Genomic DNA, 56,576 nt, shown 5'->3' on the forward strand with positions numbered 1-56,576 from the left:
TCCGCACCGGCCAGAACTGGGGCAACCGAGCCTATTTCCCGAAGGCCGACCCGCAAATGTCCGGCGCGGAAGTGCTCAACGGGTTCCTTGCGCAGTTCTATGACGACAAGCCGGTGCCGCGACAGATCCTCCTGTCCGAGACCGTCGAGGAGCAGGACCTGCTCGCCATGGCCTTCTGTGAAAAGGCCGGCCACAAGGTGGCGATCTCCGTGCCGCAGCGGGGCGAGAAGAGAGACCTGGTGGATCACGTCCTGGCGAATGCTCGCGAGGCCCATGGCCGCAAGCTTGCCGAGACGGCTTCCCAGGCACGCCTGTTGCAGGGTTTTGCGGAAACCTTCGGGCTTTCCTGTACGCCGCGCAGGATCGAAGTGTACGACAACTCGCACATCATGGGCACCAACGCCGTCGGCGGGATGGTCGTGGCCGGGCCGGAAGGCTTCGTGAAGAACCAGTACCGGAAGTTCAACATCAAATCGACCGAGATCACTCCGGGCGACGACTTCGGCATGATGCGGGAAGTGATGACGCGCCGCTTCAGCCGCCTGCTCAAGGAAGAAGGGATACCGGATCGTTCGCAGACCGCCGCAGAGGACAACGGCGACGCCGCGTTTCCCGCCTGGCCTGACGTGATTCTGATCGACGGCGGCCAAGGGCAGATGACGGCGGTGCGGACCATCCTTGACGAGCTGGGTATCCGCGACGTGGTGACGGCGATTGGCATCGCCAAGGGTGTCGATCGCGATGCGGGGCGCGAACGCTTCTTCGCGGACGGGCGCAGCGACTTTTCACTGCCGCCCCGCGACCCCGTTCTTTATTTCATCCAGCGCATGCGCGACGAGGCACACCGTTTCGCCATCGGTTCGCACAGGGCGCGCCGCAAGAAGGAAATGGTGAGAAATCCGCTCGACGAGATCGCCGGCATCGGTCCCGGCCGCAAGCGCAAGCTCCTGCAGCATTTCGGTACAGCGAAGGCCGTCTCGCGGGCCGGGCTGAACGATCTGATGGCCGTCGATGGCATATCGGAAGCGGTCGCCAAACAAGTCTACCATCACTTCCACGAGAACCAATCCGGCTGATGCCGCAGAATGGCGTTTAATTTACCGATCGATATGTTGACGCTTGCCATCGGAAGCGCCAACTAGGGCAAGACAGGAATGACAGGGCACCACATGGCTTCGCGCGCATACAACATCCCCAACCTCCTCACCTATGCGCGCATTCTTGCGGTACCGCTGATCGTTCTCTGCTTTTTCGTCGAGGGCAGGCTCGAAAGTTCCGACTTTGCACGATGGGCGGGCTTCTGGATTTTCGTGGTCGCTTCGATCACCGACTATCTGGACGGCTATCTGGCGCGCATCTGGAACCAGACGTCGAATATCGGCCGGATGCTCGACCCGATCGCAGACAAGCTGCTGGTTGCTTCGGTGCTGCTGCTGGTGGCGGCGGACGGCACGATCGCCGGCTGGTCGATCTGGGCGGCGATCACCATCCTCTGCCGCGAAATCCTCGTCTCCGGCCTGCGGGAATATCTCGCGGCGCTCAAGGTGGCTGTGCCGGTGACGCGCATCGCCAAATGGAAGACGACCATCCAGATGGTAGCAATCGCCTTCCTGCTCGCGGGCCCTGCCGGCGACAAGATCCTTCCCTACACGACTGAGATGGGGATTACGTTGCTCTGGCTTGCAGCCATCCTGACGTTCTACTCCGGCTACGATTACTTCAAGGCCGGCCTGAAGCACATGGTGGACTGACGATGACCAAGCTCGTCTACTTCGCCTGGGTGCGTGAGCGGATCGGCAAGCCGGAGGAGGAGATGGAGCTTCCCGGCGACGTAAAGACGGTTCGCGATTTGCTGAGTCATCTGAAGACCTTGGGCGAGGGATATGAGGCAGCGCTTCAATATGCCGAAGTGATCCGCGTCGCCATCAACCAGGAACATGTCGAGCACAGCGAGACGATCGGCGACGCCCGCGAGATCGGCATCTTTCCGCCTATGACAGGCGGGTGATCCGATGACGACCGCACCGCTGATCCGCGTCCAGGCGCAAGATTTCGACCTGCAGGCCGAGATCGACACCCTGACACAGGGGCGGCAGGACATCGGTGCCGTCGTCACCTTTACGGGTCTGTGCCGCAACGAACAGGGCACCCTCTCCGCGCTAGAACTGGAGCATTACCCCGGAATGGCGGAGACGGAGATGCGGCGGATCGCCGAACTCGCCATCGCACGGTTCTCGCTTCTCGGTCTCAGCGCCATCCACCGCTACGGAAAGATCGCCCCGGGCGAGAATATTGTGGCTGTCATTGCTGCGGCACCGCATCGACAGGCGGCGTTCGATGGCGCCAGCTTCATGATGGACTTTCTCAAGACCTCCGCCCCCTTCTGGAAGAAGGAACACGGGGCCGACGGCTCGACGGGTGACTGGGTGGCGGCGAAGGACGCCGACGACGCAGCGCGCGACAAGTGGCGCTGATCACGGAATAGCCCTCTCCCGACGACTCATGACAAGGAGCGCGACAAGGGAGGAAACGACGACCAGATCTCGCCACATGATGGGGCCATAGGCGCCCCAGAGCGTTTCCGCAAGGCCGACGACTGCAGCCCCGGCTGCCGCATGCAAAGGTCGGGAATGGCCGCCAGCGGCGGCAATCAGCACGACCTTCAGACCAAAAAACAGCCCTGCCCCAAAATCCATCGTGCCGTAGTGCGAGGTGGCAAGCACCCCGCATATGGAGGCGAGCAAAGCGGCAACGGCGTAGGATTGCACAAATACGCCGCGGGAATCGACACCCGACAGCCGCGCAGCCAGTGGATCGTCCGAGACCGCCCGCCATTGCCTTCCCCACCGACCATAGGACAGGACAAGCGAGACGGACATCATCAACGACAGCATGATCAAAACGCTGACGCACTGAAGCCTTGTCAGCGTGACGGGAAAATCATCGGCGTTCCAAAGGATGACCGGCGCATTCATCAGCGGCGGCAGCCAGAGCTCCCGCGTCTGCGATGCAAGTCGCGCTCCTTCCATCAGCACTAGGACGATGCCGAGCGAGGCGACGATCATCGCATTGGGAGCAATCCTCGAAAGCGGCTGCATGATGAAGCGCCCCGCCACGGCACCGGTCGCAATCCCTCCCGACAAGGCTCCAGTCGCACCCAGAGCCAGGGCCGCCGGAAGGATCAGCCGCAACTCATCCCAGCCGAAATGCGTCACAAGCAGGTAGAGGTGGCCGGAGAAGGCGAAGATTGCCCCGTAGGTGATATCGGCCCGCTTCGTCACCGCAAAGGCTATGGCATAGCCGAAGGCCAGCGTCGCGTAGAGCGCCGACAGCGGGACCGCGTTCGCCAGTTGCTGTAGCAGATAGGCCATGCGTTATTCATTCCACGCATATACTAACTGGTCAATCGGCTTTTACTGGTTATAATCACCCCATGACTTTCTCATGGACCCCCCATCGGTTTGCCGGCGGCGCGCTTGCGCTGGATGTCGCAAATAGCGTCATCTTCCGCACGGAGCCGGAGCGCCGTATCGATCGCTTTGCCGTCCCCCAACACTTCGAAGCCTTTCCCGGCGCAGCGGCCCGCTTATCGGCCGAGCGGGCTCTGTTCGGGGATCTGGAGCCCGTACGGCACAACAACCATACGGTATTCTTCTCCTTGCGTGAGGCGATCGACACCTATTTCCGAATGCGTATCGAAGGCAATGACGATCGGCACTTGCTCGCGGACTTGCTGCAGGCCGTGGCGGAGATGTTGAGAAGCGCCCCGGGCGAGGCATCGCTCGAGGCGGCAACGGCGCGGTCAGCGATCCGGCTACTGTCGGATGCGGAAGGCGAACGGCTGAAGATCTGCGGCAATTGTGGCTGGCTGTTCATCGACCGCAGCCGCAACCGAAGCCGCATGTGGTGCGACATGGCCGTTTGCGGCAATCGCGCCAAGGCCAGCCGGCACTATCATCGAAAGAAACAGGAGGCCGTATCGTGATGCGCCGGCTGATCCTTGCTGGGATGATGGTTGCCGCCCTCGCCTCCTGTCAGCGGGATGCCGCCGACGACAAACTGGTAGAGATTTCCGGCAAGATATTCGTGTTCAATTACCGCGTGGCGCGGGCGACATACCTGGTGACGCTACGCAAGCTGGCGCCGCTTCCGGAAGGCGGTTTTGCCGAGGCCACGTTCGAGGATCCGCGCGGCGGGCCGCCGCTGGTGGCACGCGAGAAGCTTTTTCCCGTCATGGACAAGATCGTTCTGGAAAGCCCGGCGGTGCACTGCGTGAAGAAGGGTAAGCCCTATGCGGTGACGATCCGGCTGCTGGGCGCCGACAACGAAGAAATCCAGACATTGGAGACGACCATCACTTCGAACGTCGACCAGAGCATCCTGCCTGCCAAGCCGCTTACCCTCGGGCCGTTCTACGACCGCAACCCCGAAGTCTTCAAACCCGACGGCACGACCGATTTCTCGCCGGAGAAATGCCCCGAATAAAAAAAGCCGGAGCGTGGCCCCGGCTTTTTCAATGTCTATCGAGGGCCTATCAGCCGACGATTTCGGTTTCGGCGAACCAGTAGGCGATTTCCTGGGCAGCAGTTTCCGGAGCGTCGGAACCGTGGACCGAGTTTTCGCCGATCGACAGGGCGAACTGCTTGCGGATCGTGCCTTCGTCAGCGTTTGCCGGGTTGGTTGCACCCATGATCTCGCGGTTCTTCAGGATGGCGTTTTCGCCTTCCAGAACCTGAACGATGGTCGGGCCGGAGGTCATGCCTTCGACGAGTTCACCGAAGAAAGGGCGTTCCTTGTGAACGGCGTAGAAGCCTTCGGCTTCGCGCGTGCTCATCCAGACGCGCTTGGAAGCGACGACGCGAAGGCCGTTGTCTTCAAATACCTTGGTGATCGCGCCAGTCAGGTTGCGCTTGGTGGCATCCGGCTTGATCATCGAAAACGTGCGTTCAATCGCCATCGTCAATTCCTTTGGTTCCAGAGAAAGTGGGCGGTGTTTACCCGCCCCTGCCACTGGAAACAAGGGGGTTTGCGCGATTTCACGCGGCTGTCACACGCCGTCCGAGACCATCGTGGAGGTCGAGGCAGCGCTCAAACCATCGAAGGACCGAATCATCCTGCGGCAATGGCGGCGACCCTGCGGTGACGCGCATCCACTGTAGCGCCCCGAACAGGATGTAGTCGGCGAACAACGGCGCATCCCCGCCGAGGAAGGGCTGAAAGTGCAGCGTCCGGCGCACCGGCTCCAGCTTGGCGGCGAAAGCCACTCTCTCGGCCTCGCCTTCCGCTGCAACCTCTTCGATCGGCTTGCCCAACCGCTCCAGCCTACTCTGACGGAAATAGACCTGATCTGCCTCATCGAGCATGTCATGGATGTGCATGACGGCCATCCTTGTGACCGGCATGTGGATAATCATCTGCGAGAAGCTTTCGACGAAGCGGGAGAGCGCCTTGCCGCCCTCGCCGCCGAAGAGCGTCGGCCGATCCGGGTAGGTTTCGTCCAGGTAGAGGGCGATCTCGAAACTGTCACGGACGAGATGATTGCCGTCGCGAAGGATGGGGACGGTCTTCGAGAAGCCGTCTTCCAGGTCTGGGACCGCAGTGAAGGGATACGGTCGTTCGATGAAGTCCAGTCCCTTGTGGGCAAGCGCCATCGAGACCTTCCAGCAATGGGGCGAGAAAGGCCGGTTTTCATCCTTTCCGCACAAAGAATAGAGGACGCGCGTCATCATTGGGCTCCCGGCATTTGATCGGAGCATTCTGGGGAGGCATCGGGCAAAGTCCAATCACCAAATTTCATGGATGGCATCATGCCGCTGTAAGATCTTCGCGGCTAAGGTGCCGCAACCGACCGAGGAGATATTCATGCGCCGCCACTTCCAGATGTTCGCCCATTACAACCGCTGGGCCAACGGACGCGTTTACGATGCCTGTGGCGAACTCTCGGACGAGGAGTATCGCGCCGATAGGCGCGCATTCTTCGGTTCGGCGCACCGCACGCTCAACCATCTTCTCGCGACCGATCGCATCTGGATGAAGCGCATCACCGGCGATGGCGATGCGCCAAGCACACTGGATGCGGTGCTTTTCGAGGATTTCGGCGCCCTGCGGGAGGCAAGGACGGAGGAAGACCAGCGCCTCATCGATTTCATCAATGGGCTGGGCGACGAACAGATCTCAAGGTCCTTCACCTACACGCCGATCAGCAATCCCGTACAGATCACCCAACCGCTCGGCCCCGTCCTCGCCCATGTTTTCAACCATCAGACGCACCATCGAGGTCAGGTCCATTCCATCCTCACCTCGCTTGGAAAGCCGTCGCTGGTGCTTGACCTGATCTATTTCCTGCGCGCCGAAGGCCAGAAATGGATGTAGCGCCACCGGCGGGTCAACGTGTCTTCGTCTTCTTCATATTGCTTTGGTGACAAGTTTCGGCCAAAACCGCCGCCATGATAACAATTACCGATCTTTCCGCCCGCATCGCCGGGCGCCTGCTTCTCGATCATGCCAGCGTCACGCTTCCAGCCGGCACCAAGGCCGGGCTCGTTGGCCGCAACGGAGCGGGCAAATCCACACTGTTCCGCGTCATCACCGGCGACATGGGTTCAGAAACCGGTTCCGTCTCTCTTCCGAAAAGCGCCCGCATCGGCCAGGTGGCACAGGAAGCACCCGGCACCGAGGATTCCCTTCTGGAAATCGTTCTCGCCGCCGACAAGGAACGTGCCGCCCTGATGAATGAGGCCGAGACCGCAACCGATCCGCACCGGATCGCCGACATCCAGATGCGTCTCGTCGATATCGACGCCCATTCGGCCGAAGCGCGCGCCGCCAGCATTCTCGCCGGCCTCGGCTTCTCGCAGGAAGCCCAGCTCCGGCCCGCCTCGTCCTTCTCCGGCGGCTGGCGCATGCGCGTGGCGCTCGCCTCGGTGCTCTTCGCCGAACCCGACCTGCTGCTGCTCGACGAACCGACCAACTATCTCGACCTCGAAGGCACGCTCTGGCTGGAGGATTATGTGCGGCGTTATCCGCACACGGTCATCGTCATCAGCCACGACCGCGACATGCTCAACAACGCCGTCAATTCAATCGTCCATCTCGACCAGAAGAAGCTTACCTTCTATCGCGGCGGCTACGACCAGTTCGAACGCCAGAAGGCCGAGAACGACGAGTTGCAGATGAAGGCGAAGGCCAAGAACGACGCGGCCCGCAAGCACCTGCAGAGCTTTATCGACCGGTTCAAGGCGAAGGCCTCCAAGGCCAAGCAGGCGCAATCAAGGGTCAAGGCGTTGGAGCGGATGGGAACGGTCGCCTCGGTGATCGAGGACCACGTCCAGCCGATCACCTTCCCGGAACCGGAAAAGCAACCCGCCTCGCCGATCATCTCCGTTCAGAACGCCGCAGTGGGCTACGAGCCGGGCAAGCCGATCCTGAAGAACATTACGCTGCGCATCGACAATGACGACCGCATCGCATTGCTTGGCTCGAACGGCAACGGCAAGTCTACCTTCGCAAAATTCGTCGCCGGCCGGCTTGCTGCCGAGAGCGGCGAACTGCGTCTGGCGCCGAGCCTGAAGGTCGGCTTCTTCGCCCAGCATCAGCTCGACGATCTCGTTCCCGGCGATTCCCCGGTGGAACATGTGCGCCGCCTGATGCCGGCGGCACCGGAGGCCAAGGTGCGCGCCCGTGTCGCCCAGATGGGGCTTGCCACGGAAAAGATGTCGACCGCCGCCAAGGACCTGTCGGGTGGCGAAAAGGCACGTCTGTTGATGGGCCTTGCCGCATTCCACGCGCCGAACCTGCTTATCCTCGACGAGCCGACCAACCATCTCGACATCGACAGCCGCCGCGCGCTGATCGAGGCGCTCAATGATTACGAAGGCGCCGTGATCCTGATCTCTCACGATCGGCATCTGATCGAAGCGACTGTCGATCGTCTCTGGCTGGTCAACAACGGCACCGTACAGACCTTCGAAGGCGATCTGGAAGAGTATCGCGACCTGATTGTCAGTTCCGGTAAAAAAAAAGAAGAAAAGCCGCAGCTGATTGATGATGCGGCCTCAAAGGCGGAGCAGCGGAAAGCGAGCGCGGAACGTCGCGCCTCGCTTTCGCCGTTGCGGAAAAAGATCAACGAAATCGAATCCTTGACCGGCAAGCTTGAGAAGCTGATTCAGGCGCTTGATAAAGAGCTTGCAGACCCGGCGCTCTACGAGAAGGCGCCTGCCAAGGCTGCACAGAAGGCCAAGGAACGCGGTGAGGCAGCCGCTAAGCTGTCGGCCGCCGAGGAAGAATGGCTGATGCTGTCCTCCGAGTATGAAGAGGCGATGGCCGGGTAAGCTCGCGCGCAGATCGATCCGCCATGATCGCCCCTTAACGTCACCGGGCGGTTGCTGCGGCTTTCTTCCATCCCTAGGTAAGGGCTTCCCGAGTGCATGAGGAGGCCTGCGATGAACCTGTTTCTCGAAACCGACAACGACCCGAAGACGATCGCTTTCGTTGCCGAGCGCAACGAACATTCCGACCGGCAGTTCAGGACGCCCGAGTTCGAGAAGGACCGCGATGCGCTGAAGGCCATGATCGAGCGCGAGGACCGGCTGATCGTACCGGTGAGACGCGGCAAATGGCTGTTCGACTTCCACCGCTCGAAGAACAACCCGTTCGGTATCTGGCGCCGCCTGCCCGTCGGCCAGGAGCCGCGCCCGGACGCTCCCTGGGAAACCGTTTTTGACTTCGACGCTTTCTGCGAAAAGGAAGGCAAGCGCTGGATCTATTCCGGTGCCGTCACCAGCCCTTACGAGCCGACCCGCGTGCTGTTGATCCTCTCGGATGGCGGTTCCGACCAGGTGCGATTGCTGGAATTCGACACGGAAACCAGGACGATCGTCGAGGGCGGCTTCGACACGCCACCGGCAAGGGCGCATGCCAGCTGGATCAGCCCCGACGAGATCGCCTATTTCGGCGCGGCCGATGAAAATTCCGCCACCCGTTCGGGCTGGCCGAGAGTAGGCCGCCGTCTCAAGCGCGGGGTCCCCCCTCAGGATGCGCCGATCCTCTTCGAGGCAGACAAGGACGACGTCACCGGCATGGCGGGCATTATCGACCCGCTGTTCTGGGGCGGCAAAGCGGGTGAGCGCGGAATCGAATTTTTCACGAACGTTCACGATATCGGCAAGGCAAGCATTCACATCAGGAATGCGAGCGGCAGCCTGCAACGCCTGGACCTGCCAAAGGAATCGGATACCGACTACAACCACACCCACGTGCTCTGGCGGGCGAAAACCGCCGAGCGGCACCCGAGCGGTAGCCTGATCCTTCAGGATTTTTTACCGTTCACCGCCGAACCGCTTGGCAAGGCGCGCGTCCTGTTCACGCCTCGGGAAGGCCAGTCTGTCGCGCAATTTGCCCTGTTGAAGACCTGGGCCGCGTTCGTCGTCAGCGACCGCATGGTGCCTAAATTCTTCCTGCTCGACCTGACGAAGCCGGACGGGAAACCGCAGGAACTGGCGCTGCCGGAAGAGTTGCAGAGTGTCGGTTTTCGCCTGCTCGATGCCGACCTAACGCTTGGAGAAGAAATCCTCACGGTCATCGGCCAGGGCTTTCTTCTTCCCTCCAGCGCCTACAGCCTCGACCTGACCGACCATGACGCCACGCCGGTGCTCGTGCCACTCGGCTCGACGCCCGTCTATTTCGATGCCGACGGCATGCAGTCCGAACTTCTGGAGGCAACGTCGGAGGATGGCACCAAGGTGCCTTATCATATCGTCCTGCCGAAAACGTGGACGAAGGGCGAGCTTCCGGTGCTGATGTACGGTTATGGCGGCTTCGAAGTGTCGCTGTCGCCCGTCTATTCCGGTGCCTACGGCCTGTGGCTCGGCCAGGGCGGCGCCTTTGTTCAGGCCTATATCCGCGGCGGCGGCGAGCTTGGTCCCGACTGGCACAAGACCGCCAAGGGCAAGGGGCGCCACAAGGCATTCGAAGACTTCGTCGCGGTCGCCCGCGATCTGGTGAAACGCGGGTACACCAAGCCATCGCGCATCGCCTGCAACGGCGGCAGCAATGGTGGCCTGCTAACCTCAGTGATGCTGACCCGTTACCCGCAGGATTTCGGCGCGGTGTGGACCTCGGTGCCGGTGATCGACATGTCGCGCTTCCATCTCTTCCCGTCCGGCAAGGCCTGGATGGACGAATACGGCAATCCGGACGTGGCGGAAGACCTCGAGACCATGCTGGCCTATTCACCGCTGCATCAGGTGAAACCGGTCGGCGAGATCACCTATCCGCCGGTCTATATCGATAGTTCCACCAATGACGACCGGGTACATCCCTCGCACGCCCGTCGCTTCGCCAAGCGACTGATCGATTCCGGGCACGAACCGTTCTTCCACGAATACGGTTCCGGCGGCCATGGCGGTGCCGGCGACAGCGGTGAACTGGCGGCGCGGCAGGCCATGGGCTACAGCTTTTTGCGCAAGACGATCATGAAGGGCTGAACCCCGGTCAGGCCGCGCCAGATGATCGAAGGGTAAAGGCGGCCATTACGCCTTCTTTACCCACCGGCCTTCAGGCGACTGCTGCCAATAGGTCAGCGCGTGCCCCTCGCCCTTCAGCTTCTTCCACTGCGCACGCGCTTGCTCCAGCTGACCGGCGTCATAACCGTCGAACATGAATACGACCCGCTCGTACGGATCGAGCGGCGGAGGCTCGGCGCCATCAACGACAAAGCGGACCGACGCCTCGTTGGCGTTATCGGCAGTCGCGGTCAACAGCACCGGCTGTGCTTCCGGTCGATCCGCGTCATCTGTTGAGTGGGGAAGAAAGCTGTCCTCCCTGAATGTCCAGAGATGGCTATCGAGCGCATCGCGGCGCCCTTCCTCCTTCGTCTGGACGATAACGCGCCATCCACGTTCCACACTCTTCTCGAGGAGCGCCGGCAGCGCATCCTCGAGTTTCGATTCCGTCAGATGGTAGAAAAGGACTTCCGTCATACCTAGCCTTCGTAGTGATCGCTTACGAGACGATCAAGAAGGCGGACACCGTAACCAGAGGCCCAGGACTGGCTGATCTCGGTGGAGGGCGAGTTCATGGCTGTTCCGGCGACGTCGAGATGGGCCCAATGGGTGTCCCCAACGAAACGCTTCAGGAATTGTGCCGCGGTAATGGCTCCCGCATGGCGCCCGCCGGTGTTCTTCATGTCGGCAAACTTGGAATCGATCATCTTGTCGTATTCCTTGCCAAGCGGCATGCGCCAAAGCTTTTCGCCCGTCGCCTCGCCAGCTGCCGAAAGCCGGGTCGCAAGTTCGTCGTCATTGGAGAAGAGGCCCGCCGCCTGGTTGCCCAGAGCAACGAGGATCGCGCCCGTCAGGGTCGCCAGATTGATCATGAAGCGCGGCTTGAAACGGTCGTTGCAATACCAGAGGGCATCCCCAAGCACGAGCCGGCCTTCCGCGTCGGTGTTGATGATCTCGATGGTCTGACCCGACATCGACGTCACGATATCGCCGGGGCGTTGGGCGTTGCCGTCCGGCATGTTCTCGACGAGACCGATGATGCCGACAACATTGACCTTCGCCTTGCGGGCCGCAAGCGTGTGCATCAGGCCGGTTACGGCCGCCGCCCCGCCCATGTCACCCTTCATATCCTCCATGCCGGCTCCCGGCTTGATGGAAATGCCGCCCGAATCGAACACGACGCCCTTGCCGATGAACGCGACCGGCGGCTCTTTTGGCTTTCCGCCCTTCCACTGCATGACAGCAAGCCGCGGCGGGCGCACCGAGCCCTGAGCAACGCCGAGCAGCGCTCCCATCTTCAGCTCGCCCATTTCCTTCTCGGTCAGGATCTCGACCTGGACGCCGAGTTTTTCCAGTGCCTTTGCCCTGTCGGCGAATTCGACCGGACCGAGGACGTTGGGAGGCAGGTTGACCAGATCGCGCGCGAGCACAACACCGCCGGCGACCGCCTCGGCCTCGGCAAGCGCCTTTTTCGCTCCGGCATGAGCACGGGTGACGATGGTGACGGCCACCTTCTTCGGCGGCTTGTCCTCGTCATCCTTCTTCTTCGTCTTGTACGCGTCGAAACTGTAGGCTCTGAGCATAAGACCCAAAGCGAAGTCTGCAGCCAGGGCAGGCTCCACCTGAAGTCCCGGCGCATCGAGATAAACGACGACCCGGGTGGCGGCCTTGAACCCTGCAGCGGCGGCACCGCCCGCCCTCAGCCAGTCATGCGCGGTCAGCGCATCCAATTTACCCAGTCCAAGGACGACCAGGCGGTCCGCCTTCGACCCGTGCGGCGCGATGAGATCCAGCGTGCTCATGGATTTCGCCGTGAATTTCGCGATCTTGGCCGCCCGCGCGGACACGTTTTCAGGATCGGCATCCGCCAGTCCGGCGGGTGCATCCTGCCCGGCCAGCTGCAGCATCACGGCAAGGGATCCGTCCAACGTTGCGGATGCGGCAAAGTCGATTTCATATTGGGTTGACATCGTCCCCTCCAGATTCGTGGTGATACTCCGGCGGATCATCACTGTTTCATACGAGATGACAAGCGTTCCGTTGGCTTTTGCCGGAGCTTGCCCGATACCGCCGACGATCCGGGGCGAAGGAAAGCCCCGCGTAACGTAAAATTTCTAAATGACACAGTCCGTCAAAAAATCGCATTTGCAAACAAATTGTAAGTGGAACACTGTCGCCAACCCTATGGCGATCGCTTAGATAGGCGCAGCCACGCGTGCGTCGCCCATTGACCCGAACCACGACACCAGGACGCAATGAAGCTGCTCGAGATCTACATACTGCGCAGGATCATACAGATGTTTCTGGTGACCCTGCTGCCAGTACTGACCATCATCTGGTCGATCCAGGTGCTGGGTCGGATCAACCTGGTTACGGATACGGGCCAGTCGATGGGTTCGTTCATGACGCTCGCGACCTTCATCCTGCCGACAATCATTCCGGTCGTGCTGCCTTTTGCCCTGGCGATCGGAATCACGCAGACGCTCACGGCGATGAATAACGATTCGGAATTGCCGGTCATCGATGCGGCCGGCGCGTCACGCAGCATCATCTATCGCCCGGTCCTGCTGCTGGCGGCTTTCCTCAGCATGTTTTCCTTCGTCGTTGCCAACTTCGTCGAGCCCCCCGCTCGCGTCGCCGCCCGGCACATGGTTGCCGAGGCCTATGCCGACCTTCTGTCCTCGGTCATCGAAGAGAAGACTTTTCGCAGCATCGAAGACGGCCTGTACGTCCAGATCTCGGAGCGTCATTCCGGACGCATCCTGACCGGTCTTTTCGTGGTCGACAGCCGGGATCCGAGCTTCGACCTTATTTACTACGCTCGCGAAGGTTCGATCGACGAGAGCGGGACGTCGTTGACCATGCGTGACGGCGAGGTTCACCGAAAGACCCCCGACGGCCGCATCTCGATCATCAAGTTTGTCTCTTATGCCTTTGACTTGTCGGCGATGTCCGGGGAAGAGGCACCTTCTCTGAACGCCGGCGACCGCACGCTCGGGTTCCTGCTCAATCCCGACCCGACGGATCCGCATGTAAAAGGGTCGCCGGGAAGTTATCGGTCGGAATTGCACGGGCGCCTGACCGAATGGCTGTTCCCGTTCATGTTCGCGCTCATCTCGCTGATCATCGCGGGCGATTCCCGCTCGCACCGACAGACGCGCCTTCATCCGATGGTTGCTGCACTGATACTCGCTTTCGCGCTGCGCTGGGTCGGGTTCTCGGTCAAGAACCTCGTCAAACAGGATGAGGCATACATTTTCCTGATGTACCTGCTGCCGGTGGCGACGATCGGCGGCAGCATCTATCTTCTCGCCACCCGGCGACAAATCCGCATGCCGCAGGCCGTCTCACGCCTGTTTACAGTTCTCTGGCAACGCGCGCAGCAGCGCTGGGCCGACCGGGCCGGAGGTCGGGCATGATCTATTCGACACTCGGCCGCTACTTCCTGCGTCGCTACATCGTCACGGCCATCTGGTTTTTCCTGGGCGTCTGCGCGATCATATTCCTTGCCGATTTCAGCGAAACCAGCCGACGCATGGCAAGCATGCAAGGGTACTCGGTGTCGGGAGCGTTGGCGTTCACAGCCATGCGTACGCCGCTGATCTTCCTGCAGACCGTTCCCACCCTCACGCTGTTTATCGGCATGACGGTGATGATCGCCCTCAACCGCCGTTACGAACTCGTCGTGACAAGGGCGGCGGGCGTCTCGGTCTGGCAGTTCATGACGCCTTTTGTCACCGGCGCCTTCCTCATCGGCCTCTTCTCGATCCTTGTGGTCAACCCACTGGCAGCCTGGGGACAGCGCGAATCGATTTCGCTTGAGGCGTCCTGGCGCGAAGCCAGCAACCGCGCACCCCGCTCCACCTTCCTTCCCTGGATCAGGCAGGTATCGAACGGAAACGACGTCATTATCGGCGCCAAAAGCTACGAGGCGGAGGGAACCGAGCTGTTCGACGTGGTGGTCATCCATTTCGACGGTGACGGGCGCGTGATCCTGCGACAGGATGCATCCAAAGCTAAGTTGGAAGATGGTTACTGGTCTCTTACCAACGTCATGGAGAATCGCCCGGGCGAAATTCCCGTGCGTATCGAGACGGCACAGGTCAGTACGAACCTGAAACAGGAGTTCCTCCAGGAAAGCCTGTCGCAGCCTGAAACCATTGCGTTTTTTGACCTTTCGCGAAAAATCGAGGTGGGCAAATCCTTCGGACTACCCACGAAAGCGCTGGAAACACAGTTTCACTCGCTCATTTCACTGCCGCTGCTGCTTGTTGCGATGACTCTCATCGCGGCCACAGTAACGTTAAAATTCAGTCGCTTCGCACAATCTCGGTCAGTGATTCTGGGTGGAATCGTTTCCGGCTTCGTGCTTTATGTCGTAACCGTGCTTGTGAAAGCATTCGGGAGCAGCGGGGCCGTGCCGCCATTGGTGGCGGTGTGGGTGCCGGTGATTGTCGCGACGGCCCTCGGCGCGACTATTCTGCTTCACCAGGAGGATGGCTAGTGGCGGTAAACGACCGCGGAAATATCAGACGGCGCCTTGCGGTCCTGCTGGCGAGTGTAGCTGTGTGCCTGAATGGCATGGGGCCGCTGTCTGCCCGCGCGCAAGAAAACAGTTTGGGGCTGGCGAACGTGGCGGACGACGAAGCAAAGATGCTTCTGCGCGCCAACGAGCTCGTCTACAATCAGGATGCCCAGAAGGTCTCCGCGACTGGCGGTGTCCAGATTTACTATAACCGCTACCGCATGGTGGCGCAGCGGGTCGATTACGACCAGCAATCCGGGCGGGTTGTTGCCCGCGGGAACATCGAGCTCATCGAGCCCGATGGAAACCGAATCTATGCGGATGAACTGGACGTCACGGACGACTTCAGCGAAGGTTTTCTGAACTCGCTGCGTGTCGAGACGACGGACAATACCCGTATTGCCGGCGAGAGCGCGGAACGCCTTCCCGGCGACCTGATGGTGCTGAACAACGGCGTCTACACCGCTTGCCTGCCCTGTGCCGATAAGCCGGGACGCGCACCGCTTTGGCAGGTGAAGGCACAGCGCGTCGTGCAGAACGGCCAGACCCATACCGTTCGCCTGGAAAACGCACGATTCGAATTGTTCGGCGTGCCGATCGGGTTCCTGCCCTTCCTTGAGGTGCCGGATCATACGGTGAAGCGGAAGTCAGGCTTCCTGTTCCCGACGATGAGCATTGACGACAACCTCGGCTTCGGGCTGACGGTTCCCTATTACCGTGTGTTCTCTCCTCACATGGACGCGACATTGAGCCCGACCTACTACACAGGTCAGGGACTGCTGCTGCAGGGCGAGGTCCGCAACCGTTTTGAGACCGGCCAACACACATTCAGGTTCGCGGGAATCAACCAGCGGGATCCCGGCTCGTTCGATGCCGGGTCCAGTGACGCGCGAGCCGATTCACGTTTCATGGCCGGCTCCAAAGCGGACTTCGAAATCAATCCGCGCTGGACGTTCGGCTGGGACGTCATGGTCCAGAGCGACAACAACTTCTCGAAGACCTACTCGCTGGATGGCGTCGATGAGGACGTCTTCCGGAACGAGTTCTACCTGACGGGAATGGGGAAGCGAAACCACTTCGACCTGCGCGCCTTCTACTTCAACGTCCAGGACGTCGCATACGAGAACACGCTCGAGCAGCAACAGGCGATCGTCTATCCGTCGCTTGACTACCAATACTTCGCGCCCGAACCGGTTGCCGGCGGCGAGCTTTCAATCACGACAAACCTGACGAACCTTTCCCGTCGGGAAGACGACTTTTCATCCAACGGCCTCACGCCGCAGTTCCCCGGGCTGGAAGGAGCGTACAGCCGTTTCACCACCGAAGCCGAGTGGAAGCGGATGTTCACGACTGAGGGCGGCTTGCTTCTGACGCCGCTCCTTGCTGCACGCGGAGACGCGATACGGCATACGTCTTCGGCTCCCGGCGGCTATCTTGGTGATTTCGAAGATGACGGCGCCAACGCTCGATACATGGTGACCGCGGGTCTCGAGGCACGATATCCGTTCCTCCTCACGACGGAAAACAGCAGCCACATCATCGAGCCGATTGCACAGGTCTTCGTCCGGCCCGACGAACAGATGGCCGGCGGCCTTCCAAACGAGGACGCGCAGAGCTTCGTATTTGACGCGACGACGCTGTTCGAGCGCGACAAGTTCTCCGGCTTCGATCGTATCGAAGGCGGCACGCGTGCGAATGTCGGCCTTCGATACACCGGTTCGTTCGACAACGGCATCGGCCTGCGCGGGATCGTCGGCCAGAGCTTCCACCTGGCAGGCCAGAACTCGTTTGCAACGGAAGACCTCGTCCATGCCGGCGCAAATTCCGGTCTCGAAACGGATACCTCCGACTATGTCGGGATGGCGGGGATCGATCTTCCGATCGGCATCACACTCCAGGCAGGCGCCCGCTTCGACGAAGAGACCTTCGACCTGCAGCGAACCGATGCAACCATCTCTTACAGTTCCGCGCGGTTCAGCACGACGCTGAGCTACACTCAGATCGAGGCGCAGCCGGAGTATGGGTCCATTGTCGATACCGAACTGGTCGAATCGGCCAGCGGGATCCGTATCAACGAGAACTGGTCTCTCGGCGGTTCCGCAGTCTGGGATCTGAACGAGCAGGAGGTCATCCGCCGCGGTCTGGCAATCACCTATGCCGACGAGTGCACGATCTTCACGCTCGCCTATAACGATGAGCCGGCCAGCAGCACCAATGCAAACGACTGGTCTATCGGCGCGCGCATCACGTTCCGGACTCTTGGCGACATCGATATCGGCTCGACTTCACTCGAATAGTGGTCTGGCCATTGTTTTGCCGTAAGAATTGTGCAACCGGATCGACCTACTTTAGATAGACGAGCGCTGGCGGCCGCAGCACAGCGGGGCTGCCGCGTAGAAGGACGAGTATCATGTCTGCAATGACAGCAACACGCAGGGTTATCGTAGCCGTGGCGGCGCTTGCCGCCTCTGTGGCCATCGAACCATCCTACCAGCAGGCGCAGGCTGCCAGCCAAATTGCCGCGGTGGTCAACAAGACGCCGATTACCAGCAGCGACGTCGCACGCCGTGTTGCCTTCCTGCGTCTCCAACGGCAGAAGGGCGACAACAAGACTGCTCTCAACCAGCTCGTCGAGGAGGCCCTGAAACGGGACGAGATCGCACGGGTGAAGATGTCGGTCAGTACTGATGACGTCGAGAAGGCATTCGCTCGCTTTGCGGCAAGCAACAAGCTTTCGCCGGAGCAGATGACGAGCATTCTCAGCCAGGCAGGCGTCGGCGCCGATCACTTCAAGGGATACATCGCCGTCCAGATGAGCTGGCCACGACTGGTGAATTCACGCTTTGGCGGCAACAGAGGCCGGATGTCATCCGAAGATCTCGTCAAGCGGATGATGGAAAACAACGGGCAGAAGCCGGTAACCACCGAATACTTCCTGCAACAGATCATCTTTGTGGTTCCCGATTCCAAGCGGAAGGCAATTCTCGGCAAGCGGAAATCGGAAGCCGAGAACAGCCGTGGGAAGTTCCCGGGTTGCGAGCAGGCCAAGCAGTTTGCGGCAACCATGCTCGACGTTTCCGTTCGTGATCTTGGCCGTGTCCTTGCGCCCGAACTGCCTGAGGAATGGAAACCGCTGATTGAAAAGGCGTCCAGCGGTACGACAAGCACGCTCGTCACTCCACGCGGCGTGGAATTCCTTGCCATATGCAATCAGCGCCAGGTTTCGGACGACCATGCGGCGGAAGTCGTTTTCCGTGCCGAGGATCTTGGCAAGCAACAGGAAACCGGCAAGAATCCGAACGAGGAGAAATACCTCGAGGAACTGCGCAACAAGGCCCAGATCGCCTACCGTTGATACGAGGAAAATGAATGCTGCTTGATCGTCCGCTTGCTCTCACACAGGGCGATCCTGCCGGCATCGGCCCCGACATCACCCTCGCGGCCTGGACAGGGCGGCGAGAGCATAAGCTCCAACCGTTCCTTTATGTCGGCGACCCGACCGTTCTGGCTGCGCGGGCGCAGCTTCTGGGCCTCGACGTTCCGATTGTGGAAACCGATCCTGCAGGCGCACAATCCATCTTTTCGGCGAGCCTTCCGGTCTATCCGGTCGCCGCCGGTGCGGTCGTGGCTCCCGGCGAAGCGCATGTCGCTACGGCCCGCGGGACCATCAGCGCCATAGAGACAGCAGTCTCCCTGACACTCCAGGGCAGCACGGCGGCCGTCGTGACCAACCCTATTGCCAAGTCCGTCCTCTATGCGTCCGGATTCGGCTTTCCCGGTCATACGGAGTTTCTGGCAGATCTTGCCGAACGTGCCTCCGGTACAAAGGCGATGCCGGTGATGATGCTGGCCGGCCCCAAGCTGCGCGCGATACCGGTGACGATCCATATTCCGGTAAAGGACATCCCTTCCGTGTTGACCGAAGAGCTGATCGTCGAGACATGCCGGATTGCACACCGCGATCTCAAGGAACGATTCGGCATTGCCCAGCCACGGCTTGCTGTTGCGGGTCTCAACCCGCATGCTGGCGAGGAAGGCGCAATCGGCCAGGAGGACCGGGACATCATCCATCCGGCGATTACCGCTCTGCGTCGCGAAGGCATCCACGCATTCGGCCCCCTGCCCGCGGATACGATGTTCCATGACGAGGCTCGTGGCCGGTACGATGTCGCCATCTGCATGTACCACGATCAGGCCCTCATTCCGGCCAAGGCATTGGGCTTCGACACTTCCGTCAACGTCACGCTCGGCCTGCCGTTCATCCGCACGTCACCCGATCATGGGACGGCATTCGGCATTGCCGGACAAGGCGTTGCCCGTGAGACCAGCCTTGTCGCGGCACTGACCTTGGCCGCCGAACTGGCAGAGAAATCGGCAAAGGTTCCTGCCTGATGGCAACACTGGACGGCCTGCCGCCGCTGCGCGACGTGATTCAGCGCCATGGCCTCGACGCGCGCAAGGCGCTCGGACAGAATTTCCTGCTCGATCTCAACCTCACCCAGAAAATCGCTCGCAGCGCCGGGTCGCTGGAGGGGGTGACTGTCATCGAAGTAGGACCCGGCCCGGGTGGACTGACGCGCGCAATCCTGTCGCTTGGAGCCAAGAAGGTTATCGCGATCGAACGGGATTCCCGTTGCCTGCCCGCCCTGGCTGAAATCTCGGATCACTACCCCGGCAAGCTCGAAGTCATCGCAGGCGACGCTCTGAAGGTGGATTTGCCGTCCATAGCACCCGAAGGACCGGTCAAGATCATCGCAAACCTGCCCTACAATGTGGGCACACAGCTCCTGGTGAACTGGCTGCTGCCACCGACATGGCCGCCGTTTTGGGAATCGCTGACGCTGATGTTCCAGAAGGAGGTTGGGCAACGGATCGTCGCCAACGAAGACGATGATCACTACGGACGGCTCGGTGTTCTGGCCGGCTGGCGCACCGACGCCAGGATGGTCTTCGACGTGCCGCCACAGGCGTTCACGCCACCGCCGAAGGTGACGTCGACAGTCGTCAACCTGACGCCCCGTCCTCAGCCCCTTCCCTGCGACGCCAAGAAGCTCGAACGGATTACGCATGCGGCATTCGGCCAGAGGCGGAAGATGCTTCGCCAGAGCCTGAAGCCGCTCGGCGGAGAAGCATTGCTCAACAAGGCCGACATCGACCCGGCCCGGCGTGCCGAAACGCTGTCGGTCGAGGAATTCGTGACGCTCGCCAACACGCTCTGATCGACAATAATTTGCCTTATTAATGGCTTTCATGTGGGACTTGCCGGATCAGCAGGTCACTCATGTCCGCCACCACCCAGCTTCCCCAGCCTTTCAACCAGAAGCTGCGGCTCGCTGCACTCTGGCTCATGTCGATCTGCGTCGCCACGGTCATACTCTTTACCCGGCCTCGAATTTCTGAAGAAGGCCTGCTGCATGAGGTGATGGAAACCGCAGGACTTGCCCTGCTGATCGCCGCCGTCATGGGGCGGCTCTGGAGCATCCTCTACATCGGATCCAAGAAGAACCGGGAGCTCGTGACACTCGGCCCCTATTCCGTAACGAGGAACCCTCTCTACTTCTTCTCCCTTACGGGCCTTCTGGGCATCGGATTGGTCTACGGCTCGGTGATACTGGCAACCGCCTTTTTTGCCATCGGCATCGTGGTCTTTCACCACACCGCTACACGAGAAGCCGAATTCCTGAGAGCCAAGTTCGGGGATATCTATGCCGATTATGCCGTCCGGACACCACTGATCATACCGCGGCCCTGGCTCTACAGGACATCCGAGAGCGTCACGTTCTCGGCCAGGGCGCTATCCCGCACTCTACGGGACTGCCTGCCCTTCCTCGTTCTTTATCCGCTGATAGAGCTTGTGGAGTACCTCCACGCCATCGGCCTGTTAAAGCCGATATTCGTGATTCCCTGAAGAAATCAGAGGTTCGGTTCTTCGGTCAGCAATTCCTGCACGAAATCGAAAAGGCCGTGCCGGCGATCACGTCGGATACGCTCCGCCTTGACTATGCAGCTCACATAGCCGAACGCCTCGTCCAGATCATCATTGACGATGACGTAATCATACTCGCGCCAATGCTCGATCTCGGAGCGAGAGTTCAATAGCCGCGTCCTGATCACCTCTTCGGAATCCTCTGCACGGCGATGCAGACGGGACTGCAATTCCGTCATGGTCGGCGGCAGCACGAAGATCGAAACGACGTCCGCCGTCATCTTTTCCTGAAGCTGCAACGCACCCTGCCAATCGATGTCGAACAGCATATCGCGGCCTTCCGCCATCGCCTGCTCAACCGGCTCGCGGGGCGTGCCATAGAAATTGCCGTGGACTTCTGCCCATTCAAGAAGATCGCCGGCGTCACGCATTCTCTCGAATTGCGCCACGCTGATGAAGTGATAGTGCTTTCCAGCGATCTCGCTCGGCCGCTTCTGCCGGGTCGTGACGCTGACGGAAATCTCGAGGCTGTGGTCGTCGTCGAGCAGATTGCGAGCGATCGTAGACTTGCCTGCGCCAGACGGCGAGGAAAGGACGAGCATCAGCCCACGGCGGGCAATCTTGACGGGCGAGGATGCCGCGGGGTTCATGCTTTACTCCAGATTCTGGACCTGTTCACGGAACTGGTCGATAACGACTTTAAGCTCGAGGCCTACGCTCGTAACCGCGGCCGAGTTTGACTTCGAACAGATTGTATTCGATTCGCGGTTAAATTCCTGTGCCAGAAAATCCAGCCGCCGGCCAATCGGCCCGCCTTTTTCGAGAAGCTCGGTGGCAGCGGCCACATGGGCCTTGAGGCGGTCGATCTCTTCACGCAGATCGGCCTTGGTGGCAAGCAGTGCCGCCTCCGCATGAAGACGGGTGGAATCGAGCGACGCGCCATCCTGAAGCAGGGCAGCCACCTGCTGCGACAACCGGCGTGCGATCTCTTCGGGCGAACGAGAAGGATCTTGCTCGACCACCGCCGCGAGCTCAGAAATCCGCGTTACCTGTGCTGACATCACCTCTGCGAGTGCGGCACCTTCGCTCTCCCGCATCTGCTTCAAAGCCACCAGCGCGCCTTCCAGGCCTTCCTGTATGGCCGTATCACGGGCTGCGGCCGCTGCATCGCTATCCTCTGCCTCGCGGATATCCACGATCCCGCGGATACCAAGGAGCGTATCGAGACGTAAAGGCGCAGGGTCGATGACGTCTCCAAGCTGAGAACGAAGCGCCAGGATAGCGTCGAGCGCATCGCGGTTCAGCACGGCTTCGAGCTTCGTTTCCGATGCCGCCACGCTCAACGCCGCCTGGATGTTCCCCCTCGAGAAACGCTCGGCCACGAGCCGGCGCACGTCGGGCTCCAGGCGCTCAAGCCCTGGGGGCAGCCGCAGCCGCAGATCCAGCCCCTTGCCGTTGACGGAGCGGAGTTCCCAGACGATCCGGTAACGCCCGTGGGTGCCTTCGCTGCGGGCGAAACCGGTCATCGACTGGGGGCTCATTCTCTTCTCCGCTCAGGACTTGACGTCAGTTGGAAGGCTTTTCGGCTTCGTCGCCGCCGGGCTGGCCGTCGCTCAACTCCGACTCGGCGCTGTCAGCGCGTTCGGCTTCCAGTTGCCGCCAGCGGCGGACGTTGGCGTTATGGGCATCCAGGGTTTCCGCAAAGGCATGCCCACCGCTGCCGTCGGCCACGAAGTAAAGGTCCTTCGTGCGCCACGGATTGGCTACTGCCTCAAGTGCAGCGCGGCCAGGATTGGCGATTGGCCCAGGCGGCAGCCCCTTGATGACATAGGTATTGTAGGGCGTTTCCTTCTGGATGTCGGAGTGGTAGATCGGGCGGTCCGCAGGCTTTCCTTCACCACCGAAAAGGCCATAGATGATGGTCGGGTCCGACTGAAGACGCATGCCCTTTTCAAGCCGGTTCAGGAAGACCGAGGCCACGCGAGCGCGCTCGTCGTCCTTGCCCGTCTCCCTCTCGACGATAGACGCGAGCGTAACGAACTCTTCCTTGGTCTTGACGAGCAGGTCCGGATCACGCTTTTCCCAGACCAGATCGATCAGCCTTTCCTGGGCGACGCGCATCTGCTGGACGATATCGGCACGCTTGGTGCCGCGGGAAAACTTGTAGGTGTCAGGACGCAGGCTGCCTTCCGGGGGGATTTCTGCCGGCAACTCACCTTCCAACACCGTATCCTCCGCGAGCCGAAGCATCATCTGACGAACGGTTAGGCCCTCAGGCAGCACGACGGAATAGAGGATGGACTTGCCGGATTCGAGCAGTTCCATGATTTCCTTCATGGAAGCCCCGGCCTTGATGTCATATTCGCCGGCCTTCAGCGTGCCGCCGTCGCGCAGATAGGTCGCGCTGACATAGCGGAAGACGCGCGCATCGGAGATAATGCCGTTGCGCTCGAGGTTGTTGGCGATCTCCGCCAGACCATTGCCCGCCCGCACCATGAAGTGCGTGTTGGCCTCCAGCGGACCTGCCTTCTGGAAGGTCGAGACCATGTAGTAAAAGCCAGCGACTGCAACCACGCAGACAATGACCACCGCCGTCATCACGAAATTCAGGAATATTACCAGCTGGCTGCGTGCCTTTTTCGACCGTCGCGGCGGATCCGGCACGCGTTCAGGCTTCAGGGCCTCATTGGGCGATTTCGGAATGATCGGGCCGCTGCCGCCGCCATGGCCTGGCGACATTTCGCTCGTCTGGTTGCTGTTGTTCACTGCGCCCCCCATGAATGCACGGTAGTGACCGCTATTTGACCAAGCAATGCGGCAAAAACAGGTTCAGTAGATGGGCCGGTGAACCCCACCAGCCCCGCTATGTTCAGGCTTCGTAACGGCGCAGGACGAGGGAGGCGTTCGTTCCCCCGAAACCGAACGAATTGGAGAGCGCAACGTTGATTTCACGCTGCCTCGCCTTGTGCGGCACCAGGTCAATCGCCGTCTCGACATCGGGATTGTCGAGATTGAGTGTCGGCGGTGCGACGTTGTCGCGGATTGCGAGCGTCGCAAAGATCGCTTCGACTGCACCGGCGGCGCCAAGAAGATGTCCGATGGCCGACTTGGTCGATGACATGGAGATGTTCGGCGCTGCATCGCCAACCAAGCGTTCGACAGCCCCGAGTTCGATGGTGTCGGCCATGGTGGAGGTGCCGTGAGAGTTGATGTAGTCGATGTCGGCAGGGTTCAGCCCCGCGCGCTTCAACGCCATCGTCATGCAACGGAAGGCGCCTTCGCCATCCTCGGACGGAGCCGTGATGTGGAATGCATCGCCGGAGAGCCCGTAGCCCACCACTTCGGCGTAAATCTTCGCACCGCGGGCCTTTGCATGTTCCAGTTCTTCAAGAACCACGATGCCAGCGCCCTCACCCATGACGAAGCCGTCACGGTCGCGATCATAGGGTCGGGAAGCCTTCTGCGGCTCCTCGTTGTGCGTCGAAAGCGCCTTGCAGGCCGCAAATCCGGCCAGCGCAATGCGTGAAATAGGGGATTCCGCACCGCCGGCCACCATCACGTCGGCATCGCCCAGCGCGATCAGGCGCGCGGCATCACCGATGGCATGTGCGCCCGTCGAACAGGCGGTTACGACCGAATGGTTCGGGCCGCGCAACTGGTGGCGGATTGAGACCTGGCCGGATATCAGGTTGATAAGACGGCCCGGGATGAAGAAGGGGGAAATGCGGCGGGGGCCCTTTTCCTTCAGCGTATAACCGGCTTCGACGATCCCTTCGAGACCACCGATACCGGAGCCGATCAGCACACCGGTCGCGATCTGATCCTCATTGGACTTCGGATGCCAGTCGGCATCTTTGAGAGCCATCTCAGCGGCGGCCATGCCATAGATGATGAAAGGATCAACCTTGCGCTGTTCCTTCGGCTCCATCCAATCGTCGGCATTGAAAGTGCCGCCCGAGCCGTCACCGAAAGGAATGCGACAAGCGATCTTGGCGGGCAGGTCCTCGACCTCGAAATCGGTAATTTTATTCGCGGCATTCTGCCCCGAAATCAGCCGTTGCCAGCTCACTTCCGTTCCGCATCCGAGCGGAGATACCATGCCGGTACCGGTGATAACGACCCGTCTCATCGCCAGCGTCCCACCTAAGTCTGTCGTGTTTTAGTTACTGAAACGGCCCGAACGAGCGGGCCGCCATAGGGGCTGCCAAACGGCATCGCCCCGCAATTGAAATGGTATCAGGCCTGGGCCTTCTCGATGAACTTCACAGCGTCGCCGACGGTGAGAATGGAATCAGCGGCGTCGTCCGGGATTTCAACGCCGAACTCTTCTTCGAAAGCCATGACCAGTTCGACCGTGTCGAGCGAGTCCGCGCCGAGATCATCGATGAAGCTTGCGCCTTCGACGACTTTGTCGGCATCGACGCCGAGGTGATCAATAACAATTTTCTTCACGCGTTCTGCGATATCGCTCATGTCGGTTTCCTCGACCTTTGTCTTCTCGAATGCCTCAATGGCATTCGTACCCTGTTGAAAACCTGCGTTGGCCATTTAAAGCTGGCTACGCGGGCAAACCCGTTCAACCCTTCGCAGGTTCCGATAAAGTGCGCAAAAGCACAATGATCGCCTGCATTTCGGGGCGACTGTCCACAGTCATGGCCCGCTTAACATGCTTTCGATGTTCCGCAAAGCCAGAATTTGTTCCCCGGCGAGGCACCCACAGCCGAGTGCATTCGCCGCAGGAACGGCATTCGTCAGATCATCGCCATGCCGCCGTTGACGTGCAGAGTCTGTCCGGTGACGTAGCCAGCCTCCGTGGAGGCCAGATAGAGCACCGCGGAAGCGATATCCGCACCGGCGCCCATGCGCTTCATCGGGATGGCGCCGAGGATCGCGTCCTTCTGCTTGTCGTTCAGCTTGCCGGTCATGGCGCTTTCGATGAAGCCCGGCGCCACGCAGTTGACCGTGACGTTGCGGGTGGCGATTTCCTGCGCCAGCGACTTGCTGAAGCCGATCATGCCGGCCTTCGATGCGCAGTAGTTGGCCTGGCCCGGATTACCGGTTACGGCAACGACCGAGGTGATGTTGATGATGCGGCCGAAGCGGCGACGCATCATCGGGTGCGTCAGTTCGCGGGTCAGGCGGAAGGTGGATGTAAGGTTGACTTCCAGGACCGCGTCCCAGTCCTCATCGCTCATCCGCACGAACAGCCCGTCCTTGGTGATGCCGGCATTGTTGACGAGGATGTCGACGCCGCCGAGCACTTCCTCTGCCTTCTCGCCAAGCGCCTTGACCTCTGCCCGGTCGGACAGGTTGGCCGGGAAGATGTGCACGCGTTCGCCGAGCTCGGCAGCGAGCGCTTCGAGCTTTTCGACGCGCGTGCCGTGCAGACCGACAATCGCGCCCTGCTTGTGGAGCGTACGAGCGATCTCTTCGCCGAGGCCGCCGGTCGCACCTGTCACCAATGCCTTGCGGCCGGTCAGATCAAACATGGTCATATTCCCTTCGATGGATCAGCCGAGAATGGCCGTCAGTGCGGTTTCGATGTCGGCGGGCGTATTGACCGCCGCGCCGGAAACGTTCTTGTCGATGCGACGGGCAAGCCCCGTCAGGACCTTGCCGGTGCCGACCTCGTAGAGATCGGCAACGCCATTGGCGGCAAGCCATTCGACGGTTTCGCGCCAGCGCACCTGGCCGGTCACCTGGGCCACCAGAAGATCGGCGATCTCACCCGCGTCCGTCACAGGCGCGGCGCGGACGTTGGCGACGACCGGCACGACCGGATTACGCTTTTCGACGGTTGCGAGGGCATGGCGCATGGCGTCCGCTGCCGGCGCCATCAAGGCGCTATGGAATGGTGCCGATACGGGCAGCATGATGGCGCGCTTGGCACCTTTCTCGGTCGCCAGGCCAGCAGCCTTCTCGACGGCAGCCTTGGAGCCGGAGATCACGAGCTGTCCGCCGCCATTGTCGTTGGCGATCTGGCAAACTCCTGCGCTCACCGCTTCGTCGCAGATGCCCGCCACGTCGCCGTGCTCAAGCCCGATGATGGCAGCCATGGCGCCCTCACCGACCGGAACAGCGGATTGCATGGCATCACCACGGATACGAAGAAGACGGGCGGTGTCTGCAAGGGTGAACATGCCGGCGGCACACAGAGCAGAATATTCGCCGAGAGAATGTCCGGCGACATAGGCGACCTTGTCGGCAAGCTTGAGGCCACGCGCTTCGAGCACGCGCATTGCCGCGATCGAAACCGCCATCAGCGCCGGCTGGGCATTTGCCGTCAGCGTCAGCGTCTCTTCCGGGCCGTTCCACATGATGTCGGACAGATTCTGACCGAGCGCGTCATCGACTTCCTCGAAGACGGCGCGGGCCTCGGGAAAGGCATCGGCAAGATCCTTGCCCATGCCGACGGACTGGCTGCCCTGCCCAGGAAACGTGAATGCGATGCTCATAGGATGTGATCCTTTCCTGGCGCATCGCCCCGGAAAACCCCGATTCGGTTTTCGCAAAGCACGATGTGCAGACCCTAAACTAGCGCAGCGTCCTTGTGCGCCGGTAATGGCGCACGGCGCTGCAGGTTTTTTTCTTCCAATTCACGTTCCAGACGCGGGAGTCAAGGCAGGGAACTTCCCCGCCTTGACCGATCCAGCACTATCAGCGTGAAATGAAACCAACCACCTCGTTGGCGCACAGCACGATGAACAATGCCGCGGCAACGCCCAGCAGGCCGTTTGAAACCCAGCCGCTGCGCCATTCCTTGGGCACCCGCGCCGAGTTCAGCAGCCAGATCAGCGTGATTGCCAGGAACGGCATGAAGAACGCACCGAGCGCGCCATAGATGATGACGAGCGTGAACGGTCGGCCGAACCACAGCAGCGCCATCGGGGGAATGGTGAGCCAGAACAGGTAGAACTTGAAGGCAGGCGTCTTTTCTAGGCCTTCGCGCGAACCGGTCTCGCCCTTGATATGGGTGCGAACGAAATCGGCAAACAGCATCGACACACCATGCCAGACACCGAGAATGGAGGAGATGGCGGTGGCGAAGAAACCAATCAGGAAGATGACGGAAACAACAGGTCCAAAACGTTCGCGCAATACCTCGTCGAGATCGAGAAGGCCGCGATCACCGGTCGAAAGGGTGATCTGCGCGGTGTAGAGCATCTCCGCGCCGATGATCAGCATGGCGATGACGAAGATGCCGGTGATGGCGTAGGAGACGCGGTTGTCGAGCCGCATGACGCCCATCCAGGCGGGAGAGCGCCAGCCCTTGGCATTCACCCAGTAGCCATAGGAAGCCATGGTGATCGTGCCGCCGACGCCGCCGATCAGGCCGAGGGTGTAGACGACCGAGCCTTCCGGGATGCTCGGTATCAGGCCGGTCAGGGCATTGCCGACATTGGGCACAACCATCAGCGCGACGCCGACGACGATGACGAACATCACGCCGATGAAGAACTTCATGACGTTTTCGAACATCTCGTATTTGTTCAGCGAGACGAAAATGGCGCAGATCGAGCCGGAGAGAATAGCCCACAACCAGAGGGGCACCGCGGGGAAGAGCGCTGCGAGCGGCAGAGCCGTGGCACTCATTGCGGTTGCACCGTACACAAAGCCCCAGATGAGGATGTAGATGCCGAAATACCAGCTTGTCCACCTGCCGAGGGACTTCCAGCCTTCGAGCATGGTCGACCCGGTGGCGAGGTGATAGCGCGCCGAACCTTCAGCCAGGGCAATCTTCACGATACAGCCGATCACCGCCGCCCACAGAAGGGCATAGCCAAAGCGGGAACCTGCAATCAGCGTTGCGACCAGATCACCCGCACCGACGCCGGTTGCCGCAGCTACGATCCCCGGTCCGATCAGTTTCCACCGTCCTTTTGTCGGGGGAGATCCCACATCGGGGAAGCCGCCGACATCCTGTCGGCTAGAGATGTCATTCATTACAAAAGCTCCAGAAATACCAGTTCAGTCGCCTTACGATCACCCGCTGGTCACGATGCAGTCACTCATTACAAGTTGCCGCCGCGCCGCGCTCTCGTAGGCCGTGGATGGGCGGCACTTACCCCAGGTTCTTGCCAAATGGCAAATCCTGCATAAGTTCGCGGCCATCTTCCAAGACAGGATTCACCTTCATGAAGTTCAATAAACTGGGCCGCACGGACATTTCCGTGTCGGAGATTTGCCTCGGCACAATGACCTGGGGCTCGCAGAACAGCGAGGCGGAATCACACGATCAGATGGACCATGCAGCGGAGGCGGGCATTAACTTCTTCGATACCGCCGAGCTCTACCCCACGACACCGGTCAGCGCGGATACCTATGGCCGGACCGAGGAGTTTATCGGCTCCTGGCTGAGGAAGACCGGCAAGCGAAAGGACATCGTGGTTGCGACCAAGGTCGCCGGTAGCGGACGACCGCATATCCGCGACGGTCGCGACCTCGACGGGACGAGCGTGCGCCACGCGCTCGAAACCAGCCTGAAGCGTCTTCAGACCGATTATGTCGATCTCTACCAGATCCACTGGCCAAACCGCGGAACCTATCACTTCCGCCAGGCGTGGAGCTTCGACGCCGCCGATCAGGACCGCAGCAAGGCTGCAGACGATATCGCCGAGATCGTCTCGACGCTCGGCGATCTCGTCAAGGAAGGCAAGATTCGCGAGATCGGCCTGTCGAACGAGAGCGCCTGGGGCACATTGAAATATCTACGCCTTTCCGAGGAACAAGGCCTCCCCCGCGTCGCCTCAATCCAGAACGAATACAGCCTCCTCTACCGGCAGTTCGATCTCGACCTAGCTGAAGTCGCCCATCACGAGAATGTCGGCCTTCTCGCCTATTCGCCGCTCGCAGCTGGCATCCTCACTGGCAAGTATCAGGATGGCGCTCGTCCCGAGGGTTCACGGGCGACCATCAACGGAGACCTCGGCGGTCGGCTGCAACCACTGCAGGAGCCGGCGGTGAAGGCCTATGCCGCGGTCGCCAAACGTCACGGACTGGATCTTGGGCAGATGTCATTGGCTTTCTGCCTCGCACGCCCCTTCATGACCTCCGTCATCATCGGCGCCACGTCGATGGAACAGTTGAAGGCAGCCATTGCAGCGAAGGACGTGACCCTGAGCGACGAGGCGATGAAGGAAATCGCCGGCGTCTACCGGCGGTATCCGATGCCTATTTAAGGCAAACCACGGCTGGATAGTGCTGTCGGCCCAAGCTCAAGCGGGTCGACAGCAGATGGCCGCCGACCGCCGCACCATTGACGAGCACTCACTTATATTGTACAACTTATGGTATTCCGGGCCTGCTGAAGGGACTCAGGCAACTTCAGGGAGAGCCAGATGGCAAAAACAGTTGCCGATCTCATGAATGCGGTCGATGCCGAGTGGAACCATTGGGGCCGATCCACCTGGAACCTCAGGACGGGCAGACGGAACATTTCCCACACTGATGACGAAACACCCTACGCCAACTACGTGATAAGAAACTACAACAGTGCAGGCGGCGGCTCCCCTACTCCGACCGAGATCATGAATGACCACTATTTCTGGTCTGCGGTTGGCATCTCGTTCGCCTTCAAGACGGCCGGCTTCACCAGAAAGGAGTTTCCATTCGCGCAAGCCCACTCCGTCTGGATCCGCAAGTTCGTCGCGGCGCGCAAAAACAACGATAGTTCGGCGCTTTATCATGGCTACCGTCTGCACGAGGCTGCAGCCACGCCGGAAGTCGGTGATGTCGTCGGCTATACCTATGCCCGGGTCAGTTTCAGCGGTGCCCAGGCATATTTTGACAGGACAGGAAGCTATCCGTCTCATACGGATATCGTTGTCACCAAGCGGCCCGGCGAAATCGACGTAATCGGCTTCAACGTGCTTGATTCGGTAACGAAAAAAACTGTCCCTCTCGACAACGCCGGCCTGATTGCCGACCGAAGCCACAAATGGTTCGTCGTACTAAAGCGCAAGGCATTTCACTGAGTCCCTTGCCTTCTCGCCAAAAATCCGTATAAGCCGCCCTGTTCGAAACACCCGGTCTTCTGGCTGGTGGCTGAACGGAGGGTAGGTCGCGAGAGCGGCCGCAGGAACGAAAACGTTCCGGCCTCCCGTGTCTCCGCTCTCGACCGTCTCGATACAACAGCTTTTCTTGCCGGGGTTTTACCCCTTCCAAGAGCAGTCGTTGAGGCTTAGCCGCCGAAACCGGGTGACAAAACAACCGCAAGAAAAGGCAAAGCTTACATGGCTCTTTACGAACACGTATTCCTTGCCCGGCAGGATATGTCCGCTCAGCAGGTTGATGCCCTCGTCGAACAGTACAAGGGTGTCCTCGAAGCTAACGGCGGCAAAGTCGGGCGCGTAGAAAACTGGGGCCTCAAGTCCCTTACCTACCGCATCAGCAAGAACCGTAAGGCTCACTACGCTCTGATGGACATCGATGCACCGGCTGCTGCCGTGCATGAGATGGAGCGCCAGATGCGCATCAATGAAGATGTTCTTCGCTACATGACGGTTTCCGTCGAGAAGCATGAAGAAGGTCCGTCGGCGATGATGCAGAAGCGCGACCGTGACGACCGTCCGCGCCGTGACGGCGACCGCCCGAGCTTCGGCGATCGTGGTCCGCGTCCGGACCGTGGTCCGCGCGAAGATCGTGGTCCCCGCGAAGGTGGCTTCGAACGCCGCCCGCGCGAAGACCGTGCGTAATCGAGCTTAAGGAGAAAACACAATGGCTGACGCATCCTCTGCTCCGGCACGCCGTCCGTTCCACCGCCGCCGCAAGACCTGCCCCTTCTCGGGCTCCAATGCACCGCGGATCGACTACAAGGACGTTCGTCTCCTGCAGCGCTACATTTCCGAGCGCGGCAAGATCGTTCCTTCCCGCATCACGGCCGTTTCCCAGAAGAAGCAGCGCGAACTCGCCAAGGCGATCAAGCGCGCTCGTTTCCTCGGCCTGCTGCCTTACGTCGTAGCTTAATTTGAACGTTGGCCCCGCTGATTAACAGTCAGCGGGTCCAAATCCCTTCGCGTTGGGCGCGGATCGGAGCTTCCAGTATCGCAGATACCTTTCGCTCGAACGGGACCTGCGGAAAACCCATGTTGGGGACGCGCCACAGGCATAATCCCCTAACTGCTCTCATGCAGGACAGCGAGACCGTGAAAACACCGAACCAGACAGCACTGCCGATCGGCATCCTTGCCGGCGTTATTGCCACCCTGCTCGCGCTGGGTGCGATATCGCAGCTGTCGTTCGCATTCATCATCTACGCTGCATCCGCCCTGCCTATCCTGGTCGCCGGTCTGGGCTGGGGCAATCGCGCCGCGATCATCGCCGTGATAACCGCAGCCCTTCTGGGCGCGATCCTCGTATCGCCGCCTTTCGCCGCGATGATGGCCATATTTACGCTTCTTCCGGCGGGATGGCTGTCGCACCTTGCCAATCTCGCACGACCTGCTTCGGAAATCGGCGGCCCGGACGACCTGCTCGCCTGGTATCCCCTGTCCGACATCCTGCTGCATTTGTGCTGCATCGTGACGATCGCGATGATCGCGCTCGGTGTCGTCATCGGCTACGGTCCCGAACTCACCGGCCAGCTGGTCGATGCCATGACCTCCGCGCTGCAGGCTCAGGAACCGGCCTTCGCGCCCGATCCCGCAAACGTCGCGCAGACGAAGGCGACGTTCATCCTGATGCTGCCGATGATCCAGGGCGGGTTGTGGGTGCTGTTCCTGTTTGCGGCGTTCTACATCGCGATGCGCTTCGTTTCCCGCTCGACGCGTGCGCTTCGTCCGCGGGAAGACATGCCGTCCGGCTTGCGGATGAGCCGCAATTCCATCTTCGTTTTCCTTGCCGGCATTCTGCTGACTTTCTTCGGCGGCGTACCGGCCATGGTGGGCGCAACCATATCCGGCGCCTTCGGCGCAGGCTTCCTGATGGCGGGCTTCGCTTCGCTGCATTTCCGCACCAAGGACAAGGACTGGCGCCTGCCCGTTCTCGTCCTCGCATATCTTTCTTCGCTCATGCTGATGCCAGCGTTCGTCATCCTCGTGCTCGGCTTGTCCGACACCCGCCAGACGATCGCGCTGACCCCGGCAAAACCCGATGAATCCAACGTAAACAACTGAAACATCGAACTCGAAAGGACAGATCCATGAACGTCATTCTTCTTGAACGGATTGCCAAGCTCGGCCAGATGGGCGAGACCGTAAAGGTAAAGGACGGCTACGCCCGTAACTTCCTCCTCCCCCAGGGCAAGGCACTGCGTGCCAACGACGCCAACAAGAAGCGTTTCGAATCCGAGCGTTCGACGCTCGAAGCCCGTAACCTCGAGCGCAAGTCCGAAGCTCAGACGGTTGCCGACGCTCTCGCAGGCAAGACCTTCGTCATCGTCCGCTCGGCTGGCGAAACCGGCCAGCTCTACGGTTCTGTCGCTGCTCGCGACATCATCGAGGCTCTGGCTGCAGAAGGCTTCAACGTCGGCCGCAACCAGGTCGACCTGAACACGCCGATCAAGGCCATTGGCCTCCACACCGTTACGCTGCACCTGCACGCTGAAGTCGAGATCACGGTCGATCTCAACGTTGCACGTTCGGCAGAAGAAGCATCCCGCCAGGCCAAGGGCGAAAGCCTCACCTCGGCTGACGCCATCTACGGCGTGGACGAAGACGCACTGCGTCCGGAAGACTTCTTCGATCCGGACGCTGACCGCGACGGCGACGAAGAGTAATCTTCATCGGCCTCTGACATTGAGCCCCCGGCATTGCCGGGGGCTTTTTCGTTTGGTGCTTCGTCAGGCTGATCGCTTGCCGCCGGCATCGAACATGTGAATGCTTGTTCGACCGGCAGCAATGCGGATCATTTCTCCTATCCCGATCTGTGAGCGGCCGGGAACGCGAAACACGATCGTGTTGCCATCGGCAAACGAGCCGTGGACATAGCTTTCGGCGCCAACCAGCTCCACCGCGTCCACCTGCACCTGCCCCAGGAAGTCGGCCGGGGCGTCTGCCTCCGCAATCACGATATCCTCGGGACGAATTCCAACGGTCTCGATGGCGTTAGCCACGCCGGCCGTGTCCGAAAGCCTCCAGCCGCTCCCCTCGCCCAACTGCCGTTTCAGCAGGTTCATGGATGGCGAGCCGATAAACGTGGCGACGAATGTCGATGCGGGCCGCTCATAGAGTTCGATCGGTGTTCCCACCTGCTCGATCCGCCCGGCATTGAGCACCACCAAGCGGTCGGCAAGCGTCATGGCCTCCATCTGGTCGTGGGTGACGTAGACGCTGGTCGTCGCCAGCGAGCGCTGAAGCCGCCTGATCTCGACACGCATCTGCACGCGCAGCTTGGCGTCGAGATTAGATAGCGGCTCGTCGAAGAGAAAGGCCGCCGGCTTGCGAACAATCGCCCGCCCCATGGCCACGCGCTGGCGCTGCCCACCGGACAACTGGCGTGGCCTGCGGTCGAGGAATTGCTCGATTTCCAGCGCCTTGGAGGCCTCGGCGACACGGCGGTCGATTTCATCCTTCGGCGTATTCCGGTTCTTCAAGCCATAGGACAGGTTCTGGCGCACCGTCATGTGCGGGTAGAGCGCATAGTTCTGGAAGACCATGGCGATGTCGCGCTCGGCAGGTTCCAGTCCGTTGATGACGCGACCGCCAAGCACGATCTCGCCCGAAGAGATGCTTTCCAGCCCGGCGATCATACGAAGAAGCGTCGACTTTCCGCAGCCGGACGGCCCGACCAGCACGATCATTTCTCCATCGGCGATCTGCAGGGACACCCCCTTGATGGCGTCGATATTGCCGCCATAGACCTTGCGGACATCCTTGAGTTCAATTTCGGCCATTACTTTTCAGTCTCCACAAGACCCTTGACGAACCAGCGCTGCATCAGCACCACGACCAGCACGGGCGGGATGATGGCGAGGACCGCCGTAACCATGACGTAATTCCACGGGGTGGATGCGTCGGTGAAATCGACCATTCGCCGAAGCCCGATGATGATCGTGTTCATCTTCGCATCGTTGGTGACGAGCAGCGGCCAGAGATACTGAGTCCAGCCATAGATGAAGAGGATCACGAAGAGGGCCGCGATATTGGTCTTCGAGAGAGGCAGAAGGATATCCTTCATGAACCGGAAGGGCCCCGCATTGTCGATCCGCGCAGCCTCGACCATTTCGCCCGGGATCGTCAGGAAGAACTGGCGAAACAGGAATGTCGCTGTGGCCGAGGCCATCAACGGCAGCGTCAGCCCGGCATAGGTGTCGAGCAGGCCGAGATCGACGATCACCTTGTAGGTCGGCAGGATGCGAACCTCCACCGGCAGCATCAGGGTGATGAAAATCATCCAGAAGAAGGCCATCCGGAACGGGAACCGGAAGAAGACGATCGCAAATGCCGACAGGAAGGAGATGATGATCTTGCCGATGGCGATCGCGAGAGCCACCACGAACGTATTGAGCAGAAGCCGTTCAAGGCTGACGCCGACGACCTTTTCCAGTCCGCCCGACATGGCGCCGGAATAATTCTCGACGAAGTGATCCCCCGGTAGCAACGACATCGGTGCACGGATGACCTCGGCAGAGGTCATCGTCGAGGCAACGAACGTATAGTAGATCGGGAAGGCGACGATCAGGATGCCGATCACCAGCATCAGGTGAGCCATCAGCTTCGCAAGCGGACGGTTTTCAATCATGTTCGGCCCTCATCCATAATGCACCTTTTTCTCGACGAAGCGGAACTGGAAGGCCGTGAGCGCAATCACGATGACCATCAGCACAACCGACTGAGCGGCGGACGAGCCGAGGTTCAGGTTCACGAAGCCGTCGTTGTAGACCTTGTATACCAAGGTCTCCGTGGCTCTTGCGGGGCCTCCGCCGGTGACTGCGTGGATGATGCCGAAGGTATCGAAGAAGGCGTAGACGGTGTTGACCACCAGAAGGAAGAAGGTCGTCGGGGCCAACAGCGGGAAGACGATCGTCCAGAAGCGCCGGCTTCCGCGTGCCCCATCGATGGCGGCCGCTTCGAGAAGCGACTTGGGGATGGCCTGCAGTCCGGCGACGAAGAACAGGAAGTTGTAGCTGATCTGCTTCCAGGCTGCCGCGCCTACGACGAGGATCATTGCCTGGTTACCGTCCAGCAGCGGGTCCCACATCACGCCGTTGCGGCGCAGGAGATAAGCGAAGGTACCCATGGCCGGATTGAACATGAACAGCCAGAGCATGCCGGCCACCGCCGGCGCCACCGCATAGGGAATGATCATGAACGTGCGGTAGAAACTGCGCCCGCGCACAACCAGATCGGCAGCAGTCGCCAGCAGAAGCGCCGTTCCCATCGCGAGCGCCGCCGTCAGGATGCTGAAGACGACAGTCACCTGCAGCGAATGCAGGTAGTTCGGGTCACTGAAGATCGCCGAGAAATTGGCGAAGCCGACGAAGGTGCTCCTGAGGCCGAACGGGTCTTCGCGCATAGCCGACTGATAGAGCGCCTGGCTGGCGGGCCAGAAGAAGAAGACCAGCGTCAGGACGATCTGCGGCGCGACGAGCAAGTACGGAAGTATCTTGTTGGGAAATACGACATTCTGCAAAGTGAGGCCCTCCAACAGACAAAGGACCGCCCGGACGGTTTGTCCGGACGGCGTTGAGGAAGGGTTGCTTAGTTGCCGAGCGCCTGCTGGATTGCAGAGTTGCCACGCTCCACGGCCTTGTCGAGGGCTGCCTTGGCATCCTGCTGGCCAGCCAGCATCGCCTCGAACTCCTCGTTCATGATGTCGCGGACCTGCGGCAGGTTGATAAGCCGGACGCCCTTGGAATTCTCGGTCGGCTCCTTGTTCAACATCTGCTGGATAGGCGTTTCGCGGCCCGGGTTCTTTTCATAGAATCCGGATTCTTTTGTCGCCTTGTAGGCTTCCATCGTTACCGGCAGATAGCCCGAGACCTGGTGCAGGCGCGACTGGATTTCGGTCTGCGACAGGAAGTTGAAGAACTCGGCGATACCCTTGTATTCCTCGTCGCTTTTCCCGCCGAAGACCCAGAGGCTTGCACCGCCGGGAGTGGTGTTCTGCGGGCGGCCTTCACCCTCGTGGTAGGGCAACTGGCCGATTCCGTAGTTCAGGCCGCTCTTGACGATATCGCCCAGTCCGCCGGAGGATTCCGTCAGGATGCCGCATTCGCCCGAGAGGAACAGCTGTTTTGCTTCCGACGTGCGGCCGCCATAACGGAAGGCACCTTCCTTTGCGAGATCCGCAATCGACTGGAAATGCTCGACAAACAGCGGCGCGTTGAACTTCAGCTCGACGTCCGTGGCGCCAAGGCCGTTTTCGTTTGTCGCATAGGACACGTTGTTCCAGGCGGCGAAGTTCTCGGTCTGGATCCAGGTCAGCCATGTCGATGTGTAGCCGCAAGGAGCAGCACCGCTAGTCTTGATCTTGCGGGCGGCGTCCCAGACTTCCGGCCAGGTCTTCGGCGGGTTGTTCACATCGAGACCGGCCTTCTCGAAAACGTCCTTGTTGTAATAGAGGATCGGAGAAGACGAGTTGTAAGGGAAGGACAACATGGTGCCGTCCGGCTTTGAATAGTAGGCGACGATGCCCGACAGGTACTTCGACTTGTCGAAGGTATAGCCGCCCTTTTCCAGAACTTCGGCAACCGGAACGATCGCACCTTCCGCACCCATCATGACGCCGGTACCGACGTCGAAGACCTGGATGATGGCGGGTGGCTGCTTGGCACGAAACGCGGCGATGCCGGCGTTCAGCGCCTCCGGATACGTGCCCTTGAAGACCGGCACGATCTTGTATTCACTCTGCTTCTCGTTGAATTCCTTGGCGAGTGCGTCGACTACCTCGTTGTTGGCGCCCGTCATGGCGTGCCACCATTGCAGTTCGGTGGCGGCCAATGCACTGGACGCCCAAAGCATAGACAAGCTGGCAACTGCCGCAGATGCAGCGATCATCTTCGTGGACATGTTTTCCTCCCTGTACCACCAAAATCAGGACACTCCCCATGTCCCGTTCCAGCGGATGGCTACCTCCAGCGCATCCGCCGATCTTTCAAGCCTAAACCAGCTAAACCAAATTTGGGTGCAATGACAATGGGATATTTTCCCGGCGCGTCGCAACGACGCGACCACACCACTCGCCCGCCATCACGAAGCCACTGCCTTGTCGCGAATCAGCGACAAACGTATCTTTTGCCACGGTCAAATGATCTTGACGGTTTTGGTATGCCTTATCCACAGCCTCGTCTTTCGACTGTGGATTTCACGATTGTGGGGGTGGCGATCCGCTCATCTGCCGCAAACTGCTGTATGGTTGCACCGACTCTTAAAGCCACGATTGGAAGACATGCAGGACGTAGCACGCAAGCTGACGGCACTCAGCAACAAGGACGCCGAACCCCATTACCGCGAAGCCCCGAACAATATCGAGGCGGAGCAGGCGCTGCTGGGTGCGATCCTCGTCAACAACGACGCCTATTACCGCGTGTCGGACTTCCTGAAGCCGGCCCACCTGTTCGAGCCGCTGCACCGCAAGATTTTCGAGGTCGCCGGCGACATCATCCGCATGGGCAAGACCGCCAACCCGATTACGCTGAAGAATTTCGTGCCTGCCGACGATCGCGTCGGAGACATGACGGTGGCGCAATATCTCGCCCGCCTTGCCGCGGAAGCCGTATCGATCATCAACGCCGAAGACTATGGCCGGGCGATCTACGACCTGGCGCTGCGCCGCGCGCTGATCCAGATCGGCGAGGACGTGGTCAACATCGCCTACGACGCGCCGCTGGACATGCCGCCGCAGAGCCAGATCGAAGACACCGAACGCCGTCTCTTCGAGTTGGCGGAGACCGGCCGCTACGACGGCGGTTTCCAGTCGTTCAACGACGCGGTGACCCAGGCGATCGACATGGCCGGTGCCGCCTTCGAGCGCGACGGGCACCTTTCCGGCATCTCGACCGGCATCATGTCGCTTGACGGCAAGATGGGCGGCTTGCAGCGCTCCGACTTGATCGTGCTTGCAGGACGCCCCGGCATGGGCAAGACCTCGCTTGCCACCAACATCGCCTACAACATCGCCGCGTCCTACGAGCCGGAAGTGCAGCCCGACGGATCCTTCAAGGCAAAGAACGGCGGCGTCGTCGGCTTCTACTCGCTCGAAATGTCGTCCGAACAGCTCGCCACCCGTATCATTTCCGAGCAGACGGAAGTCTCCTCCTCGAAGATCCGCCGCGGTGACATCACCGAGGCCGATTTCGAGAAGCTCGTCGCCTGCAGTCAGATGATGCAGAAGGTGCCGCTCTTCATCGACCAGACCGGTGGTATCTCGATCGCCCAGCTTTCTGCCCGCGCCCGCCGCCTGAAGCGCCAGCGTGGCCTTGATTGCCTGGTGGTGGATTATATCCAGCTGATGACCGGCTCCGGCAAATCCGGGGAGAACCGCGTCCAGGAGATTACCCAGATCACGACGGGCCTGAAGGCGCTCGGCAAGGAGCTGAACGTCCCCATCGTCGCGCTGTCGCAGCTCTCTCGTGGCGTGGAAAGCCGAGAGGACAAGCGTCCGCAGCTCTCCGACCTTCGTGAATCGGGCTCGATCGAGCAGGACGCGGACGTCGTGCTCTTCGTGTTCCGCGAGGAATACTACGTCAAGAACATGGAACCCCGCGACATCAGCGACCCCAAGTATCCGGAATGGGAAACCCTTTTCGACAAGGTGAAGGGCACCGCGGACGTGATTATCGCCAAGCAGCGTCACGGACCGACCGGCACCGTCAAGCTTGCGTTCCAGGCCGAATACACGCGCTTTACGGACCTGGCCGACCCATCGTTCACGGCCTACGAAGAGCCTTGAGGCACATCCGCGGCGGGATCACATTCCCGCCGCCCGCAGGGCTGCGACGCAGCCCCGACTGCCTCTTTCACCGATACTTCCCGGCATCGATGCGGCCAAAGCGCATGCCATGGCATCATCGCGTGGCCACACGGCATGGCGTTTGGTGCGGGCTTCTGAGAAACGCTGTGCATGGCGGCATAATAACCCTCGGAGGCATTACCCTATTGAGCAAAAGTGATAGGCTGCCCGAAAAGACGCGGGCAACCGCGGCTTATTCCATGCCTTTGTTCCCAGGAATGCCATGACTGACCAAGACTTCCTTCCCGCCGATGCCGACGAGTTCGACATCGCTCCTGTTCGCTTGACCGTCGACCTCGCCGCACTGACGGATAACTGGCGGGATATGGCACGCCGGTCCGGCAAGTCGCGGACAGCCGCCGTCGTCAAGGCGGACGCCTACGGCTTGGGCTTGGAGGATTGCGGCATCGCCCTTTACGAGGCAGGAGCACGCGATTTCTTCGTGGCTGTCGTTCAGGAAGGCGTGACGCTTCGCGCCTATGCTCCAGATGCCCGTATATTCGTCCTCTCGGGGATATGGCCGGGACAGGAGCATCTGTTTTTCGAACATGACCTGGTACCGGTACTGACCTCCGAGGAACAGCTTGCCCTGTGGATGGCTGTGGTGGCAGAGCATGGCGATCACCCCTGCGCCCTGCAGGTGGATACCGGCTTCAACCGTCTCGGCTTGTCCATGCAAGAGGCGATCGAGCTGGCCGACGATGTGTCCCGGCCGGCCAGTTTCTCGCCCGTCCTCGTCCTGTCGCATCTTCACAGCGGCGACATGCCGTCTGCTCCAAGCAACAAGGCCCAGCTTGAGTCTTTCCAGAAAGTTAGCGCCGCTTTCGAAGGAATCGATTCAAGTCTTTCAGCGTCTGCCGGAATTTTTCTGGGAGAGGATTACCACTTCGATCTCACCCGGCCGGGCATAGCGTTATATGGTGGCGAGGCCATCGACGGCATGAAGCCGCTCCGGACGGTGGCAAAGGCGGAAGCCCGTATCATCCAGATCCGCACAGCCGGGACCGGCGACACGGTTAGCTATGGCGCCACCTATCAGCTGACGCGACCGAGCCGCCTGGCCATCGTTTCCGTCGGTTATGCGGATGGCTACCTCCGCTCGCTGTCGGGTTCCGGCGTTCCGCTGCGCGCCGGCGGAACTCAAGGGGGCTTCGGCTTCATTGCCGGGCACCGGATCCCCGTCGTCGGACGGATCACCATGGACCTGACAATCTTCGACGTCACCGACGTTCCGGAGAACGAGATCAAGACGGGCGATTACGTCGAGCTCTTCGGCCCCAACATCCCGCTCGACGATGTGGCGCGTGCAGCCGGGACGATCGGCTACGAAGTGCTGACCGGCCTGGGGCTGCGCCACGAACGACGGTATATCTATCCCGATTGATGTCCGGCGCCGCTTGCCATCCGCCACCAGTTTCGACTAGAAGAAGAAAAGTTCCGCTTTTGTTCACGGCGGATATGACTGGCACTCAAGGCGGCGACCGATCCTCATGGTAAAACCAAAAACCCAATTCGTGTGCCAGAACTGCGGCACGGTTCACAATCGTTGGGCCGGCAAGTGCGATGGCTGCGGTGAGTGGAACACGATCGTTGAAGAAGATCCTATGGGCGGGATCGGCGGCGGTCCCGGCAAGGTGCCCAAAAAGGGTCGGGCGGTGGCTCTCACCACGCTCTCCGGTGAAACGGAAGAGGCCCCACGCATTCACACCGGCATTTCCGAACTCGACCGGGCGACCGGCGGTGGCTTCGTGCGTGGCTCGGCGGTGCTGATCGGCGGCGATCCGGGGATCGGCAAGTCCACGCTCCTGATGCAGGCGGCGGCGGCACTTTCGCGCCGTGGACACCGCATCATCTATGTCTCGGGCGAAGAAGCCGTCGCCCAGGTGCGATTGCGCGCTCAACGGCTGGGCGCGGCAGACACCGATGTGCTTCTGGCCGCCGAGACGAATGTCGAGGACATCCTTGCGACCATCGGCGAGGGCAAGCGGCCGGACCTCGTCATCATCGATTCCATCCAGACGCTGTGGAGCGACACAGCCGATTCCGCCCCCGGAACCGTCACCCAGGTACGCACCGGCGTTCAGGCCATGATCCGCTACGCCAAGCAGACGGGAGCCGCCATGGTTCTGGTCGGCCATGTCACCAAGGAAGGACAGATCGCCGGGCCTCGGGTGGTCGAGCACATGGTCGATGCCGTTCTCTATTTCGAGGGCGACCGCGGCCACCACTACCGCATCCTGCGCACGGTCAAGAACCGGTTTGGACCAACCGACGAGATCGGCGTCTTCGAGATGTCCGATATCGGCCTGCGAGAGGTTACCAACCCGTCCGAACTTTTCCTCGGCGAACGGAATGCGAAATCGCCCGGTGCCGCGGTCTTCGCCGGCATGGAAGGGACGCGGCCAGTGCTGGTGGAGGTTCAGGCTCTGGTGGCGCCGACCTCGCTCGGAACACCGCGTCGCGCCGTGGTCGGCTGGGATTCCTCGCGTTTGGCGATGATCCTTGCCGTGCTGGAGGCCCATTGCGGCGTCCGGCTCGGCCAGCACGACGTTTACCTGAACGTCGCCGGCGGCTACCGCATTTCCGAGCCGGCCGCAGACCTTGCCATCGCTTCCGCACTGGTTTCGTCGCTGGCGGGATCCGCCCTGCCCGCAGACTGTGCCTATTTCGGGGAAATCAGTCTCTCCGGCGCCGTCCGGCCTGTTTCGAAGACGGCACAACGACTGAAAGAGGCGGAAAAACTGGGCTTTTCCAGCGCGATGCTGCCTGCCAGCTCGGCGGAGCTGCCCAAATCCTCCAACGGCCGCTGGATCGAAATCGAGGACCTTCCGGACCTCGTCAGCCGGATCGCAGGTTCTGCCGCACGGTTTGCAAACCCACAGGAAGATGATTGATCTTCCGTTACCGGCACCACTGTTGTAAGAGACTGCCGGAACGCGGGGGGCCGTGCGCACGGCCAAGTCTTGGAGTACATCTTACATGCCCATCACGATCTTTGACGGCATCGTCATCGGCGTCACGCTGTTTTCTGCCGTGCTAGCCATGGTTCGCGGGTTTTCTCGCGAGGTGCTGTCGATTGCGAGCTGGGTCGGCTCCGTCGCCGCCGCCTATTACCTCTACCCGCTGCTCGTTCCCTACGCGCAGAACTACACCACCGACGATCGGATCGCGATTGCTGCCTCTGCCGGCATCATATTCATCGTCGCGCTCATCCTCATCTCCTTCATCACGTCGCGCATCGCCGACTTCATCATCGACAGCCGCATCGGCGCGCTGGACAGGACGCTCGGTTTCCTTTTCGGGGCAGCGCGCGGCATTCTGCTGCTCGTCGTGGCCGTTGCCTTCTGGAACTGGCTGGTGGACGTGCGGTCGCAGCCTGAATGGGTGAGCCAGTCCAAGTCGAAGCCGTTCCTCGATACGATGGTCGGCCGCCTCGAAGCGGTGCTGCCGGAAGATATCGAGCCGCAGATCCGCGCGCGCATCACCGGGCAGGAAGAGGCGCCGGTCGAGGGAGCGCCTGCTCAGGAGCAGCCGCCTGCAGAAACCGCGCCCGCGGATGATGCCCCGGCGACAAATAATTGACGTTTTGTTGCGCTTGATGCGCCGCGAAACATCACCATTTGTGCTATATACGGAAATTCAAGCGAACGGGCTGGCAACGGGAACTCGACCCGCCGGCTCGTCCATTTTTTCTAAGGCAAGGACCCGCAGATGAACGAGCCGGTTTCGCAGGCGATCTCCGACGAGCTTGATGGCGATACGCTTCACGAGGAATGCGGGGTCTTCGGTATCCTCGGCCATCCCGATGCGGCGACACTGACTGCACTCGGGCTTCATGCCCTCCAGCACCGAGGCCAGGAAGCGGCCGGCATGGTTTGCTTCGACGGCACGAAGTTTCACTCGGAACGCCGGATGGGCCTCGTCGGCGATCACTACACCGACCCCGTGACACTCGCGAAACTGCCGGGCTCTATCTCCATCGGCCATGTCCGCTATTCGACCACCGGCGAAGTTGCGCTGCGCAACGTCCAGCCGCTCTTCGCGGAACTGGAAGTCGGCGGCATTGCCATCGCGCACAACGGCAACTTCACCAACGGCCTGACGCTTCGTCGCCAGTTGATTGCCGGCGGCGCCATCTGTCAGTCCACCTCTGATACCGAAGTGGTTCTCCACCTCATCGCGCGCTCCCGCTATTTCTCCACCGCCGACCGGTTCATCGATGCGATCCGGCAGATGGAAGGCGGCTATTCGATGGTCGCCATTACCCGCACGAAGCTGATTGCGGCGCGCGATCCCACCGGCATCCGTCCGCTCGTCATGGGCGAACTCGACGGCAAGCCGATCTTCTGCTCGGAAACCTGTGCCCTCGACATCATCGGCGCGAAATACATCCGCGACGTTGAGAACGGCGAAGTCATCATCTGCGAAATCCAGCCCGACGGCTCCGTCCAGATCGACGCCCGCAAGGCCGGAAACCAGCAGCCCGAGCGTCTGTGCCTGTTCGAATACGTCTATTTCGCCCGGCCCGATTCGGTCGTCGGCGGACGCAGCGTCTACGTCGCGCGCAAGAACATGGGCATCAACCTCGCAAATGAAGCTCCCGTCGACGCGGATGTCGTGGTTCCCGTTCCCGATGGTGGCACGCCCGCGGCACTGGGTTACGCCCAGGCAAGCGGCATCCCGTTCGAATACGGCATTATTCGCAACCACTATGTCGGCCGCACCTTCATCGAGCCGACGCAGCAGATCCGCGCTTTCGGCGTGAAGCTCAAACATTCGGCGAACCGTGCGATGATCGAAGGCAAGCGCGTTGTGCTGGTCGATGATTCGATCGTCCGAGGCACCACCTCGCTGAAGATCGTGCAGATGATCCGCGATGCAGGCGCCAAGGAAGTGCATATCCGCGTCGCCAGCCCGATGATCTACTATCCCGATTTCTACGGCATCGACACGCCGGACGCGGAAAAGCTGCTCGCCAACCAGTACGACAGCCTGCAGGCCATGTGCGAATACATCCGCGCCGACTCGCTGGAATTCCTGTCGATCGACGGGCTTTATCGTGCTGTCGGAGGCGAACCGCGCAACCCGGTCCGCCCGCAGTTCACCGACCATTATTTCACCGGCGATTACCCGACGCGGCTGCTGGACAAGGACGGCGAAGCGATGGGCAACAAGATTTCGATGCTGGCAAGCAACGGCTAAGCTGCGGCAACTGGCCTGTTTCCATCCGTACGGAAAAGCAATAGAAGGCTGCGGCGACGCGGCCTTCTTTCATGCCGCATGAGACAGGACGGGACATGACGATCAACCTGAAGGATCGGATCGCGCTGGTTACCGGCGCATCGCGCGGCATCGGCTATTTCACCGCACTCGAGCTAGCGAAGGCGGGCGCCCACGTGATCGCCTGCGCGCGCACGGTAGGCGGTCTCGAGGAACTTGACGACGCCATCAAGGCCGCCGGCGGCACAGCCACCCTCGTGCCCTTCGATATTACGGACATGCAGGCAATCGACCAGCTGGGAGGTTCGATCTTCGAACGCTGGGGCAAGCTCGACATTCTCGTCGCCAATGCCGGTATCCTCGGCGTCATCTCGCCGGTCGGTCATATCGAAGCAAAGGTCTTCGAAAGGGTGATGCTCACCAACGTGACCGCCACATGGCGGCTTATCCGCTCCGTCGAGCCGCTGCTTCTGAAGTCGGACGCCGGACGGGCGCTGATCGTCTCCTCCGGAGCCCCGCACAAATGTCGTCCGTTCTGGGGTGCCTATTCGGCATCCAAGGCCGCAGTCGAGGCTCTGGCCCGAACCTGGGCTGCCGAACAGCAGCGCACCGCCCTTCGCGTCAACAGCATCGATCCGGGCGCCACCCGGACCGCCATGCGGGCGCAAGCGATACCCGGAGAGGATCCGACGACCTTGCCGCATCCTTCCGACGTTGCAGCCGCAATCCTGCCGCTCGCCTCTCCCGAGATGACCGAGACGGGCCGGTTGTTCCTCGTGCGCGAAAACAAGTTCGTCGATTACCGGATGCCGGAATAAGCCGCTTCTCCGCGAGCTGGAAAAACTCTAGCTTACGAAAGCCCGCATTTTGCCGGCTTTCGATCGCGGAGGTGTGCATCCTTGTCCCTTGAAGGGCTGATTTCGCACTATGGCCTCGCGGCCGTGTTCATCGGCGCGGCGCTCGAAGGCGAAACGGCTGCCTTTCTGGGCGGCGTCTTCGCTCATCGTCACCTCATGTGGTGGTGGCAGGCAGCTGCGGCGGCCTGCTTCGGTTCCTTTGCGGCCGATCAGGTGCTGTTCTTCGCCGGCCGCTATGCCAACAGGCTGGCCTTCGTGCAGCGCTTGACGCGGACCCCTGCAGCCGCCCGGGTCAACAGGCTCCTGGAGACGCATCCCAACAAATTCATTCTAGGGTTCCGGTTCATCTACGGCATCCGCACGATCAGTCCGATAGCGATCGGTCTGTCGGGCGTCACGCCGCTGCGTTTCGTGCTGCTGAACCTCGTCGCGGCCCTTGTGTGGGGTATCGTCATCACCACAATCGGCTACCTCTTCGGCAACGCCGTGGAAGCCGTATTTGGCCGGGTAAGTCTGCATCTTCACCTGCTGGCTGCAGTCGTGCTCTTCCTCGCTGTCGCAGCCATCGTTGCATTCTTCTCGCGCCGGTGGCTGGCTGTTTCCAGAGAAAACGAGTAGCGGAGCTTGCCAGGCTCCTTCCGGCCCTTGACCAAAACTTCTGCCCGCGCCATAACCGCCGCATGAAAACGGCGATTTCCATTTGCGGGATCATTATTCGCTAGCGCATCCGCTGGCCCGGCCGTTTTCGTCTCTCGAAAAGCCTTGAAGACAAACGACCCGGTCCAGCCGGTGGCTTGCCTTGGGAGAATTCGATGAGCATGTCGCTCAAGCTCTACAACACGCTGACCCGCGAGAAGGCCGAGTTCCGGCCGATCGATCCCAAGAACGTGCGCATGTATGTCTGCGGGCCGACGGTCTATGACTATGCCCATATCGGCAATGCCCGGCCGGTGATTGTCTTCGACGTGCTCTACCGCCTGCTGCGCCATGTGTATGGCGACGCCCATGTCACCTATGCGCGAAACATCACTGATGTGGACGACAAGATAAACGCGCGGGCACTGCGCGACCATCCGGGCCTGCCGCTCAACGAGGCCATCCGCCTCGTGACCGAAAAGACGGAGACGCAGTTCCACGAGGATGTGAAGGCGCTCGGCTGCGTCGAGCCGACCGTCGAGCCCCGCGCGACCGACAACATCCCGCAGATGATCGAGATCATCGAGAGGCTGATCGAGCGCGGCCATGCCTATCAGGCCGAGGGCGACGTGCTGTTCGACACGAAATCGATGCAGGATTACGGCAAGCTCTCCAGACGCCCGCTCGACGAGCAGCAGGCCGGTGCGCGCATAGCGGTCGATCTACACAAGAAAAACCCCGGCGATTTCGTGCTGTGGAAGCTTTCCGCCGACAATGAGCCTGGCTGGGAGAGCCCGTGGGGCCGCGGTCGACCGGGCTGGCATATCGAATGCTCCGCGATGAGCGGCCGCTATCTTGGCGACGTCTTCGACATTCACGGTGGCGGGCTGGACCTGATCTTCCCGCACCATGAGAACGAAATCGCCCAGTCGCGCTGCGCCCACGGCACCGAAGTGATGGCCAACGTCTGGATGCACAACGGCTTCGTACAGGTCGAAGGCCGCAAGATGTCGAAGTCGGAAGGCAATTTCGTCACCATCCATGACCTGCTGCACACGGAAAAATTCGGCGGCCGCCAATGGCCGGGCGAAGTGCTGCGGCTCGCCATGCTGATGACGCACTATCGCGAGCCGATCGACTTTTCGGTGAAGCGCCTGGAAGAGGCTGAACGGCTGCTTTCCAAATGGCCGGCGGCTGACGGGGCCGAAGGTGAGCCCGATGCGTCGGTTCTCGATGCACTCGCCGAAGACCTCAACACGGTTGCCGCAGTTCAGGAACTGCATGCGCTGGCGCAGGCCGCAAAGTCTGACCCGGCCAAGCTTCCAGCTTTTGCCGCCACCGCCGCCCTGCTCGGCGTCCTGCCAAAGAAGACGGAGGTCGATGAGGCCTTCGCTTCGGCGGTCGATGCGGTCGTCCAGATGCGCCTGGAAATGCTGAAGGCAAAGAACTTTGCGGAAGCTGACAAAATTCGCGATGATCTCTCCGCCAAGGGCATCCAGCTCAAGGACGGCAAGGACCCGGCCACCGGCGAGCGGGTGACGACGTGGGAGGTGAAGAGGTGACCCAGATCCACACCGGAGGGTGCCAATGCGGCGCCGTCCGCTACAGCGCCACGGGCGAGATCGGCCTGCCGCATATCTGCCACTGCCGCATGTGCCAGAAGGCGGCGGGAAATTACTTCATGCCGTTCGGCGGGGTGAAGTACGAGGACTTCGCCCTTACCCGCGGTGAACCGACGTGGTTCCAGTCATCCGATTCGGCCCGGCGTGGCTTCTGCGCGATATGCGGAACGCCGCTCTTCTACGATGGTGGCCACGACCACATCAGCATCACGCTCGGTTCGCTGGACGAACCGGAAAGCGTGAAGCCGCACCTTCAGGCCAATCCCGCCCGCAAGATGGCGTGGTTCGGGGAACTCGACATGCTGCCCGGCGATCCTCGGATGGATACGTCGCCGCAGGACGATGCGGAAATCGCCAAAAGCAGCCGGCAGCATCCTGACCATGACACGGAACGCTGGCCACCGGGCGCGCGGCCATGATCGTGTCGGTACATAACGGCGGCTGCCAGTGCGGGGCGATCCGCTTTCGCGTCACAGGCGAACTGACGGACAGCTCCATCTGCCATTGCCGCATGTGCCAGAAGGCCTTCGGTGCCTATTATGCGCCGCTTGTCTCCGTGCGCGGCGCGCAGCTCGAGTGGACGCGGGGAACGGTGAAGCGGTTCCGCTCTTCCAACCACGTCGCGCGCGGCTTCTGCGAAAACTGCGGCACGCCGCTAACCTACGAGGCCGCCGATGGCATGTCCATCGCTGCCGGTGCCTTCGATGAACCGGCGAGCGTGCCGCCGACAATCCAGTATGGCGTCGAGGGCAAGGTGCCATTCGTCGATCGGCTGCACGACCTGCCGGAGCGCCATACGCTGGACGACATCGATGCAGCGCTGTTTCTTGCCGACATCAAATCCTATCAGCATCCTGACCACGACACCGCAACCTGGCCTCCGGAGGACCGATGATGGACGAGACATACAAGACAGGTGGCTGCCAGTGCGGCGCTGTACGCTTTCGCATCCGCGGCCAGCTGGGCCGCGCCTCCATCTGCCATTGCCGCATGTGCCAGAAGGCGTTCGGGGGTTTCTTCGGCCCTCTGGTGACGGCACCGAAGGATGGGCTGGAGTGGACGCGCAACGAGCCCAAATACTTCCAGTCCTCCGTCAATGTAGAACGCGGCTTCTGCGAGCGGTGCGGCACGCCCCTCACCTATCGCTATCCGGGCGGCATCGACCTTTCGATCGGTTCGTTCGACGACCGGGACGACCTCGCTCCACAGATCCAGGTCAACTTCAGCGCACACATTCCGTGGGTCACGACGATCTTCGACCAGCCAATTCGCGAAGAAGGATCGAATGCCACCAAGCAGGAGCAGATCATCTCCTTCCAGCACCCTGACCACGATACCGAAAACTGGCCTGAGAAAGGGCTCCATTTATGACTGAAGTTCTGCGTACGCTTTATCCCGAGATCGAGCCCTTTGAGACCGGCCATCTCGATGTCGGTGACGGTCATTCCATTTACTGGGAGCGCGTCGGCACACGCGGCGCAAAGCCTGCCGTATTCCTGCATGGCGGCCCTGGCGGCGGCATCAACCCGAACCAGCGACGGCTGTTCGATCCGGCTCTCTACGACGTGATCCTGTTCGACCAGCGGGGATGCGGCAAGTCCACGCCCCACGCCAGTCTCGACGCGAACACGACCTGGCATCTGGTAGCGGACATCGAGCGCCTGCGCGAGATGACGGGTGCCGAGAAATGGCAGGTGTTCGGCGGCTCATGGGGATCGACGCTGGCGCTCGCCTATGCCGAAACCCACGCGGAGAGGGTGAGCGAGCTGGTGCTGCGCGGCATCTACACGCTGACCAAAGGGGAGCTGGACTGGTACTACCAGTTCGGAGTGTCCGAGATGTTCCCCGACAAGTGGGAGCCGTTCGTCGCTGCTATCCCCGAAGATGAGCGGCATGAGCTCATGCACGCCTACAACCGCCGGCTAATCGGCGACGACAAGGCCGAGCAGTTGCGCTGCGCCAAGGCATGGAGCGTCTGGGAAGGCTCGACCATCACGCTCCTGCCCGACCACAAGATGCAGGAGGATTTCGCCGGGGATCATTTCGCGATCGCCTTTGCGCGGATCGAGAACCATTTCTTCGTCAACGCGGGCTGGCTCGAAGAGGGCCAGCTTCTGCGCGACGCCTACAAGCTCAAGGGCATTCCGGGTACGATCGTCCACGGCCGCTACGACATGCCCTGCCCGCTGAAGTACGCCTGGCAGCTGTCCAAGGCATGGCCGGATGCAGATTTCCACATCATCGAGGGAGCGGGCCACGCGGTGTCGGAGCCCGGCATCACCGACCGCCTGATCCGCACGACGGACAGGTTTGCGGGTAAGGGCTGAAGAGCCCTGCCTCACCTGAACCTCTCCCCGTTTCCGGGGAGAGGGAACCGGCGACCGGAATTGCAGAGTAAATGTTCCTGGGAGGGAACGCCAACATGACACGCGAACGCATCTATCTCTTCGACACGACATTGCGCGACGGGCAGCAGACCCCGGGCATCGATTTTTCCGTCGAGGACAAGATTGCCATTTCCGGCATGCTCGATGCGTTCGGCTTCGACTATGTCGAGGGCGGATATCCCGGTGCCAATCCGACGGACACGGCCTTCTTTTCGGAAAAGCGGACAGACAAGGCCGCGTTCGTCGCCTTCGGCATGACCAAGCGCGCCGGCATTTCCGCGTCCAACGATCCGGGGCTCAGTGTCCTGTTGCGGGCAGAAAGCGATGCGATCTGTTTCGTCGCAAAGAGCTGGGACTACCATGTCAAGGTCGCGCTCGGCTGCACCAACGAGGAGAACCTCGAATCCATCCGCGAAAGCGTCGAAGCCGCCTGTTCCGCCGGCAAGGAGGCACTGGTCGACTGCGAGCACTTCTTCGACGGCTACAAGGCCAATCCGGATTATGCTCTCGCCTGCGCCCGCACCGCCCATGATGCCGGCGCGCGCTGGATCGTGCTCTGCGACACAAATGGCGGCACGCAGCCTGCGGAGATCCGCGAGATCGTCTCCGCCGTAATCGCCGCCGGCATTCCCGGCGCTTCGCTCGGCATTCACGCCCACGACGATACCGGCCAGGCGGTCGCCAACACGCTTGCCGCCGTGGAGGCCGGCTGTCGCCAGATCCAAGGCACGCTCAACGGCATCGGCGAGCGCTGCGGCAACGCGAATCTGGTCACGTTGATTGCGACGCTCGCGCTGAAGGAAGCCTATTCCAGCCGTTTCGAAACAGGTATCGACACCGAGCGATTGACGGGTCTCACCGATCTCAGTCATGCATTCGATGAACTGCTGAACCGATCTCCAAACCAGCAGAGCCCTTACGTCGGCGCGTCCGCTTTTGCCACCAAGGCCGGCATCCATGCCTCGGCCCTGCTCAAGGATCCGAAAACCTACGAGCACGTTCCGCCAGAAAGCGTCGGTAATTTCCGCAAGGTCATGGTCTCCGACCAGGGCGGCAAGTCTAACTTCATCAACGCGCTGAAGCGGCGTGGCATCGAAGTCGCCAAGGATGATCCGAAGCTCGATCTCCTGATTTCCATCGTCAAGGAGCGCGAGGCGACCGGCTATGCCTATGAAGGAGCCGACGCCAGCTTCGAACTCCTGGCGCACCGCACGCTCGGGACGATCCCGGAATTCTTCAAGGTCGACAGCTTCCGCGTCATGGTCGAGCGGCGCTTCGATTCCCACGGCCGTATCAAGACCGTGTCCGAGGCGGTTGTGAAACTCGATGTCGATGGCGAGCAGGTGATGTCGGTTGCCGAGGGCGACGGCCCGGTCAACGCACTCGACCTCGCGCTCCGCAAGGATCTCGGCAAATACCAGACGGAGATCGGCGATCTGGTTCTGGCGGACTTCAAGGTGCGCATCCTGAACGGCGGCACCGCTGCCATCACCCGCGTGCTGATCGAATCCAGCGATGGCGATGGCGCGCGCTGGTGGACGGTCGGGGTTTCGGAAAACATCATCGACGCCTCGTTCCAGGCGCTGATCGACTCGATCGTCTACAAGCTGATGAAGAACCGCAAGATGGCTGGACGGATAGCCGCGGAGTGAGGCCGCGATCCGTCAGGATCACCGCCCCTTCGCGGCCCGCAGCATGCCGTAGGAATAAACCGCCAGCGCTGACCAGATGAAGATGAAAGCGGTCAACTTGACCGTGCTGAGCGGCTCCTTGAAGGCGAAGACTGCGATCAGGAAGATCATGGTCGGCGCGATATACTGCATGATGCCGATGGTTGACAGCCTGAGAAGCTTGGCGCCGTTCGCGTAGATCATCAGCGGTGCGGCGGTGACCAGGCCAGCCAGGATCAGGATGAAGGTGTCGTAGTCGGTGCTGTTCGTGAGATGCCCCTGCCCTGTCACCTCAAGATAGACGATATAGGGCAGGAACGGGATGCTGATCAGCAGCACTTCCAGGAAGAAGCCCTGGTTCGGGCCGATCGGCAGCGTCTTGCGGAAGAGCGCATAGCAACCCCAGGTGAAGGCCAGCCCGAGAGATACCCAGGGCAGACCACCTGCGCCCCAGGTGAGGATGGCGACGCCGACTGCGGCAAGTCCTATCGCCGCAAGCTGCAGCGGGTTCAGTTTTTCACGCAGCACCACCGCGGCAAGGAAGAAGCTGAACAACGGATTGATGAAATAGCCGAGCGCCGCATCGAGTGCATGACCGGCCGCGATCGCCCAGACATAGATACCCCAGTTCACGGTGATAAAGCTTGCGGTAACGCAGGCCATCCCCAGCATGCGGGGCGTGCGGATCGCTGCTTTCAGCTCTTCGGTGCGCCTCAACAGCAGCAGGACGACACCTGCAACGGGGACGGACCACAGTGCCCGGTGCGCCAAAACTTCCAGAGGCGGCAGATGCGCCACGGCCTTCAGGTAAAACGGCAGAAAGCCCCACAGCAGATAGGCCGTAAGCGCAAAGGCGAAACCCTGCCGCGTATCCTCGTTCTTGATCGGGGCCGAAACGCTCTCGTCTGCCATGGCTGGTCTGCTGTCTGTTGGAGAAAGCGGCTACTCCTAGACCCGTAAGCCCCCGCAAGCCAATTCATTTCGTTGAAGCTTACATTCAAACCGGTCATCGGTAGGCAGTGCCGGGCGCTTTCGCGCCCTCCTGCCTGAGCCGGAGACCGGCTCAGAGCTTTGCGATAACCGCCTCCTCGCCGCTGGACACGCCTTCTTCCTCCGCCCGCTCCAGGATCGCTGGAACGATGTGATCGATGTCGTCGATCACCATGGGCTGGACGAGATGGGCGCGGTGGATGAAGCCCTGCTCGCGCATATGCTGGACGAGATCGAGCATCGGGTTCCAGAAGCCGTTGATGTTGGCGAAGACCATCGGCTTTTCGTGACGGCCGAGCTGTCCCCATGTCATGATCTCGACAATCTCTTCCAACGTGCCTATCCCGCCCGGAAGCGTGACGAAGGCATCGGACCGCTCGAACATGGTATGCTTTCGGGTGTGCATGTCCTCAGTGACGATCAGTTCGTTGAGCTGGCCGAGGGAGTGACGCGTCGCCTCCATGTCGACCAGGAATTCGGGAATGATGCCGGTCACCTTCCCGCCATTGGCCAGCACGCCGGCGGCCACGGCCCCCATGATGCCCTTCGTGCCGCCGCCGTAGACAAGACGCAGGCCATGCGCGGCGATCGATTTTCCGAGCGCGCGGCCGGCCTCCATATAGGCAGGATCACGACCAGGCTGGGAACCGCAATAAACGCAAATGGACTGAATGGGCACTATGAACTCCGGGAAGGCATTGATGAGAGACCGCCGCGAACACGGCAGTGTATAAAAGTGGTCGTAAATCCCCCTTGCCGCAAGCCCAAACAGACTGAAAAGCTTGTGAAGCCAGTAGGAAAGGGGTAATTCGGAGATACAGGCGGCAGTATCCGCCCGGAGAACCGTGAACATGCGAAACCGCGCCGTCTGGCTGGCTTTATCCGTCCTTGTTGCTGCGACCCTGCTGATGATCTTCTTCGTGCTGCCGCAAATATCGGACGACAGCAAGCCGCTCACCGCAGCGATCAATGAAGCCGGCGAGACGATGAAGGAAGCTGTGACAGACAAGCCGGCAACGGCCGAGACACCAGCGCCCTCAAGCGACGTCGCTCCCGCAGCGCAGAGCGCAGCTCCGGCGGCATCGGCACCCCAGCCGCCGGCAGACGCAGCCGTCACGCCCGCTTTCGACGTCCTTCGCGTCGAGCCTGACGGTTCGACGGTCATCGCCGGCCGCGCAGGCCCGGGTTCAACGGTCGAGGTCAGCAACGGAGACAAGGTCGTCGCCACCGTAAAGACGGATCCGAGCGGCGATTTTGCGCTCGTGCTGGAACAGCCTCTGTCGGCTGGTGACCACCAACTGGTGCTGAAGGCGATCGGCGAGGACGGACACACGGTTACGTCCGAAGAAATCGCGACGATCTCCGTACCACCCGGCGGACAAGGTAAACTTCTCGCCATGGTCACCAAGCCCGGCAAGGCGAGCCGTCTTGTCAATGTTCCTGCAGCCAGCACCGAGGCAAGCGCACCGGCCGCCGCCGCTACGCTACCCGAGTTGCCCAAGGCGGCCGCGGACCTGGTCGCTGCAGCACCGCCGATTGATCCCGCAGCCCCTGTTCAACCCTCTGCCTCCAGTGGCGCCGAAATCAAAGTCACGGCCGTCGAGATCGAAGGCAGCCGACTGTTCATCGCCGGTCGCGCCCCTTCCGGTGCCTCGCTCCTGGGTTTTGCCAACGAGCAGCCGGTTGGCCGCGCCAAGGCTACGGAAGAAGGCAACTTCGTGATCGAGGGCGATATCAACCTCGCGATTGGAGATCATGTCATCGCCGTCGAAATGCTGGACAGCACAGGCAAGACTGCGCTGCGCGTCGACGTGCCGTTCAACCGTCCCGCGGGCGAACAGGTGGCGGCCGTCGCTGGACCGCAGGGTCCTGACGTCGTCCCGCCGATCGATGGCGGCACATTCGACAAGTTGCGGAACGAAGCGGCGAAGGCGTTTTCGCTTCTCCAAGGGCTTTACAAGGACGGCGGCCAGCCTTCGGCTGAGGAACTCGCTGCCGCTCGGTCGGCCACCGCCATCGCGCTGAAGTCGCTCTCGGAGTACCGACTGCCGGCCGGCGCCCCCGCCTCGGCGGAGAAGATCGTTGAAACAGCAATCGCCCAGGCAGCGGAAGCATCCGCCGCGCTGGACAAGCTTCCGCCTGAACCGGAAGCCGTCGGCTCCCAGCTGGCGGGCATCACGTCCGTTATCGAACAGGCGGTGGGACCGGTGATCGCGGAGAATGCCGGAGACGATATCGCCCCCCCTGCTGCTGCAGCAGCACAGACGGCAGAGACCGGCCCGAAGACGATCGCGCAGGCACCGCTGGAACACTCTCCCACCTCGGTGATCATCCGCCGCGGAGATACGCTGTGGCAGATCTCAAGGCGGGTCTACGGCCAGGGCGTCCGCTACACGACGATCTACCTCGCCAACCAGGACCAGATCGACAATCCCGACAGGATCGAGCCGGGGCAGATTTTCGGCGTCCCTGACGAGGCTCTGCCCGACGCCGAGGAATTCCACCGGAAGCGCCTTCAAAAGCAACAGCTCTAGATTTAACGCCATAGCCAACCAGTTCCAAGCCCGCAGAAAGCCACTTCTGCGGGCTTTTCTGTGAGTAAACCTGACTACAAGTCATAAGTTTCGCACAGGGTGGGCCGCCCATGCTGCCTCTGTCACGCGTTGAAACGGAATCATCCGTTACGTCGATCTACAGCGCGCAACCGGAGTAAGAGCATGATTTCCAGTCTCACCGCAGTCAGGATCTGGTCGCAGCAGGTTGCTCTCAACGCCTTCAGGGAAGCATCCGAGGGTAGCACCTCCGGGCAATCGTCCTCTGCCGGGCCAAGCCGCTCCCTCGCCGATATCCTCTACGCCGGGAGCAATGGCGATGACGATTATGAAGACACGAGCCTGTCTGCATTGATCGCCACGCTCCAGCGGCAGGCAGCGATGGGCGGCAAGCCTACCGATGCGACGGAAAACGATGGCTCCGTCGACGACATATCCAGCAAGGCCTTCATGGATGCTCTGCAGGACAAGCTGGCGACCTTGAAGGCCAATCCCGACACCAAAGCCATGGCAGAGACCATGCTGAAGGCAATCGAGGCCGGGACGCTGACGGTCACTGATGCCGCCGCCGGTGAACAAATCAAGGCGTGGGACGCCTCCGAGACCGAGAAACCCGCACCAGGCAAGACCTCCACCGACGAAGCCGATTGGAGCAGCTTCCTGAAGGAACACCTCACGCGGGACAGTTCCGGCCGGTACGTCCGCAACGAGGACACCAGCCACAAGGACAAGACCCCAGGCGTCAGTTCCTATTTCGGCATGATCGGCGACACCTATTACTACCTCTCCTGGACGGCA

The 56,576-nt window shown here is 61.0% G+C and carries 56 protein-coding genes (2 of these 56 only partly in view); 37 read left to right on the plus strand and 19 right to left on the minus strand.

What is annotated here, in order from left to right:
- The 4 genes from uvrC to LH464_RS12625 form a co-directional block, all read left to right on the plus strand.
- Nucleotides 1–1,076 carry the 3' portion of an excinuclease ABC subunit UvrC gene (gene uvrC, locus LH464_RS12610; protein WP_226786744.1) on the plus strand. Its footprint begins 955 nt before the window's first position, so 1,076 of the gene's 2,031 nt are visible here — the last part of the coding sequence; the start codon falls outside the window, past its left edge; its stop codon occupies nt 1,074–1,076.
- Nucleotides 1,077–1,169: 93 nt separating this feature from the next.
- Nucleotides 1,170–1,751 carry a CDP-diacylglycerol--glycerol-3-phosphate 3-phosphatidyltransferase gene (gene pgsA, locus LH464_RS12615; RefSeq protein WP_226786745.1) on the plus strand — a complete coding sequence of 194 codons (582 nt, stop codon included), beginning with the start codon at nt 1,170–1,172 and terminating at the stop codon, nt 1,749–1,751.
- A 2-nt stretch (nt 1,752–1,753) separates the two neighbouring features.
- The gene (gene moaD, locus LH464_RS12620; RefSeq protein WP_226786746.1) at nt 1,754–2,008 is read left to right on the plus strand and encodes a molybdopterin converting factor subunit 1; all 255 of its coding nucleotides are present in this window, start codon (nt 1,754–1,756) and stop codon (nt 2,006–2,008) included.
- Nucleotides 2,009–2,012: 4 nt separating this feature from the next.
- On the plus strand, nt 2,013–2,474 hold the full coding sequence (locus LH464_RS12625; protein WP_226786747.1) for a molybdenum cofactor biosynthesis protein MoaE: 462 nt from the start codon (nt 2,013–2,015) through the stop codon (nt 2,472–2,474).
- Here the strand turns inward: LH464_RS12625 and LH464_RS12630 are convergent, their stop codons facing one another.
- Nucleotides 2,475–3,371, minus strand: coding sequence for a branched-chain amino acid ABC transporter permease (locus LH464_RS12630; protein ID WP_226786748.1), 897 nt, complete (start codon nt 3,369–3,371; stop codon nt 2,475–2,477).
- A gap of 62 nt (nt 3,372–3,433) precedes the next feature.
- Here LH464_RS12630 and LH464_RS12635 point away from each other — a divergent pair, with 62 nt between their 5' ends.
- Complete coding sequence (locus LH464_RS12635; RefSeq protein ID WP_226786749.1) at nt 3,434–3,985, plus strand: CGNR zinc finger domain-containing protein; 552 nt, start codon at nt 3,434–3,436, stop codon at nt 3,983–3,985.
- On the plus strand, nt 3,985–4,485 hold the full coding sequence (locus LH464_RS12640; RefSeq protein WP_226786846.1) for a hypothetical protein: 501 nt from the start codon (nt 3,985–3,987) through the stop codon (nt 4,483–4,485). The genes LH464_RS12635 and LH464_RS12640 overlap by 1 nt, the downstream gene beginning before the upstream one ends.
- Nucleotides 4,486–4,534: 49 nt before the next feature.
- On the opposite strand, the gene ndk is transcribed toward LH464_RS12640, so the two are convergent.
- Nucleotides 4,535–4,957, minus strand: a complete 423-nt coding sequence (gene ndk / locus LH464_RS12645) for a nucleoside-diphosphate kinase (protein ID WP_226786750.1) — start codon at nt 4,955–4,957, stop codon at nt 4,535–4,537.
- Between the two features lie 79 nt (nt 4,958–5,036).
- On the minus strand, nt 5,037–5,726 hold the full coding sequence (locus LH464_RS12650; RefSeq protein ID WP_226786847.1) for a glutathione S-transferase family protein: 690 nt from the start codon (nt 5,724–5,726) through the stop codon (nt 5,037–5,039).
- 136 nt (nt 5,727–5,862) lie between these two features.
- Between LH464_RS12650 and LH464_RS12655 the strand changes: the two genes are divergently transcribed.
- From LH464_RS12655 to LH464_RS12665, 3 genes are all read left to right on the plus strand, one after another.
- Entirely contained in the window at nt 5,863–6,372 is a 510-nt protein-coding gene (locus tag LH464_RS12655) for a DinB family protein (protein WP_226786751.1), read from the plus strand.
- A gap of 74 nt (nt 6,373–6,446) precedes the next feature.
- Nucleotides 6,447–8,330: an ABC-F family ATP-binding cassette domain-containing protein gene (locus tag LH464_RS12660; protein WP_226786752.1), complete on the plus strand. Its 1,884-nt coding sequence runs from the start codon at nt 6,447–6,449 to the stop codon at nt 8,328–8,330.
- 111 nt (nt 8,331–8,441) lie between these two features.
- On the plus strand, nt 8,442–10,484 hold the full coding sequence (locus tag LH464_RS12665) for a prolyl oligopeptidase family serine peptidase (protein ID WP_226786753.1): 2,043 nt from the start codon (nt 8,442–8,444) through the stop codon (nt 10,482–10,484).
- A 45-nt stretch (nt 10,485–10,529) separates the two neighbouring features.
- On the opposite strand, the gene LH464_RS12670 is transcribed toward LH464_RS12665, so the two are convergent.
- Both LH464_RS12670 and LH464_RS12675 read right to left on the minus strand, forming a co-directional pair.
- Entirely contained in the window at nt 10,530–10,979 is a 450-nt protein-coding gene (locus LH464_RS12670; protein WP_226786754.1) for a DNA polymerase III subunit chi, read from the minus strand.
- Between the two features lie 2 nt (nt 10,980–10,981).
- Nucleotides 10,982–12,472, minus strand: coding sequence for a leucyl aminopeptidase (locus LH464_RS12675; RefSeq protein WP_226786755.1), 1,491 nt, complete (start codon nt 12,470–12,472; stop codon nt 10,982–10,984).
- A gap of 285 nt (nt 12,473–12,757) precedes the next feature.
- Between LH464_RS12675 and lptF the strand changes: the two genes are divergently transcribed.
- The 7 genes from lptF (at nt 12,758) to LH464_RS12710 (ending at nt 20,935) form a co-directional block, all read left to right on the plus strand.
- Nucleotides 12,758–13,921: an LPS export ABC transporter permease LptF gene (gene lptF / locus LH464_RS12680; RefSeq protein ID WP_226786756.1), complete on the plus strand. Its 1,164-nt coding sequence runs from the start codon at nt 12,758–12,760 to the stop codon at nt 13,919–13,921.
- On the plus strand, nt 13,918–15,006 hold the full coding sequence (lptG, locus tag LH464_RS12685) for an LPS export ABC transporter permease LptG (RefSeq protein ID WP_226786757.1): 1,089 nt from the start codon (nt 13,918–13,920) through the stop codon (nt 15,004–15,006). Before lptF ends, lptG begins: the two co-directional genes overlap by 4 nt.
- Nucleotides 15,006–17,324 carry an LPS-assembly protein LptD gene (locus tag LH464_RS12690; RefSeq protein WP_226786758.1) on the plus strand — a complete coding sequence of 773 codons (2,319 nt, stop codon included), beginning with the start codon at nt 15,006–15,008 and terminating at the stop codon, nt 17,322–17,324. The genes lptG and LH464_RS12690 overlap by 1 nt, the downstream gene beginning before the upstream one ends.
- A gap of 122 nt (nt 17,325–17,446) precedes the next feature.
- Nucleotides 17,447–18,382: a SurA N-terminal domain-containing protein gene (locus LH464_RS12695; RefSeq protein WP_226786848.1), complete on the plus strand. Its 936-nt coding sequence runs from the start codon at nt 17,447–17,449 to the stop codon at nt 18,380–18,382.
- A 14-nt stretch (nt 18,383–18,396) separates the two neighbouring features.
- On the plus strand, nt 18,397–19,419 hold the full coding sequence (gene pdxA, locus LH464_RS12700; RefSeq protein WP_226786759.1) for a 4-hydroxythreonine-4-phosphate dehydrogenase PdxA: 1,023 nt from the start codon (nt 18,397–18,399) through the stop codon (nt 19,417–19,419).
- Nucleotides 19,419–20,246, plus strand: coding sequence for a 16S rRNA (adenine(1518)-N(6)/adenine(1519)-N(6))-dimethyltransferase RsmA (gene rsmA, locus LH464_RS12705; protein WP_226786760.1), 828 nt, complete (start codon nt 19,419–19,421; stop codon nt 20,244–20,246). Before pdxA ends, rsmA begins: the two co-directional genes overlap by 1 nt.
- 62 nt (nt 20,247–20,308) lie before the next feature.
- Nucleotides 20,309–20,935 carry a methyltransferase family protein gene (locus tag LH464_RS12710; RefSeq protein ID WP_226786761.1) on the plus strand — a complete coding sequence of 209 codons (627 nt, stop codon included), beginning with the start codon at nt 20,309–20,311 and terminating at the stop codon, nt 20,933–20,935.
- 5 nt (nt 20,936–20,940) lie between these two features.
- On the opposite strand, the gene gmk is transcribed toward LH464_RS12710, so the two are convergent.
- From gmk to LH464_RS12750, 8 genes are all read right to left on the minus strand, one after another.
- A complete protein-coding gene (gmk, locus tag LH464_RS12715; RefSeq protein WP_226786762.1) occupies nt 20,941–21,603 on the minus strand; it encodes a guanylate kinase in 663 nt (220 codons plus the stop codon).
- A 3-nt stretch (nt 21,604–21,606) separates the two neighbouring features.
- On the minus strand, nt 21,607–22,494 hold the full coding sequence (locus tag LH464_RS12720; protein WP_226786763.1) for a YicC/YloC family endoribonuclease: 888 nt from the start codon (nt 22,492–22,494) through the stop codon (nt 21,607–21,609).
- Between the two features lie 25 nt (nt 22,495–22,519).
- Nucleotides 22,520–23,692, minus strand: a complete 1,173-nt coding sequence (gene mltG / locus LH464_RS12725) for an endolytic transglycosylase MltG (RefSeq protein ID WP_226786849.1) — start codon at nt 23,690–23,692, stop codon at nt 22,520–22,522.
- A 130-nt stretch (nt 23,693–23,822) separates the two neighbouring features.
- On the minus strand, nt 23,823–25,082 hold the full coding sequence (gene fabF, locus LH464_RS12730; protein ID WP_226786764.1) for a beta-ketoacyl-ACP synthase II: 1,260 nt from the start codon (nt 25,080–25,082) through the stop codon (nt 23,823–23,825).
- A 107-nt stretch (nt 25,083–25,189) separates the two neighbouring features.
- Nucleotides 25,190–25,426: an acyl carrier protein gene (locus LH464_RS12735; protein ID WP_003502080.1), complete on the minus strand. Its 237-nt coding sequence runs from the start codon at nt 25,424–25,426 to the stop codon at nt 25,190–25,192.
- Between the two features lie 278 nt (nt 25,427–25,704).
- Nucleotides 25,705–26,442 carry a 3-oxoacyl-[acyl-carrier-protein] reductase gene (fabG, locus tag LH464_RS12740; protein ID WP_226786765.1) on the minus strand — a complete coding sequence of 246 codons (738 nt, stop codon included), beginning with the start codon at nt 26,440–26,442 and terminating at the stop codon, nt 25,705–25,707.
- Between the two features lie 21 nt (nt 26,443–26,463).
- Nucleotides 26,464–27,408 (minus strand): ACP S-malonyltransferase, encoded by a 945-nt coding sequence (fabD, locus tag LH464_RS12745; RefSeq protein ID WP_226786766.1) that lies wholly within the window; start codon nt 27,406–27,408, stop codon nt 26,464–26,466.
- 202 nt (nt 27,409–27,610) lie between these two features.
- On the minus strand, nt 27,611–28,897 hold the full coding sequence (locus LH464_RS12750) for an Nramp family divalent metal transporter (protein ID WP_226786767.1): 1,287 nt from the start codon (nt 28,895–28,897) through the stop codon (nt 27,611–27,613).
- 191 nt (nt 28,898–29,088) lie between these two features.
- On the opposite strand from LH464_RS12750, the gene LH464_RS12755 reads away from it, so the two are divergent.
- The 6 genes from LH464_RS12755 (at nt 29,089) to rplI (ending at nt 33,668) form a co-directional block, all read left to right on the plus strand.
- Nucleotides 29,089–30,132, plus strand: coding sequence for an aldo/keto reductase (locus LH464_RS12755; RefSeq protein WP_226786768.1), 1,044 nt, complete (start codon nt 29,089–29,091; stop codon nt 30,130–30,132).
- A gap of 159 nt (nt 30,133–30,291) precedes the next feature.
- The gene (locus LH464_RS12760) at nt 30,292–30,927 is read left to right on the plus strand and encodes a DUF2272 domain-containing protein (protein WP_226786769.1); all 636 of its coding nucleotides are present in this window, start codon (nt 30,292–30,294) and stop codon (nt 30,925–30,927) included.
- Nucleotides 30,928–31,185: 258 nt separating this feature from the next.
- Nucleotides 31,186–31,647, plus strand: coding sequence for a 30S ribosomal protein S6 (rpsF, locus tag LH464_RS12765; RefSeq protein ID WP_226786770.1), 462 nt, complete (start codon nt 31,186–31,188; stop codon nt 31,645–31,647).
- 22 nt (nt 31,648–31,669) lie between these two features.
- Nucleotides 31,670–31,918, plus strand: a complete 249-nt coding sequence (rpsR, locus tag LH464_RS12770) for a 30S ribosomal protein S18 (RefSeq protein ID WP_226786771.1) — start codon at nt 31,670–31,672, stop codon at nt 31,916–31,918.
- A gap of 161 nt (nt 31,919–32,079) precedes the next feature.
- Complete coding sequence (locus LH464_RS12775) at nt 32,080–33,066, plus strand: DUF2232 domain-containing protein (RefSeq protein WP_226786850.1); 987 nt, start codon at nt 32,080–32,082, stop codon at nt 33,064–33,066.
- A gap of 26 nt (nt 33,067–33,092) precedes the next feature.
- Nucleotides 33,093–33,668 carry a 50S ribosomal protein L9 gene (gene rplI / locus LH464_RS12780; RefSeq protein WP_226786772.1) on the plus strand — a complete coding sequence of 192 codons (576 nt, stop codon included), beginning with the start codon at nt 33,093–33,095 and terminating at the stop codon, nt 33,666–33,668.
- 63 nt (nt 33,669–33,731) lie between these two features.
- Here the strand turns inward: rplI and LH464_RS12785 are convergent, their stop codons facing one another.
- The 4 genes from LH464_RS12785 to ugpB form a co-directional block, all read right to left on the minus strand.
- Nucleotides 33,732–34,784: a sn-glycerol-3-phosphate import ATP-binding protein UgpC gene (locus LH464_RS12785; protein ID WP_226786773.1), complete on the minus strand. Its 1,053-nt coding sequence runs from the start codon at nt 34,782–34,784 to the stop codon at nt 33,732–33,734.
- On the minus strand, nt 34,784–35,632 hold the full coding sequence (gene ugpE, locus LH464_RS12790; protein ID WP_226786774.1) for a sn-glycerol-3-phosphate ABC transporter permease UgpE: 849 nt from the start codon (nt 35,630–35,632) through the stop codon (nt 34,784–34,786). Before ugpE ends, LH464_RS12785 begins: the two co-directional genes overlap by 1 nt.
- Before the next feature lie 9 nt (nt 35,633–35,641).
- A complete protein-coding gene (ugpA, locus tag LH464_RS12795; protein WP_226786775.1) occupies nt 35,642–36,523 on the minus strand; it encodes a sn-glycerol-3-phosphate ABC transporter permease UgpA in 882 nt (293 codons plus the stop codon).
- A gap of 68 nt (nt 36,524–36,591) precedes the next feature.
- On the minus strand, nt 36,592–37,902 hold the full coding sequence (gene ugpB / locus LH464_RS12800) for a sn-glycerol-3-phosphate ABC transporter substrate-binding protein UgpB (protein ID WP_226786776.1): 1,311 nt from the start codon (nt 37,900–37,902) through the stop codon (nt 36,592–36,594).
- A 379-nt stretch (nt 37,903–38,281) separates the two neighbouring features.
- Between ugpB and LH464_RS12805 the strand changes: the two genes are divergently transcribed.
- The 13 genes from LH464_RS12805 (at nt 38,282) to cimA (ending at nt 52,218) form a co-directional block, all read left to right on the plus strand.
- On the plus strand, nt 38,282–39,784 hold the full coding sequence (locus LH464_RS12805) for a replicative DNA helicase (RefSeq protein ID WP_226786777.1): 1,503 nt from the start codon (nt 38,282–38,284) through the stop codon (nt 39,782–39,784).
- A 283-nt stretch (nt 39,785–40,067) separates the two neighbouring features.
- Nucleotides 40,068–41,228, plus strand: a complete 1,161-nt coding sequence (gene alr, locus LH464_RS12810) for an alanine racemase (protein WP_226786778.1) — start codon at nt 40,068–40,070, stop codon at nt 41,226–41,228.
- A gap of 106 nt (nt 41,229–41,334) precedes the next feature.
- The gene (gene radA / locus LH464_RS12815) at nt 41,335–42,738 is read left to right on the plus strand and encodes a DNA repair protein RadA (protein WP_226786779.1); all 1,404 of its coding nucleotides are present in this window, start codon (nt 41,335–41,337) and stop codon (nt 42,736–42,738) included.
- 85 nt (nt 42,739–42,823) lie between these two features.
- Nucleotides 42,824–43,426 (plus strand): CvpA family protein, encoded by a 603-nt coding sequence (locus tag LH464_RS12820; RefSeq protein WP_226786780.1) that lies wholly within the window; start codon nt 42,824–42,826, stop codon nt 43,424–43,426.
- A gap of 129 nt (nt 43,427–43,555) precedes the next feature.
- Nucleotides 43,556–45,046, plus strand: a complete 1,491-nt coding sequence (gene purF, locus LH464_RS12825; protein WP_226786781.1) for an amidophosphoribosyltransferase — start codon at nt 43,556–43,558, stop codon at nt 45,044–45,046.
- Nucleotides 45,047–45,141: 95 nt separating this feature from the next.
- The gene (locus tag LH464_RS12830) at nt 45,142–45,882 is read left to right on the plus strand and encodes an SDR family NAD(P)-dependent oxidoreductase (protein WP_226786782.1); all 741 of its coding nucleotides are present in this window, start codon (nt 45,142–45,144) and stop codon (nt 45,880–45,882) included.
- 81 nt (nt 45,883–45,963) lie between these two features.
- Nucleotides 45,964–46,539: a DedA family protein gene (locus LH464_RS12835; RefSeq protein WP_226786783.1), complete on the plus strand. Its 576-nt coding sequence runs from the start codon at nt 45,964–45,966 to the stop codon at nt 46,537–46,539.
- Nucleotides 46,540–46,733: 194 nt separating this feature from the next.
- Nucleotides 46,734–48,119 (plus strand): cysteine--tRNA ligase, encoded by a 1,386-nt coding sequence (gene cysS / locus LH464_RS12840; protein WP_226786784.1) that lies wholly within the window; start codon nt 46,734–46,736, stop codon nt 48,117–48,119.
- Nucleotides 48,116–48,598 carry a GFA family protein gene (locus LH464_RS12845; RefSeq protein ID WP_226786785.1) on the plus strand — a complete coding sequence of 161 codons (483 nt, stop codon included), beginning with the start codon at nt 48,116–48,118 and terminating at the stop codon, nt 48,596–48,598. The genes cysS and LH464_RS12845 overlap by 4 nt, the downstream gene beginning before the upstream one ends.
- A complete protein-coding gene (locus LH464_RS12850) occupies nt 48,595–49,074 on the plus strand; it encodes a GFA family protein (RefSeq protein WP_255648360.1) in 480 nt (159 codons plus the stop codon). The genes LH464_RS12845 and LH464_RS12850 overlap by 4 nt, the downstream gene beginning before the upstream one ends.
- The gene (locus LH464_RS12855) at nt 49,074–49,550 is read left to right on the plus strand and encodes a GFA family protein (RefSeq protein ID WP_226786852.1); all 477 of its coding nucleotides are present in this window, start codon (nt 49,074–49,076) and stop codon (nt 49,548–49,550) included. Before LH464_RS12850 ends, LH464_RS12855 begins: the two co-directional genes overlap by 1 nt.
- The gene (gene pip, locus LH464_RS12860; protein WP_226786786.1) at nt 49,547–50,506 is read left to right on the plus strand and encodes a prolyl aminopeptidase; all 960 of its coding nucleotides are present in this window, start codon (nt 49,547–49,549) and stop codon (nt 50,504–50,506) included. The genes LH464_RS12855 and pip overlap by 4 nt, the downstream gene beginning before the upstream one ends.
- Before the next feature lie 95 nt (nt 50,507–50,601).
- Entirely contained in the window at nt 50,602–52,218 is a 1,617-nt protein-coding gene (gene cimA / locus LH464_RS12865; protein ID WP_226786787.1) for a citramalate synthase, read from the plus strand.
- A gap of 18 nt (nt 52,219–52,236) precedes the next feature.
- Here cimA and rarD read toward each other — a convergent pair whose 3' ends face one another.
- A complete protein-coding gene (gene rarD, locus LH464_RS12870; protein WP_226786788.1) occupies nt 52,237–53,148 on the minus strand; it encodes an EamA family transporter RarD in 912 nt (303 codons plus the stop codon).
- Nucleotides 53,149–53,299: 151 nt separating this feature from the next.
- The gene (locus LH464_RS12875; RefSeq protein WP_226786789.1) at nt 53,300–53,905 is read right to left on the minus strand and encodes an LOG family protein; all 606 of its coding nucleotides are present in this window, start codon (nt 53,903–53,905) and stop codon (nt 53,300–53,302) included.
- Between the two features lie 172 nt (nt 53,906–54,077).
- Here LH464_RS12875 and LH464_RS12880 point away from each other — a divergent pair, with 172 nt between their 5' ends.
- Nucleotides 54,078–55,760 carry an Ig-like domain-containing protein gene (locus tag LH464_RS12880; RefSeq protein ID WP_226786790.1) on the plus strand — a complete coding sequence of 561 codons (1,683 nt, stop codon included), beginning with the start codon at nt 54,078–54,080 and terminating at the stop codon, nt 55,758–55,760.
- A 183-nt stretch (nt 55,761–55,943) separates the two neighbouring features.
- Nucleotides 55,944–56,576, plus strand: the 5' portion of a protein-coding gene (locus LH464_RS12885; RefSeq protein ID WP_226786791.1) for a hypothetical protein. The gene runs 39 nt beyond the window's last position; 633 of the gene's 672 nt are visible here — the first part of the coding sequence; its start codon is at nt 55,944–55,946; its stop codon lies beyond the right edge, outside the window.

The organism is Pseudorhizobium xiangyangii, from assembly GCF_020531965.1.
In the GTDB taxonomy this organism is placed as follows: domain Bacteria; phylum Pseudomonadota; class Alphaproteobacteria; order Rhizobiales; family Rhizobiaceae; genus Neorhizobium; species Neorhizobium xiangyangii.

What these genes read in the sequence shown, in the direction of transcription:
- pgsA (WP_226786745.1), top strand. Translation starts at nt 1,170, where the DNA reads ATGGCTTCGCGCGCATACAACATCCCCAACCTCCTCACCTATGCGCGC.
- moaD (WP_226786746.1), top strand. Translation starts at nt 1,754, where the DNA reads ATGACCAAGCTCGTCTACTTCGCCTGGGTGCGTGAGCGGATCGGCAAG.
- LH464_RS12625 (WP_226786747.1), top strand. Translation starts at nt 2,013, where the DNA reads ATGACGACCGCACCGCTGATCCGCGTCCAGGCGCAAGATTTCGACCTG.
- LH464_RS12630 (WP_226786748.1), bottom strand. Translation starts at nt 3,371, where the DNA reads ATGGCCTATCTGCTACAGCAACTGGCGAACGCGGTCCCGCTGTCGGCG.
- LH464_RS12635 (WP_226786749.1), top strand. Translation starts at nt 3,434, where the DNA reads ATGACTTTCTCATGGACCCCCCATCGGTTTGCCGGCGGCGCGCTTGCG.
- LH464_RS12640 (WP_226786846.1), top strand. Translation starts at nt 3,985, where the DNA reads ATGCGCCGGCTGATCCTTGCTGGGATGATGGTTGCCGCCCTCGCCTCC.
- ndk (WP_226786750.1), bottom strand. Translation starts at nt 4,957, where the DNA reads ATGGCGATTGAACGCACGTTTTCGATGATCAAGCCGGATGCCACCAAG.
- LH464_RS12650 (WP_226786847.1), bottom strand. Translation starts at nt 5,726, where the DNA reads ATGACGCGCGTCCTCTATTCTTTGTGCGGAAAGGATGAAAACCGGCCT.
- LH464_RS12655 (WP_226786751.1), top strand. Translation starts at nt 5,863, where the DNA reads ATGCGCCGCCACTTCCAGATGTTCGCCCATTACAACCGCTGGGCCAAC.
- LH464_RS12660 (WP_226786752.1), top strand. Translation starts at nt 6,447, where the DNA reads ATGATAACAATTACCGATCTTTCCGCCCGCATCGCCGGGCGCCTGCTT.
- LH464_RS12665 (WP_226786753.1), top strand. Translation starts at nt 8,442, where the DNA reads ATGAACCTGTTTCTCGAAACCGACAACGACCCGAAGACGATCGCTTTC.
- LH464_RS12670 (WP_226786754.1), bottom strand. Translation starts at nt 10,979, where the DNA reads ATGACGGAAGTCCTTTTCTACCATCTGACGGAATCGAAACTCGAGGAT.
- LH464_RS12675 (WP_226786755.1), bottom strand. Translation starts at nt 12,472, where the DNA reads ATGTCAACCCAATATGAAATCGACTTTGCCGCATCCGCAACGTTGGAC.
- lptF (WP_226786756.1), top strand. Translation starts at nt 12,758, where the DNA reads ATGAAGCTGCTCGAGATCTACATACTGCGCAGGATCATACAGATGTTT.
- lptG (WP_226786757.1), top strand. Translation starts at nt 13,918, where the DNA reads ATGATCTATTCGACACTCGGCCGCTACTTCCTGCGTCGCTACATCGTC.
- LH464_RS12695 (WP_226786848.1), top strand. Translation starts at nt 17,447, where the DNA reads ATGACAGCAACACGCAGGGTTATCGTAGCCGTGGCGGCGCTTGCCGCC.
- pdxA (WP_226786759.1), top strand. Translation starts at nt 18,397, where the DNA reads ATGCTGCTTGATCGTCCGCTTGCTCTCACACAGGGCGATCCTGCCGGC.
- rsmA (WP_226786760.1), top strand. Translation starts at nt 19,419, where the DNA reads ATGGCAACACTGGACGGCCTGCCGCCGCTGCGCGACGTGATTCAGCGC.
- LH464_RS12710 (WP_226786761.1), top strand. Translation starts at nt 20,309, where the DNA reads ATGTCCGCCACCACCCAGCTTCCCCAGCCTTTCAACCAGAAGCTGCGG.
- gmk (WP_226786762.1), bottom strand. Translation starts at nt 21,603, where the DNA reads ATGAACCCCGCGGCATCCTCGCCCGTCAAGATTGCCCGCCGTGGGCTG.
- LH464_RS12720 (WP_226786763.1), bottom strand. Translation starts at nt 22,494, where the DNA reads ATGAGCCCCCAGTCGATGACCGGTTTCGCCCGCAGCGAAGGCACCCAC.
- mltG (WP_226786849.1), bottom strand. Translation starts at nt 23,692, where the DNA reads ATGTCGCCAGGCCATGGCGGCGGCAGCGGCCCGATCATTCCGAAATCG.
- fabF (WP_226786764.1), bottom strand. Translation starts at nt 25,082, where the DNA reads ATGAGACGGGTCGTTATCACCGGTACCGGCATGGTATCTCCGCTCGGA.
- LH464_RS12735 (WP_003502080.1), bottom strand. Translation starts at nt 25,426, where the DNA reads ATGAGCGATATCGCAGAACGCGTGAAGAAAATTGTTATTGATCACCTC.
- fabG (WP_226786765.1), bottom strand. Translation starts at nt 26,442, where the DNA reads ATGTTTGATCTGACCGGCCGCAAGGCATTGGTGACAGGTGCGACCGGC.
- fabD (WP_226786766.1), bottom strand. Translation starts at nt 27,408, where the DNA reads ATGAGCATCGCATTCACGTTTCCTGGGCAGGGCAGCCAGTCCGTCGGC.
- LH464_RS12750 (WP_226786767.1), bottom strand. Translation starts at nt 28,897, where the DNA reads ATGAATGACATCTCTAGCCGACAGGATGTCGGCGGCTTCCCCGATGTG.
- LH464_RS12755 (WP_226786768.1), top strand. Translation starts at nt 29,089, where the DNA reads ATGAAGTTCAATAAACTGGGCCGCACGGACATTTCCGTGTCGGAGATT.
- LH464_RS12760 (WP_226786769.1), top strand. Translation starts at nt 30,292, where the DNA reads ATGGCAAAAACAGTTGCCGATCTCATGAATGCGGTCGATGCCGAGTGG.
- rpsF (WP_226786770.1), top strand. Translation starts at nt 31,186, where the DNA reads ATGGCTCTTTACGAACACGTATTCCTTGCCCGGCAGGATATGTCCGCT.
- rpsR (WP_226786771.1), top strand. Translation starts at nt 31,670, where the DNA reads ATGGCTGACGCATCCTCTGCTCCGGCACGCCGTCCGTTCCACCGCCGC.
- LH464_RS12775 (WP_226786850.1), top strand. Translation starts at nt 32,080, where the DNA reads ATGCAGGACAGCGAGACCGTGAAAACACCGAACCAGACAGCACTGCCG.
- rplI (WP_226786772.1), top strand. Translation starts at nt 33,093, where the DNA reads ATGAACGTCATTCTTCTTGAACGGATTGCCAAGCTCGGCCAGATGGGC.
- LH464_RS12785 (WP_226786773.1), bottom strand. Translation starts at nt 34,784, where the DNA reads ATGGCCGAAATTGAACTCAAGGATGTCCGCAAGGTCTATGGCGGCAAT.
- ugpE (WP_226786774.1), bottom strand. Translation starts at nt 35,632, where the DNA reads ATGATTGAAAACCGTCCGCTTGCGAAGCTGATGGCTCACCTGATGCTG.
- ugpB (WP_226786776.1), bottom strand. Translation starts at nt 37,902, where the DNA reads ATGTCCACGAAGATGATCGCTGCATCTGCGGCAGTTGCCAGCTTGTCT.
- LH464_RS12805 (WP_226786777.1), top strand. Translation starts at nt 38,282, where the DNA reads ATGCAGGACGTAGCACGCAAGCTGACGGCACTCAGCAACAAGGACGCC.
- alr (WP_226786778.1), top strand. Translation starts at nt 40,068, where the DNA reads ATGACTGACCAAGACTTCCTTCCCGCCGATGCCGACGAGTTCGACATC.
- radA (WP_226786779.1), top strand. Translation starts at nt 41,335, where the DNA reads ATGGTAAAACCAAAAACCCAATTCGTGTGCCAGAACTGCGGCACGGTT.
- LH464_RS12820 (WP_226786780.1), top strand. Translation starts at nt 42,824, where the DNA reads ATGCCCATCACGATCTTTGACGGCATCGTCATCGGCGTCACGCTGTTT.
- purF (WP_226786781.1), top strand. Translation starts at nt 43,556, where the DNA reads ATGAACGAGCCGGTTTCGCAGGCGATCTCCGACGAGCTTGATGGCGAT.
- LH464_RS12830 (WP_226786782.1), top strand. Translation starts at nt 45,142, where the DNA reads ATGACGATCAACCTGAAGGATCGGATCGCGCTGGTTACCGGCGCATCG.
- cysS (WP_226786784.1), top strand. Translation starts at nt 46,734, where the DNA reads ATGAGCATGTCGCTCAAGCTCTACAACACGCTGACCCGCGAGAAGGCC.
- LH464_RS12850 (WP_255648360.1), top strand. Translation starts at nt 48,595, where the DNA reads ATGATCGTGTCGGTACATAACGGCGGCTGCCAGTGCGGGGCGATCCGC.
- LH464_RS12855 (WP_226786852.1), top strand. Translation starts at nt 49,074, where the DNA reads ATGGACGAGACATACAAGACAGGTGGCTGCCAGTGCGGCGCTGTACGC.
- pip (WP_226786786.1), top strand. Translation starts at nt 49,547, where the DNA reads ATGACTGAAGTTCTGCGTACGCTTTATCCCGAGATCGAGCCCTTTGAG.
- cimA (WP_226786787.1), top strand. Translation starts at nt 50,602, where the DNA reads ATGACACGCGAACGCATCTATCTCTTCGACACGACATTGCGCGACGGG.
- rarD (WP_226786788.1), bottom strand. Translation starts at nt 53,148, where the DNA reads ATGGCAGACGAGAGCGTTTCGGCCCCGATCAAGAACGAGGATACGCGG.
- LH464_RS12880 (WP_226786790.1), top strand. Translation starts at nt 54,078, where the DNA reads ATGCGAAACCGCGCCGTCTGGCTGGCTTTATCCGTCCTTGTTGCTGCG.